The following is a 57,671-nucleotide window of genomic DNA, read 5'->3' on the forward strand; positions in this document are numbered from 1 at the left end:
ATTGCAGCACAATTATTCATTTAAAAATATCTGGGTTCAGACTCCTAATGTTTTTTCATGATACCTCTTCAAAGAAAATAAGTATAAATTAACATGTTCATTGCAGTTAAGGGGAGACCCATTTTTATAAATTCAAAAAATCCAAATCCTTTCATTCCTCGTTTCTCCATGTTTTGGATAATGATGACGTTACTTGCAGCGCCTAGTATCGATAAATTGCCTGCAATGGTACTTCCTGCTGCTAACGCAAGATACTGAGAGTCAGTTGCATGATGACTTATTAATAAGGGCAAATACAAAGCGACTAAAGGTACATTGGAAATGAATTGACTAAAAATTATACTGATGAATAAAATTACTGGGATTTGGGTCACGGTTAAATGAAATTGATTTAGAGTTGTTTGAAAAAAGCCACTATCCCACACGCTTTGTATGAGTATGAACGTACTAGCAAAAAAAAGTAGTGTTCCCCAATCCAGCTGTTTTAACAAAATCCATCGTTGTTTGCTAAATAAAATGGGTAGTGCTGCGATTAAAGCAATATAACTAAAATTGATGCGCAGCGATGTGTGCATCACATCAGTGATTATTTTAGCCAGCACTAAAAACAACATAAGAATCAAACTTATTTTCACAAGCATCACCATTGGATAATCATTAATCGGCCCCGGAACTGGCTTTTCAATGGGTTTGTTTAACTCAGGCTTATAAATAAGATAAATAAAGAAATAAGTCATCATGAGATTAATTACAGTTGGAATAATCAATGGATTAATAAAATCCAGAAATGGTGATGACAATCCCCCTTTTACAGCAATCAATAAGTTTTGTGGATTTCCTATCGGACTTATAACACTGCCAATAGTAATTGCAAATGCTAAAGCAAAGAGTAAGGGTTTTGTTACATGTTTTTGTGATTTGCATAATTGTAAAATAATAGGGGTACCCACAATAGCAATGGTATCATTCATCAATAAAGCAGCACTGAAACCAAGAACAAAAACAATAATTAATAAAGCGTGGTTTCCTGTTACCACATGAAAAAAAATGCGATCCGTTATACGTTCCAAATAGCCACTTTCTTCTGCTGCTTGGCAAATCAAAAACATTCCAAATAAATAAAATATCACATCAGGTTCAATAGCATTAAGTGCATGCAATGGGGATATTTGTTGAAATAAAACGGATGCTACAGCGCCTATCGCCATAAAAACCCATATGGGGACAACCACTTTAATGAGATGCCGCGAAGCAATAGCAACTAAAACCATTAAAAGAATAAGAACCGCTATTGGCATCCACCCATCCTAAAATTTTTAATTAATTATCGCCAACTTAATTTTGAAAATCATTAAAAACAATTTATTTTTAAAATAATTGTTTCACTTAAATATCTTATGCCTACAAAAATAAGGTATTTTAATTTCAGGGAGGAAACATTAGGTCATCAGAATCATTAAATCGACGAAATTTTCTTAAAAAAGCTAGTTTAATTCTGTCGGAATTTACACCTAGATAGTTTTAACCCTAAATAAGGCTCACTCGGCTAATTGTTTTTATCTAGATGTATTCGATCATGAGAAAAAGTAAAATGAAAAAATATTTTTCAGGACTTTTTTATTTATCCACGCGGCACATCTCCAGTCTGGGTCCTTCTAGCTCGAAATTCATATATTGTTGAATTGCTTCTACACGCAATATTCTCATTCTTCTCGTGATCTCACGGCCTATATATTGCGAAGAAAGCTCTTTAGTGTTAATGGAGTTAGCTGCCTCAAAAGCATGACGTATTTTTTCAATATAGGTCGATTCTTGGGTATAACATTCAAAAACATGTAAGCACTCGTTGAAGCGATCCTTGTTTTGAAAAGCACCCATATTTGTCAATAAATTTAATAGCTCTGGTGCCTCCAGTTCAGGGAGACGTTGGAACTGTTGCAAGTTCTTAGTGGCTAATAATGCCAAGTCACGGTATTGGTTGGGTACATTGAATTGTTTACAAAATTTAATTATTTCTTCTTGAGTCAGATCAAGCATCAAAGCAGCGAAACGTACCTGAGCTGAGTTTTTATGCTCCGCGGCTCGTTGCATGGCCTTAATACCAGAACCTGGTATTTTTATATAAGGAAATAAAATACGATCCGCGTTGCATTTTTTTAACACATCGAAAAAATTTTCTGGATGAGTCCCCATAAGTGCTCGTTCCATTTCCTTCCAAATTCTCTCTTTGCTTAGTTCACTCACTTTGTTTTCAATAACCATTTGTTTCATGAGCTCTAATGTTTCTGAAGCTACTTCAAAATCTAAACAAGCAGCAAAGCGCGCCGTACGTATTAATCGAAGAGGATCTTCAACAAATGCAGGGGATATATGGCGGAGTATACGGTTTTCCAAATCAATCTTTCCATTGTAAGGATCAATTAATTCACCCATTTTTTCTTCTTCAAATGGAAAAGCCATAGCATTAATTGTCAAGTCTCGCCGCTTTAAATCGTCTACTAAAGTAATCGAAGGAGAGGTATCGAATTCAAAACCACCATGTCCATAACCTTTTCGTTTTTCAAGACGAGCAAGTGCGTATTCTTCGTTGGTCTCAGGATGCAAAAATACAGGAAACTCACCCGTACCTTGGTTATTTTGCACTGGCTTATAGCCTAGTTCTAACATTTCATCCCGAGTTGCTCCCACAACCACCCAATCATTATCTTTGGGATGGAAACCAAGTAATTTGTCACGAACTGCGCCGCCTACTAAATATATTTTCATAACTCACATAAAGATCAATATCTTAACTAAGTGGTCATTTTATATCCAAATAAATAATAATTCAAGAGGAACTTATAGATTCTGCAGTAATCCCTAGAATGTAGATTAAAGAGGTAAACTTCAAGTTTCTAATAATTTAGTCTTATTTTCATGAGCATCTACAACAAAGATAATTCGTTTTGATTCATTCTACTGAGTCTCATTTGTGATTTTTGCTAGGTTCTGCTCCATTGGTTCCCATTTTGGATGTGTCGCTTTATGTGCGATGTTCCGCCTTGCAAGATCCTATTATTGGTTTAAGCATGAATGGTCAAAAAACCTATCACTTTGGTAAAGTAAAAATAAACCAAGCACCTACTTCACTATTTTTTACATACAGTTTGCCGCCACATGCTTCGACAAGATTTCGACACATAGTAAGCCCTAAACCAGTACCCTGGGGTTTCGTCGTAAAATATGAATGCAAAACTCTGTCTCTATGTTCTGGAGTAATGCCTGGCCCATTGTCTCGAATATGAATTTCAATATATCCAACTATATCTTTTGTTTGTATCGTTAGCTCAGGAGAGGTGTGCGTTCGCATTGCTTCGATGCTGTTTCTTGCTAAATTTAAAATAACTTGCATCACTTGGATTCTATTGATGCTTAAATTGGGCAGCTCTTCTTCAAGATTTAAATTGATCTTCAATTTTGAATGAGTCAATTCATAATTCAAAAAAATCATCGCATCCTTAATTAATACATTGATATCCGTTTCTTCAGAAAGTTTTTCATCTTGGTGGATGAAACTTTTCATTCGACTCATTATCTCACTGGCCTGCTTCGCTTGAGAAATAATTTTTTCCAAAAAAATTAATAAATCTTTATCCAATTTATTGGTTGGATTATTTTGCTGTATTTGTAACAGGCAAGTTTGAGCGTAAAGAAAAATCGCAGTTAATGGTTGGTTGATTTCATGTGCCAATGCTGATGCCATTCCCTCCATAGTATTCAATCGAATTGCATGAGCAAGTTTCGACTGCTCTTTCATCCTTAATTTTTTTCTTAAATAAAATTTGGTTAAGTCCTTTATCAGCAAAATAATTTCCGTACTTTGAGAATTAGGGTTATAAACAGGATGAAAATTTATTTCAAAATAAAAATTTGCATTATATTGGTCATTAGTATTTTCTATGACAATGGTTGTTTCTTTGCCTAATAGAGCTTGATCACAGGCATTAATTAATTCTTGTTTGTACTTTGAAATATCGGCCATAAGCGTCAAAAAATTCATTCCTGAACAAATTTCTATTGAAAAAGTTCTTGCAAAAATTTTAATAAAAGATGCATTTATTATTTTAAAATAAAATTCTTCATCTAAAGTAGCTATAGCGTCAGGAACATTGTGCAATAAATTTTGGAGGATCTCCAAGGATTGCTTTAATTGAATTTGTTGTGATTCTAACTGTCGTATGTAGGTTATATCTCTGAGAACCACCTGTACTAATTCATCCTTTGCAGGCCAGCACTCCATATATACCCATTTTTGTTCCTCACCTTTTGATAATAGCTCCAGCTCACAAGTTTGCTTTACCTGTTTTTCCAATACCGTTTGGATGCATTTTTTTAGAGTGTTATTGGGGGAAATATTTACTAGTGTCAAAAAATTTCTATTAATCAATTGACTACGATCGTACTTCAATAGAAAAGCACATTGAAAATTAACCGCTTGTATTTGATAGTTTTTATCAAGAGTCAAAAAAGCGGAAGGATTAAAATCGTAAAACTCAGTAAATTGATCGTGTAAACTCTTTATTTCTTCATAAAGAGAGTTAATTTTTTGTTCTTTTTCATGTAACTTTTTTTCCTTCCGTAATAGTTGTTCTTGTAATTGTTTTATGTCGAGTATAGTCTGGAACGATGATTCTCCATTGATTGTTAAATCCATTTCATTATTTCCTTCATAATACTTAGAGTTTAAATAAAGCTTTTTATAAATTGTTTTATTTACTCCTTGGGTGCAGAAAAAGCAACACTAACAAGTCATCTATAAAGATAAAAAAAACACCTCTTCAATAACCATTAAATCTCCAAAAGATATTTCAAAATAAGATATTTTACTTCTATAGTTTATAAGTATATGGCTTTGATTAATACAATCTAGGAAAAATCATGACATTAACATACGAGGTGATCGTTTTAGGTGGCGGAAAAGGCGGTAAAACTCTGGCTGTCGATTTAGCAAAAACGGGGCAGCGAGTTGTTATGGTTGAAAACAATCAAATTGGCGGTACGTGCATTAATGTGGCATGCATACCAACAAAAACGCTCGTACAATCAGCTAAGATAGCCCATTATTGTCGTTCAGCAACAGCGTACGGTTTAGAAGCTACTCTTGCTCCCGTGGATTTTAAAGCAGTTCGTACCCGTAAGGATTCAATAGTCAATTCGATGCGTGAAGCAAACTTAAAACAATTTTTAGATTCAGGCATGGATCTTATGCTGGGTCATGGGCATTTTGTAGGACCTAAGACGATTGAGGTGAATTTATCCTCACCACGAAATGGTCAAAAAGTACTAGAAATTACTGCGGATAAAATTTTTATTAATACCGGTGCCTTACCTTTTATCCCCCCCATTCCGGGGCTCGACAAAGTAAAATATTATACTAATGACAGTTTAATGAATATTGATAGAGTTCCCAAGCATTTGCTTGTAGTTGGTGGCGGCTATATTGGTTTAGAGTTTGCTCAGTTATTTCGTCGTTTGGGCGCAGAGGTCACGGTGATAGAAGCAGACAGCAAGTTTATTAGCCGTGAAGATAGAGATATTGCTGAGCAGGTATTTGATACACTAACTAAAGAAGAAATTCATTTCACTCTTAATACTAAAATCAATAGTATTCAAGAAGCACAAGGCGAAATAATTATCCATGCAAATCAAGATGGAAAATCTAAGCTTATTCGTGGCAGCGATATTCTTATTGCGGTGGGACGGGTTGCAAATACAGCGAGATTAAATTTAGATAAAACAGGAGTGGCGCTTGATGAGCGCGGTTTCATTAAAGTAAATGAATATCTAGAAACGACATCCCAAGGTATTTGGGCTCTGGGAGATGTAAAGGGTGGGGCCCAATTTACGCATTTATCTTTAGATGATTATCGTTTAGTCAAACATAATCTACAAAATCCACAGAACAAACATTCAGTACATGGGCGACTTATTCCCTACACCGTATTCCTTGACCCAGAACTTGCCCGAATTGGAATGACAGAATCACAAGCTCTTGCCGAAGGTTACTCTCTAAAAATAGCAAAAATTCCTGCTGCTGTTGTTCCTAGAGCAAAAACACAAGGAGAAACAACCGGTGTTCTGAAGGCGGTTATTGATGCAAAAACAGATCGTATTTTAGGTGTTTCCATTTTTTGTGCCGAGGCTGGTGAGATCCTGGGTGTCATCCAATTGGCTATGGAATTGGATATGTCTTATCAAAAATTACGTGATGTTATGTTTGCTCATCCTACATTAGTTGAAAGTATTAATCTGTGGTTTGCTGGAGTAACAGAAAAGCCCATGATTAATAAAATGAGTTGAGTTATCTCGTATTTCTGTTATTGAAGCACGATTATGTTTCACTACCTTCGGAATCTTTAAGCCATATTCAAAGGTTATTTTTGTTTTTTTCTTTGTTTTGTTCCCATTTTTTAGCGTTCTATATTCCCATACCTGAAATGATATGTCCTTATTATTAGAATCCTCGCGATCATCATCCTAATTTAACTCATGATATTTTCTTATGAGTCCCAATAAGTCATTGAGTTCGAAAGGTTTCGACAAGAATGATTCATATTGCATCCCCTCTACTTTTTCCAAATTAGTTTTAGCGGAGGCAATAATCGTTGGAATATTTTTTATCTGCTGATTTGCTCGTTTTTTTTCTCTAAACTCAAACCCATCAAGCACAGGCATCATTAAGTCTAAAAAGATAACAAAAGGAAGTGGATTTTTTTCAAGAAAGCTTAATGCTTCTTCTCCATTTCGAACTGTTACCACTAAATATCCTGCATATTCCAAAGCCCAAACTAATGCCTCTCTCACTGAATTATTATCTTCAATTAATAAAATAAATTTCTCATTTTTTTCTAATAACATGGTATTGCTTAAAGGGTTAGGTTAAGACATGTGTAGTTATATTAAATTACCGGGAAATATATTCAAAATGATTCGCCATAATTAGCCGGCTTGCCATGTTCGATAGTATTGTTTAACCAGCAATAGAAGGAACACTTTAATTATTGGAATGAAGGACGTCAAACTCCTCATCCAAATTAAATTTAAAATATTCGTTTTCATCCTGATTCTTTATTAAAGAAACCAAAATTTGCATTTCTCTTTTAATTTTTCATTAATATCAATATATTCCATGGATTTTTCATTGCAAAAAAATAAAATTTTTTATCTTAAATCAATTAAATTACATATATTGACCGCCATTGATGTCTAAATTAGCACCTGTGATAAATCCAGCCTCATCTCCAACTAAAAATGATACTGCATAAGCAACTTCCTCAGGCTTTCCAAGACGTCCAAGCGGGATGCTTTTAGTAATCGAATCAATCAATTCCTTTTTCATAGTATGAAGCATGGGGGTTTCAATATACCCAGGAGAAATAGTATTCACCGTAATTCCTTTATTGGCTACTTCGAGAGCTAAGCTCTTTGTAAATCCGAATAAAGCAGATTTTGTTGCAGCATAATTACATTGGCCAAATTGTCCCTTTCTGCCATTAATTGAAGAAATACAAATAATACGGCCATAATTGTTATCAAGCATATAAGGCAAAGCATTGCGTGTAATATTGAAAGTACTGGTTAAATTAGAATCAATTACTTGTTGCCAGTGTTGTGGATCCATCTTCTTTAAACTGATATCGTTTGTAATGCCTGCATTGTTTATTAAAATATCAATACTCCCAAATCGCTCCATGATTAACGAAGTTATATTTTTACAATCAGCAAAATTAACTAAATTTGCAAATAAAACATCAATACTGTAGCCTGCATTTTTTTGCGTTGTTTGCCATTGCATCACTTCATCATGTTTCCCATTTTTAAAATAACACGCAACTACATGATAATCAGCCGCTAAACGCCTACAAATTGCCGTTCCTATTCCACCTGTACCCCCAGTAACTACTGCTATTTTCCGTTTCATAAAACAAATCTCCTGATCAAATTGGATATTATTTATCTTTATATTTGATTTTTTTTATATTATTAAAACTTCGTTTAAGATGACTATTAACTATTACCTTGTGACTATTAGGGATAACCAGAATAAATTAAATGAACTTAATGAAATAATATTTACATAATCTTAGTCGAGTACATTGACGTGTTCGTGTTACGATCTAGATAGCTTGAATACTTTTAGGATAGAACCGCTAGATGAATGGACTAATACAAACGATCTCACCAGAGCAGCCGCTGTTACAGCTGATCCATGAGTTAAATCAGCCCTTAACTGTAATTAAAGCGTATCTCGGCGGATGTGACCTTAGGCTAAAAAATAATGAGCTAAGTTCTGATCAAATGGTAAACACTTTACAAAAAATTATGGAGCATACGGACGTTCTTGCTAATAAAGTGTATGGAATGCAAAAAATAATTACCCAAGATGACAGTTCTATTTCTCATCTTATTACGGAAATCACTTCATTATTTACTTTTGAATTAAACCTATATGATATTCAATTAAAGTTAGAATTACTGGAAAATAACCTGTCTGATTTTTGTATGAATAAATCTCAATTCAAGCACATTATGTTTTGTTTATTGAAGCTATGCATCGACACTGTGGAAAAAAATGGAATCCCAAAAGCTAAATTAGCAATTCAAGCTAAAATACTTAAAAAATATACACTCAACATGACAATAAAAAGTAATTTTCCAATAGAAAAAGATAACTTAGAAAAAAAGCTTACTTACTGTCGTTCTCTTCTTTTCGAGGATTGTGTCACTATTGATACTCAATTTTTGTCTCATGGAATTAGTATCTCACTCTCAATATTTCACAAGGATAGTCGATATGCCATTTAATAATACAACTGTTTATATTGTGGATGATGATCCGCAAATATGTAAATCATTTCGGTGGTTATTTGAGTCAGTGAATCTTAAAGTAGAAACCTATGAAAATGCCAAAAATTTTCTGGATAATTATAATGAAACCCAAAATGGCTGTTTAATTATCGATGTAAGAATGCCCATAATGAGTGGCATTGAAGTACTAGAGCATCTTAATACGAAAAATAATCAGTTGGCTGTAATCATCATCACAGGCTATGGTGATATTCCCATGGCAGTACGGGCTATGAAAGCTGGTGCTTATGATTTCCTTCTTAAACCAGTGAACCATCAGGACCTATTAGAAGTTACCCAAAAATGCTTGAAAAAAAATCAAATTAACATTCCTCGCTCACAATCTGATTTTAATGAACGCATGAATAGTTTAACCAAACGTGAAAAACAAATTATGGATTTAGTGGTTGAAGGTAAGCTCAATAAACAGATTGCTTATGAGCTTAATATCTCTATATCCACGGTTGAAGCTCATCGTGCTAAAGTCATGAAAAAAATGCATACCAAAACTCTGGCTGATCTTATAAAAATTAATTTGATGCATATGAATCAAATAAACTTTTCGGATCTGGGGAACTTATATTGATTTTACTGGCGTACCCGTTGTCCTTTTTAAATTGTCTTTTTTACGGCTTCAATTTGTTTTTTTATGGCCGTAAATACCTGCTTGTATTTATGATAATTCAAAAAAGCTTAGCGAGCACTATACCCACCATCTACGATCAAATCGCTGCCAGTTACAAATTTTGATTCCTCAGAGGCAAGATAAAGAACAGCATAAGCCACATCCAACGGTTCGCCTAAATGACCTATTGGATGTAGGTTCACCAGTTCTTCTTTTGCTTGTTGGGGGTTTTCTTGGGAAGCAAGAAAACCTTCTACCATTTTGGTATCGAGAAACCCAGGACACACAGCATTAACACGAATATTATACTTAGCTTTAGCACAATGTAAGGCAGCGGATTTGGTCAATAATCTAACGGCCCCTTTGCTCGCATCATATGCTGCAAGTCTTCTATCCCCAATCAAACCTTCAATGGATGCGATGTTAATAATGGAACCTCCACCGGTAGATTTCATGGATTTAATCGCATATTTTGTTCCGAGAAAAACCCCATCTAAATTCACACTCATAACCCAGCGCCAATCTTTTAATGAAATTTCTTCGATGTTCTTCCCTACCCCTACCCCTGCATTATTTACCACAACATCCAGTTTTCCATAATTTTTTTGCACTTGGGCTATAGCTTTTTGCCAATCTTCTTCTTGAGACACATCGTGTTCAATGAAAATTGCCTTACCGCCATGTTCTGTAATATCGTCTATAACCTCATCGGCTCCATCTGCTTTTCTATCGGTTATAGCAACACTTGCTCCTTCCTGCGCAAGTAATTTAGCTATTGCTCGCCCAATACCGCGACGACCGCCAGTAATCATGGCTACCTTTCCTCTTAAGCGATGCATAGATAAGTCCTTTTAGTTTAAGATAGAGCAGCATCATAGGGCTAAAAAGCCCTATTTTAAAAATGTTTTATTGCTATTTTATTATTAGCAATGAAAATTCAAGGAATATTATTTCATAGTATAAAAACCAGTAATCGAGGTAGTAAATTCTGGTGCAGAAAAATTTGGCCAATGATCTTTATCAAAACCAGGAGCATCTTTTAAACGCTGTTTATCTACATTAAGAATGAAACAATCGTCCTTGTTGTTGTATAAAAATAACTGCCAAGGCACTGCAAAATATTTATTACCAAATCCTAAAAAGCCACCGAAATCTAATACTAAATAACTTACTCTCCCTGACTGTTTATCAATAACTACCTCTGCAATTTCACCCAAATTTTCATTTTCCGGATTCATTACCTTAGATCCCGTGATTTCTCCCGATTTTACAATTCCTCTATGTTCCATGTTAATTCCTTTTATTGTTGAAAATTCATTGATTTCAATATTAGTATCTGATGTGCTCTTGAAAACTGCTTAATCATTTTTGGGATTTCCTCTTTCATATAACCTATTGTCTTTGGAACTAATTTAAGGTCCGCCACGTGCCAGCAACACAATAATCAAAATAAGAAGAATTAAACCAACACCACCGCTAGGATAATATCCCCAGCCTGCACTATAAGGCCACGCAGGAAGTAAAGCTAATATCAACACAATTAAAACTATTAATAAAATTAAGTTCATATTAAAGTTCCTTTTTTAATGATGAAGCTTTATTAATATAGCTAATACTGATTGAACTTCTATTAAGGTTTTCCTTTCTACTTCCTCCAAAATTTAGTAAATAAAGTTTTAAAGCGAGAAAATTGATACAAATCGGATCATGAAAATTACTTAATCGTCCCTATGTAATATATAAAAGAAAATAAATAGAAACTGATTAATATTTATTCAATTATAAAGAGATGCGTGTTTTCCTTAAATTGCAAAACCGATCTTACAATCTATTCTTTATTAACCTAATCTATTTGGATAAATAACTATGAATTCACTTAATGGACTTAAAATTGCTATCTTACTCACCGATGGATTTGAACAAGTCGAAATGGAACAACCTTGTGAAGCATTGCAAAATCAAGGCGCTCAAACTTTTCTTATTTCCAATAAATCTACTGTTCAGGGATGGAATCATGCAGATAAAGCGGACTCCTTTAATGTGGATGTACTTTTAGAAAACGCCAACCCCGATGAATTTGATGCATTACTCTTACCTGGAGGTGTGATGAATCCAGACACATTACGCACATTACCTGAAGCTGTTGAATTTACAAAAAAAATGAATGCGCAACAAAAAACGATAGCCGCTATTTGCCATGGACCGTGGCTTTTGATTAATGCGCAAATGGTTAAAGATAGATACTTAACTTCATGGCCTTCTGTAAAAATTGATTTAATAAATGCAGGAGGAAAATGGATTGATCAACCTGTAGTTAAAGATAAGAATTTAATTACCAGCAGAAAACCTGAGGATATTCCAGAATTTAACAAAGCACTTATAGAACAATTGCATGAATATAAAACGAAGGCTTAACTAGGTTTAACGTGCAAAACTCCACGGTCAGAAATAAATTAACAATAGTGAATACTTTACTTTTTGGGATTTTTATGAAAAATAACAACTCTAAAAAACAGGAATCAAAATGTGATTTTAAATGTTTTAAGGGTCTTTTTTAGTCTGGAATAGCAGGAGGCTGGAAAATTGAACTTGCACCATTTTTCTTAATTTAAATACGATTTTAAATGCAATTTAAAAATATTAATGATTAAATCATCAATCATAGCTTAGGGAATGAGTCATTTATTATTTGGAAACAATTGTGCAACCATGGAAAAATTTAATTCAGAACTAAACCGTATATCCAACACGTTGCAAAATCCAGATGATTTGCTGGGTGTGCTTGGTGGCGCTGGTGAAATGGGGGAGTTGACTCGTGTGTTTGAATGGTCAAAAACTCCAGTGGGACCAATGAATACTTGGCCACATAGCTTAATTACCCTAATTAAAACAATACTTACGAGTCGCTATCCCATGTGGCTTGCTTGGGGACAAAATCTCACTCTTTTTTATAATGATGCTTATGCCAAAATGACTCTGGGCCCAAAACATCCGTGGGCATTAGGCCGCTCGTTTCGTGAAGTCTGGTCTGAAATTTGGCCTGAAGTTGGCCCTCGTGCTGAATCAGTGCTGTGCTCTGGTCAGGCAACCTGGGATGAGGGATTACTGCTCTTTTTAGAGCGCAACGGTTTTCCGGAGGAAACCTATCACACCTTTTCATATAGTCCTGTATTTGGCGAGCAGGGCCATATTCATGGTATTTTGTGCGTAGTCACTGAAGATACAGAACGCAATATCAGTGAGCGGCGGTTACGGACTCTTCGTGAGCTTGCCGCTCACACTAATGAAGAGGTCAAATCGGTCGAAGATGCATGCAAAATTACTGCACATATCCTAGAAAACAATCCAAAGGATGTGCCTTTTGCACTTTTATACTTGCTTGATGTCGATGAGGAGCAGGTTTCTCTAGCAGCATCCAGCGGCATTAAACCAGGTGAGCCACTAAGCCCTGTCACGCTTGAGCTTTCGGGCTCTGAAGAACCATGGCCGTTTACCTCTGTCATCAAATCAGGCTGTAGCATTCTTATTTCACATCTATCAGCACAATTCGGCCCATTACCAGGAGGTCCCTGGCCAGAGCCATCACCACAAGCAATGATCTTACCCTTAGCAAAACCAGGCCAGACCCAATTTGCCGGTTTTTTGGTGGTAGGTATAAGCGCTCGTCGACCTTTAGATGATGCTTATCGAGGTTTTTTCGATCTCGTGGCAGGGCAAGTAGCTATCAGTATTACTAATGCTCGAGCATATGAGGAAGAACGCCGACGGGCGGAAGCTCTGGCTGAACTTGATAAAGCTAAAACGGTCTTTTTCTCGAATGTAAGTCACGAATTTCGCACGCCTTTAACGCTTATGCTTGGACCGATTGAAGAGATGCTGAAATCGACTGAACAAGATTGGATAGAAAATCACCACCATCTGAAAGTGGTCTACAGAAATGGTTTACGACTCCAGCGACTGGTTAATACACTCCTTGACTTTTCAAAAATAGAAGCAGGCCGTATCCACGCCTGTTTCGAACCTACTGATATCGCTGTCTATACGGAGAATCTTGCGAGTAATTTTAGATCTGTCTGTGAGAAAGCAGGCTTAAATTTGTGCGTGAATTGTCAACCAATTACTCAGCCAGTGTTTTTGGATCAGCATATGTGGGAGAAGATCGTTCTCAATTTGCTTTCAAATGCGTTCAAATTTACTTTTGAAGGTGAAATCAATATCTCTGTTTGCCAATTAGCACAAGCTGTCGAGCTAAGAGTTAGGGATACAGGTATCGGTATTGCTGCAGAAGAAATGCCTCGTTTGTTCGAACGCTTCCACCGAATCGAAAACTCAATGGGGCGCACTTACGAGGGTAGTGGTATTGGGCTATCACTGATACATGAGTTAGTGAAGTTACATAATGGTTCGATTAGAGCTGAAAGTGAAGTGGGATATGGAACAACTTTCATAATTACAATTCCTTTAGGCTCCGCTCATCTGCCTCGAGAACAAGTATGGAATGAAGGGGCCACTGCAACAGTAGCGACAGAAGCCAAACAATTCGTAGAGGAAGCCCAACGTTGGCTACCCGACTCACAGAATTTGCATACTTTTGAAGAAGAATGGTTCAATGATAATGTGCTCTCGTCTGCGACTGTTCTTGCTGAGCAAAAAAATACTGCGCGGCTCTTAATTGTTGATGATAATGCAGACATGCGTCAGTATTTAATGCGTCTCTTAATGCCTCAATATAAGGTAGAAACGACGTCCAATGGAGAAACTGCTCTCGCCTTGATACAAAATAATCCGCCCGATCTCATTATCTCGGACGCGATGATGCCGCAGTTGGATGGATTTGGTTTATTAAAAGCCCTGAGAGCGGATGTCCATACTGCCAATATTCCCGTTATTATCTTGTCTGCCCGGGCTGGTGAAGAAAACCGCATCGAAGGAATGCAGTGCGGTGCCGACGAATATTTTGTAAAGCCTTTTAGTGCTCGGGTTTTACTCGCTTCTGTATCGGCTCATCTTCAAATGGCTCGCCTTCGGCAAGAAGCACATGAAGCAATACGTGAAAGCGAAGAGCGTTTCAGAGCGCTGACCAGCACCACCTCCGATGTTGTTTATCGTATGAGTGCTGATTGGAGCGAAAGGAGTTATCTTCAAGGACGTGAATTTGTTACCGATATGCTCGAACCAAGTAAGAAATGGATTGATAAGTACATTCACCAAGATGACCAACCCCATGTAAAACAAGCGATACAAAAGGCCATTCAATCTAGGGATGTCTTCGAGCTGGAACATCGCGTAATTCGTGTAGATGGCTCGCTCGGTTGGACGCATTCTCGAGCAATTCCCATCCTCAATAAGAATGGAGAAATTGTAGAGTGGTTTGGTACTGCAAGCGATGTAAGTCGTCGCAAAGAGGCTGAGCAAGCATTACTTGAGGCCTCTCGACATAAAGATGAGTTCTTAGCCACCTTGGCCCATGAATTACGTAACCCTCTTGTTCCTCTTTTCAATGCATTAGAAATTATGCGGCTTGCAAAGAATAATGCTCACATCGTTGAAAAAGCACAGGACATAATGGAGCGGCAAGTTGTGCAAATGGATCGTCTCATTGAGGACTTATTGGATCTTAGCCGAATCAGTCATGGTAAAATTCAGCTACAAATAGAACGTATAGAATTATCAAAGGTCATTCAGCAAACCCTTGAAAACAGCTATCCCATAATCAAGGCAGCGGAACATAAATTAGAAGTAGATCTACCTTCTTATCCTATTTACATCAAAGCCGATATAACTCGACTTGCACAGGTATTTTCAAATCTTCTTAATAATGCATCCAAATACACAGAAAAGGGAGGAATGATTCGACTATCAGCCCAACTACATCATGAGCATGTAGTTGTTTCAGTGCTTGATAATGGTGTTGGTATACCGACTCACATGTTGTCTCATATTTTTAATAAATTTACACAAGTTGATAAACAATTGAAACGTTCACAAGGAGGATTGGGAATCGGATTATCACTTGTCAAACAGTTGGTTGAGTTACATGGTGGAACTGTCGAAGCCAAAAGTAGGGGCGAGAATCTTGGCAGTGAGTTTATTGTCCGGATACCGATAGTTTCAGCGATTGTTAAAACACAAGATTGCAATAATGAATCAATAAGTCCAACAAATTGCCGTCGTATTCTTATAGTAGACGACAATATCGATATCACAACAAGTTTGACTTTATTGCTAGAGTTTATGGGCCACACTATAAAGACTGCGTATAATGGTTTAGATGCAATAGATACAGCAAGCTCGTTTCAGCCAGATTTAATTTTAATGGATATTGGCATGCCGCAACTTAATGGCTATGATGTGGCTAAGGAAATCCGAAAACAACCATGGGGAAACAGTATTGTTTTAGCCGCACTTACAGGCTGGAGTCAGGAAAAAGATAGGCACCGAGCCAAAGAAGCTGGTTTTGATTTTCACATTACAAAACCAATCAAACTCGACATGCTCGAGAAATTACTTACTGATATTGATTTTGATACAGTATAGAAAACTATGGAGCATGCCATATTATTGGCATTCCGCCCATAAAGCGGTCTCTTAGCCCAAAATTAAAAATCTTAGACAATTCAAGTTTGAATCTAAAAACTACGAATTTAGGCTTCCTTGCTCATATTTAGGCATTATTGGAATATACAGACAGTGACCCAAAAGCTTACTTCATCACTTGTTTCATCTTTTAAACAGAGGTCATGCTTGGGGCTTTTTCTATACTGCTACTCACTTCTTCCATGGCACTGGCTATAGGACCTTTCACAGCTTTATGTACAAATATACCCGCTTTACTTGCAACCCCAACACCTATACCTGCCGTAGCAGCTAAACCAACAGCGACTCCAACGGTCATTGCAATACCGGCAGCAGTCATAGCACCACCGACAGCCGCAGTTGGGAGAGTAAGCGGCGAAGACGCACCAAATGTAAGCACTGTAATCGCAATGGCGGCAGCAACTAATAGTACTCCTGCAATACAAAGCAAAGCGCCCCCTACTATTGGCCCCCATCGTCGATTCGTTCCTAATGCATCTTGTATATTACTATTATGCTGGTTACATGCATCTAGGCTATCAGGATTATTGATTAAGGTAGTTGTATCTTTTAAGTATTTCGTTATTCTTGGCAAATCACTCATACTTATCTCACCATTCTCTTTGAGTTTTTTAACGGTACTTAAAAGATTCTTGACCGCTTGATTGACCTCTGGATTTTTAGGATTGGTGTTGCCTAATTCAATATAGGACTTGAAATACTCGAGTCGATTCTCTAGAAGTTGGCCATATTTGCTTAGAAAAATATCTTCTTTAAGTATTTTATATAATAATTGAACCTGCTCATCGGAGAGTTTATTAAAATTTTCATCTTCTAATGCAAGCTCTATAGCTCTTAAATAAGCTTCAAGTGATTTTAAAGGATTAATTGCTAAAAATAATTGAGCCCTCTCTAAACCATCTGTGATTGAATTACTTTCAGTATATATATTCTTTAAACTGTCTATACTGAGTATTAGCTGTTCTTGATCTAAAGTTATAGGCTTCTGCACCGATTCACTAAGTCCATCGATAGACACGTAGTTCGCTATAAACGTAAACTCAACTGCTTCTTTATCGAACCACGCTAATTTGTCATTTTCACTCAAACTATCTAACATTTGTTGGCTGTAACCAATAACGATTGCTTGAATAAATAATTTTGCAATTAATTGGGGATTATTATGTGTTTTTTCCACCATTTTTTTGTAATTTTCTTTATTTTGGTGATTAATTGCGTCAATTAATTTTTGATTTAAAGCAGTTTTATCTTCATTTAAAATTTCAGGTAGAATCCCTTCTAGCAAGGATTGCATATATGTCCCTATGCTATTCGGCTCTTGAACATATTTTTTGAAATTTTCATAAGTGGGTAAGGGAATTTTAAATTCATCCAGTATACGAGAAAACTCACCAGCTGTTTTGCTTTTACTTCGTTCGATGACGTTATAAGGTTGATTTTGCTTTGCAGTTGGGCTTGTATCTAGCGGAGATTGCAAATGGGCTTCTATGTGAGCAAGAAAAAATTGTTTAAAATTTTCTTTATATTTTTGAAAACCCATGGTACATCTCCTATTTAGTCCAAAAGATATTTTTTATTTCAAAATGATTCAAAATAAATCATTTTTTGCCAATAATAATACAATTACCTTAAGTAAGTATTAAGATGAACTTCTTTAGGAGGTATAAAAAAGTTATGTTTTACCCTTATTCTTTAACTCCTTGTAATAACTTAATGCCCTTGTCCTGGCTTCATGATGGTCAATAACTGGCTTTGGATAGTTTGTATTCAAATAAATATTGTCACAATTAGAAGATTCCCATGGAGCATGGATCGCTTGCCCCTCCAATTGCGAAAGTTCAGGAATCCAATGGCGAATATAACCGCCGTCAGGATCAAATCTTTGGCTTTGTAATACTGGATTGAAAATACGAAAATAAGGTGCTGCATCAGCTCCACTTCCTGCCACCCATTGCCAATTTGCACTATTATTCGCTAAATCTGCATCAACAAGAGTATCTAAAAACCAATCTGCACCCAAGCGCCAATCAATCAACAATCCTTTGGTAAGGAATGACGCGCTAATCATACGTACACGATTGTGCATATAACCTGTTGCCCATAACTCTCTCATGCCTGCATCGATTAATGGGTATCCTGTCAAACCTCTTTGCCAACGAACTAATAATTGCTTCTTGTTATGCCAAGGAAATGCATCGAACTCGCCCCTAAAGTTATGATCGGGAAGATTGGGGAAGTGATAGAGTAGATAAATTGAAAACTCTCTCCATCCCAGCTCGGATAAAAAATGTTCCGCTGAGATTAAATCACAGTTGGGATCAAGTTTTGCTAATTCAATTACTCGGACAATGATTAACGGGCTGATTTCTCCAAAATGTAAGTGCGGTGATAAACGTGATGTTGCATTTTTTATAGGAAAATCTCGATTTTTTTTATAACCATTAAGATGATGCTCGATAAACTCATCGAGTTTTTGTTGCGCCCCCTTCTCTCCTGGAGTCCAATAATCCGCAAATCGCGACGCCCAATTGAGGTTAGGTAATAATTTCCACTCCCAAAGATCATCACTTTGAATCTCGGCACCCGTTGGTAGATGCATCAACTGCATAGGTGATGGAATATTAAGAATTCGCTTACAGTGTTTCCAATAAGGAGTAAATATTCTAAAATAATCGTCGTTTTTATTTCTAATCGTCCAAGGCTCGTGGAGCAAGCCTCCATTTGAACTGTGAGCTTCGACACCATATTCCAACAAAGTTGCTTTAATCCTTTTATCACGTGAAATCGCTGTTGGCTCATAACAGCGATTCCAAAATACTGCGTTTGCAGAAACGGACTTAACTAAATCTAAAATAATTTCTAATGGATCTCCTTTACGAAGAATAAGATTTAATCCAAGTTGCTTTAAGGAATGACTTAAGGAAATAAGACTATGATGAAGCCACCAGGCTTGTGCTCTTCCTAAAACACTATTTTTTTCTTCATAAATATACAGTGGAATCACAAACTGATAATGAGAACAAGCTTTAATAAATGCAGGATTATCATTCAACCTTAAATCTTGTCGAAACCAAACTAATGCAATACTCATATAAATCTCAGGATGAGGTCAATGTTTTAACTTATCAATTCCGATAACAAATACTTCACACGCTGCTAAGTGGGTAACATATTACTGCAAATGCAGGTGTACGTCTTTATTGAATTTGAAGTTGCTGTTCTATGCGCCATAATGTTCTATAATCAAGCAAATAAGACTCACTATTTCTAAGGCTTAACGCTTATGTTTTTAAATATTACCGCAGCACAATTTCCAGATGCGACGCTTAGTGATATTGAATACAGCCAAAATATCTATCAAAGTATTGATTTTAATTTGGGTAAAGATGCAGATATTGCACTCAATAAAACTACTTTAGGAAAATTTGTAACTAAATTTAAAAAAATTCATAGTACTCACGACAAGCCTATTGAAGGAATCATTACATTAGGAACCATGAAACATGTTTCCCCAGATACCATAAAATTGCTTCTTACATCAGAAGAATTTATTAATATGCTTGATCATAAAAGCTTCCTCAAATTAACAGTAACTTCTGACGAAATTGCCGACTTCGTACTCAACACTCCCAAATTAAAAGCAAAACTTGACGCTATTGAACCTTCAATAGATAAGCAAAAATTTAAAAATTCTTGTACTGCAAGAGCAATAATAAGGATACTTCTTGAAAGAGGATATATTGATCAAAGCAATTATACTCCGAGCAAAGAACTAGAAATATATAAAGAAATTTGGCTAGAGCCTGGCAAAGTTGCCTCACCAGAAAAGATTGTATCCTACTTCCACAAACACCATCTCAATGTAGTTGGTATTGAAATTAAGGAGTTATCTAAATCTGTACGCAATAAGTACTCAAGAGATACGATGATCACCTCCCTCTATTCACTGTTCAAGAAAAATGTACCGATAAGAAAAAAAGTAACACTTACAGAATTAAGCGAAGCTGATTTTCCTGAAGGAATAACTATGCTGATTGTGATAAATACAGGAGTGCTGCATACCTTGTTAGGAAAGAAATGTGATGGGCAATTTGTAGTGACCGATCCTCAATTTGGCGATAAACAAACGTATAATGGCTTTATGGATTTTCTTGAGAAAGAGAGAAAAAATATGGGCGTTTTTTTTGAGATTTTACCAAACACCGAAGAAATTTTTAGACCATAAAAGAGAGCATAATCTAATTTGGACTAGTTAATCGCTCTTTAGATAGTGCCATCCAAAATTTACTCCCATGAATGTCTACAGCCTGCGCTTAAGAGCGTCCAAACGTTGTGAATCCATTGATCTGGATTGTCGCACATAAAGCACCATACATAGGCAGTGGAAAACCCTATAAGTGAAAGATAAATATTGTCAGATAGAAGCTTCTTAGTTTATATTAATGGATGATTAACGCATCTTAAATTGTTCTTTAAGATCAACAATATACTTTTTGATTTTAAACAGTAGTATTTGTGAGTAAAAATAAAGGATTATCCACTCATGATTAGCAATGATAGCATTTCCAACAAAATCAATAATAACCTTTTCTTTATTTCAGCTCATCAGAGTTCTATCGCTTTGCAACGCTTTTTCTACTTTATGTTTTGCTTTGAAAGTTAATTATTCGTTATTTTATTAATCCGTTTTGGAATTGCAACTACGTTGCAATCTTAATTATTTTTACATTAATGGAGTTTTTACCTAGCATAAGGATATATTAGAATGAATGGGAATTATATAAAAAACTTTCTACTGATAGGGGCTAGTGGATTATTTATAATTAGCCCAATTTATGCGGGAATTCCCGTATGGACCTTTAATCCGTTAACCAAAACGAACATTTCTCTCCCCAGTAACAATACTGCCATAGTTCAATATGCTATTACCAATCAGTCAAAAAAGAGAGCACTTACTTTACGGATGAAACCAATCGACGGAGTTCAATCTACAGGATGCACTGAGCCATTACCAAGTCGTCAATCCTGTACTTTAACCTTAACAATTGATGGCAGCCTGTTAACGGGAAACATTATTGGCGGACCTGTATTATGTGAAAGAGGAAATCCTAATCAATGTTATCAACCAAGTGCCGATAACCAGCTCATTATAAAGAAAACAGCGAATGCCAAAATAAAAGTAGGAGCGGGAAACTTTCTTAGCAATTTAAATTCAGGGATGTTAGCAGTTAAAGAAGGCTCCAGTGGAAATTGGAATTTTCCTATTGGTAATGGATATACTTTGACGAGTACTAGTTGCTCAGGCACTGGTTCTTCGGCCATTTGTACCGCTGTAGGAAATTATTATGGTATTGGATCAGGGATTGTATTTGTTAGTCAAAATGGAGGGGCTACGTGGTCGCAAGCATCTTCGGGCATAAGTAATGCAGCACTCTATTATGGAACTAGTTGCTCTGGTTCATTAGGAAGCACCGTATGTACCGCAGTGGGACAAGATAGCCAACAAAACTTACTGATTAGTGTTAGCCATGATGGAGGAACCACATGGAATACGGCCAATATTCCTCATGCTCGTGGTAGATTTAACACCACAAGTTGTACAGGATCTGGTAACAGTGCTATTTGCATTGCGGCTGGACAATCATTGATTAACCCCTCTCCGAACTCCATTTTATATGTAAGTAGCGATGGAGGAGTCACTTGGGAGCCAGTGCCAGTAGCAGCAACAGGATTTAATCTTTTGGGTTCAAGTTGTTCAGGGTCCGGTAATAATGCTTTATGTGTAGCAACAGGTCTGCAAATATCAGGATCGGGGCCCGCAGCACTTTATGTAAGCCGTGATGGAGGCCAAACCTGGATGAATAAATCCACACCCGCTAATAGCCAGTTCAACAAAATTAGTTGTGTGGGTGATAAGAGTTTAGGGATTTGTGTTGCTGCAGGACAGAATCTAGCGACCAAAACAGCTTTATTGTATGCAAGTATTGATGGTGGACAAAACTGGACTACCCAGTCTTTTCCAGAAAACAATAGTGTATTTAATAATGTAAGTTGTAGTATAGGCACTTCATATAATACTGCTTTATGTGTTGCTGTAGGACGTGATAATTCAGCTTCATTACCACTTGTATATACAAGTACAATTAATGCAACGGGGCTTAATTGGAACAAAAAAACAACTACCACCACAAACAGTACTTTTAATGCGGTTAGTTGTACGGGAAGTGCTACTACTGCTACCTGCATTGCAGCGGGTCAAAATATCACTCAAGGTAGTTCTTTGCTCTATATAAGTAAGGACGGTGGTGCCTCATGGTCCGTTGAACCTATAGAAAACGCTGCTGGATCCTTTGCTGCTGTTTCTTGTGTAGGGATAGGAGACTCACTAGTGTGTTCTGCTGCTGGAGATATAATACCCTCACCTTTGATTTATCAAAGCACAAACAATGGCTCTTCTTGGAATATTATTGATCTACCCAGCAAAGCTGGGACCTTTAACTCTATAAGCTGTACTGGCTCAGGTATGGATTCAGTTTGTGCTGCAGCAGGAATTGATAATAAGGGAAATGTGCCTTTATTGTATTTGGGAACTCCAACAACCAACCTATCATGGAATTGGAGCCAGGTCCAAACAGGCATAACTGCTCAAGGTTTATTTACTTATGTGAGTTGTACTGGATCGGGGAAAACAAGCATTTGTGCCGCTGTGGGTAATTTCGGAACTACGTCTATTAGCGGCTCAGGAGCTCCAATTATTTATGTAACTCGCAATGGTGGCACTTCCTGGAATCTTATAGGTACTGACAGTTCACTGACAAAAGTCTTTTTAAGTGGCAGTAGCTGCACTGGTGCTGGTGATACGGCTGTTTGTGTTGCCGCAGGTCAAAACTTCTCTATTCCTAGCTGGCCCTCTTTATTAATGGAAAGTCATGATGGAGGCCAAACTTGGACTCAAGTAAATACAGGAATTACGAACCAAGTTCTTAATGCAGCAGGTTGTTCTGGTAATGGATCAAGTGCAGTGTGTATCGCTACAGGACAAGATTATGGATCAGGTAACCCATTAATTTATTTAAGTCAAAATGGAGGAATAAACTGGAATACAGTCGACACTTCTTCAGTATCGGATAATGCTTATTTTAATGGCGCCAATTGTTCTGGAATTGGAGCAAAAACGATATGCACAGCATCAGGCCAGGATGTTAATACTGGATATGCGCTTATGTATTCTACCGAGAATGCTGGTCAAACCTGGACTCAGCAGCAACCATTAACTGTACCTGCACAAGGCAATAGTATACTTTATCAAACAAGTTGTACCGGTGATGCTTCTCAAGCCGTGTGTGCCTCAGCCGGAGTATATACAGGAAATTATCCTTCGTATATTTATTTAGGTCTTGCTAATAGCTCCCCTATACTTTGGAGTTTAATAACCCCAAGTACCTACAATGGATTTCTATCCGTTGCTCATTGTGCTGGTTTAGGTTCCTCTACTACTTGTATGATTGGTGGAGGTGAAGCGAATTTAACTTCTACACCCTTAGTCCGCCCTAGTCTTTATATAACTTCTGATGCTGGAAAATCATGGAGCCCTGTTTCTATTGATTCTTCCGTACTTGGGGGACAATTTAATGGATTAGCAAGTGATAAATCTTAAAAATAAATTGGGATCCATAAGGTGACATTTTTGGAATAAAGGACCTTAGTATCATATAGTAACGCCATAAAAACTGGCGTTACTATAAAACCCAAAATACTCGTATTGTAAATTTTAGAATCTCAGCCCTTTAAAGCGTGGAAGATGGCAAAGGTGATTTTTTAAAAAAAGTGACAATTAAATTTGCATCCTTCATTTTGGTGGTCATAGAATTTGGATCATACCCCGGAGGTAAATGGAATGCTTGACTGTAATTGCTCTGAGAATAACTTACGCTTTTATTGCTATCATATTCACGAGTAATTTTTTGCGTTACATTTGAGCTAACTATTAATTGTCCCTCTTTAACGGACACGTCAATTTTACTATCAGCACCTTGGGGTAATTTTATTTTATAAACAATCTCATTTTTATTCTCTTTAATTTGAATATTACTTGTACTACCAAAGAAATTCTGATTGGGCTGATTTATAAGATTATTCTGCATTTGTGAAAATTGACTTTTAATAAATTGATCCATAGCTTGTTGCATTTTGTCCATTTGTTTCAGAACATCATTCGGCGATTGAAAAAATGGATCGTTAGCAAATGGATCCAAAGATAATGGAGCATTACTATTTGGCACCTGATTATTTTGTTTCGCCTCAAGCGCCATAGCTCCTGCTGATATCATCGTGATAAGAGGAACAGAGATTAAAATAGGAAATAGTTTCTTTTTCATTGAAATCTCCTTACAAGATTGATTATCTAATTGAGTTTTGCGGCGACGAATCATCCTTATTATTTTTACTCTCTTCGTTCAACGTGTCTTTCCAATATTGAACGGCAACTCTTGCACTTTCTAATGAATTTTGTGTGTTTTTTTCTATTTTTGCTCTATTTCCATGAGCATCAGTCATTAGATCAAACATTTTTTGGGCCGTACATTTTTTACCATTATAACTTTTACCTTTGACCATATCTGGAGCTGCAATGATTTGATCGCCTACTTTTGTAGTGGTCCATAAAAACTCTTGAAGCTCTCTAATAGATTCAATGTGTGTTTTTGCCAAATCAATGAATTCTTTCTGCCCATTTTTACCGAGCTGATTAAACAAAGGCATCCATTCTAATTGGACTACCTTGTCTTTACGATCTCTTGTCGTTTCTAAAACATTCAACACATTAATTAATAGACTGTATAAATCATCTTTACCTTTATGGTGAACATTCTTTGCCCTTTCATCGCTTGAATTTGCATGCAAACTGGTAACAAATTCATTACCTAGCACTGCAAAAGCTAATTTTTGGTGATCTAAAGCAGCAGGAACATTTAATTCCTTTAACATAGCCAAGCACTCCTGCTCCCCATATTTTGCATAAAGAGAACCACTACCATAATCAGGGTTATTCCAATAATGGGGAGTGATGTTAGGATGGTAGTGGCGCCCACTTGCTCGCATTAAAGCGACTATTTGCAACGCTTTAATATGTTCAGGAGTTAATTCAGCTAATTGTTTTTGTAAATGTTCAGGAAGTTCAGTCTGGTTCCGATTTAATATATCAATAATATAAGGAAGTAATGCTGCAGAACGATTAGCATTATCAAAACCATGGGTGACCCTATCAGGGCTATTAGGCATAATTCTATCACGGTCTAAAAGTTGCGCCCCATCCGCTTCTACAATTGGAAACCCTCTCAAATATACTTTTTCACCAATATATTCTGCAATTTCTTCAATAGATGATGAAAAATTCATATACCTTAGCTCCTAATTGTTTTAATTTTAGATTAAGGTTTGTTGACACTCAATCTTCATGGTCTACGTATCTCAAAAAGACACAACAAGTGGGGTCCGGATCGCTTATTTTTGTTTTTCAAGCTTGCGTTGCAATTGATCGGACTTTCAATTGCTTCAATTTCTGTAATCTCTTTTGAAAAACGTATTCCGAGATAAAACAAATTCTTTATATAAGTATAACTCGTAAATCATTAATCTTATGAAACTTGTTTATATATTTTACTACTGGCGATGCTTTAGCTGCAATACATAGACTTACTTGATACTTATGATCTGAGGCTAAAAAAGAAGAAAATGCAATGGTTAATAAATAACTCCAATTATTTTAACTGATCTTTGTTCTTGATAAGGGGCTGCATGTAGTTTTAATGCCAAGCTCGTTTTTTCGCTCACATCATACCCATTGATTTGTGATCAACACTTTCTTAAAAACTATGAGTAGGCAAAAAAGCTTGAGCGGTTGAGGAGGGGCTTACATGAGAGTTTGCATCAAAAAACGCATGCGAATTTGTTCCCACTTTTGAGTCAGTTACTTTTTTGTTGGGAGTAATCTCCATGGTTACATTGCTGGATACAGTATTAATCCACTCATTAAGCATTTGTAAATTATCAACCATTATCACATCAATATCGAACCGATTAGAGTCAATTTTAGAGAAAAATTGAGCCTCATTACACTTGCCACTCTTGGTCGAGGCAATAAAATAATCAAAATTTGCATTCGCTGCAGCTAAGTAATCGTTAACATCATCACCAATATATACCGTTTGTCGATAATTTACATGTGATTTCAATCCTCGTCTAAATTCGGGATTAGCAATGAACTCCTCGAATTGCGTTGCTTTAACTACATTTAAGTCCATTAATGCTTTAAATTGCTGAATTAATAATTTAGTGGGATCTGGCTTATGTTTGCCTTTAAGATTAACACCCATGGTGTCATTTAAAGTAATGATATAATCTCCAGATTGTATCGTTTTTTTCACTGCATGCTCGTGAGGTTCCCGATTATCTGGCAACTGACAATGCACACCGCGAATATGATAATTAATAGCCTCAGCTACGGTATCCGAATAATTATCACTACAAATTGCAAGCTTATGCCCTTTTTTATTCATTTCTAGTAAAAAACACACTGCCCCCGAGATAGGGAGCATCTTGTGCCCCATACGCACAATGAGCTCATCAACAGGTCCGCTTTCCAATTTGCGCTTCAGTTTTTCCAGATTGTCTGCAGAAAGAAAGGGGTATTGCTCTTTTAAGGATTGAAGCAGTCCATCTGCCCATGTTTTTTTACCATAACCAATTTCAAGAAGCTCTTCCATTGTGGGAAGTTGAGTTTCACCCAGGTTAGATAAAATTGTTCTTATTCTCCACGCCTCGGAGGGTTGGGAATTGAAAATAGTGCCATCATTATCCAGAATAAGTATTGCTTTGCCAGTTTGTAATAAGCCTACTAAATCTCTATGGGTATTTTTTTGTAACTTATCAACACGTTCCTGCATTATTGTCAGCTCAATGAATAAGGTCTGTATGGTATCAAAGTGCACTATTTTTTCAACTCATCTATGATATAATTTTTCGCAGAATTTTTCTCGATGTAGTAACGTCAATTAGCTTTGAGGTTACACGTTTTAACGAAGTGAGTAATCTAATGACTGAAAAAGTAATCACCCTTAGCCCTGTAATAACTCCTCAAGCGTATTATGATCAAAATGCTGCTGAGTTAGGTATTGTTCCAGATGGAACTGGTTTACAGGTTGTCTTCAAGATCAATGGTGAACATTATGTCTTCGCTGGTCCTCGTGGTGGTTCAGTACTAACAGTTAATGGTGGCACCGTTGAAAATAAAAATGCACCATTCCTAGCACAACTCGCAGAAGAAATGGAAGAAGAAACCTTTGGTGTCTTCAAAGTAACCTACTCTCAAGAAACTGGGTATCAGCTTAGCGTGAATGGCAAACAACACGCACTTACTCTTCAAGATGATAAAAGCTATCTCGCTTATAAACCTGGAAAATATGCTTATGTGACATTCACTGCTGTTTGTAAAACCGTCACGCTAGAGGAGCTGGAAGCCGCACAAATGCAAATGAACCCCACAGCTGCATTCTGGAATCAAATCGGCAACTTTTTATTCCCGCATACACGAAATGCACCCAAAGATGATGCATTTTTAGCTTACTGGGAATCTCAAGCTGCAGCACGAGCTGACTTGATTGCAACATTAAGCCAAGCGGATGAAAATACTCTATTAATTAAGCCAACTGTAGTTTTTGGAGCTAAAACTATTGCCCAAGCACTAGCCCGATTAAATGACATCAAATCCTATGGCGAACTGATGACTATGTTTAAACACACTGTGGGTCGCTATAGCGAGCGTCCGGGATATTATGTATTTACAACTTCTGAGCTGGTAAGAGCTGTAAACAATGAGGATATTAAAGAAGTAAACGACTATAAAGGCAATAAAGTCGCTTCTGGAATCTTTAATGATAGCGCTGTTAAAGCGATTCTACCGTCATTTATTTCCTCTCAAGTATCAATTGGAAACTCCCGCGAGAGCTTATTCGCATCATCAACCACTGTTTCCTCCTCTTTAGAACAACAAGCAGTTCAGAGGCATTATTCTTATTCTTAAAATTATGCACTAAAAGGGGCCTCTTAGGGCCCCCATTTGACCTTTTTGAAGTGTTGTGATGCCTAACTTACCTGTTGAGCATTGCCTGTCCTAACCAAAAAAAACTAACATCATGTGCAATTTTTTCTGCAGTTTTTGCGAAGATCCAAGATTCAACTTCCTGCCAAATATCATTGTCTCTATCTTTTTCGTCCTGTTGTAAAAAAAAGTTGATTAACCCTTTCATTTCCATACTACCTTGAGGAGGTAATTGGATAAATGTTGTTTTAATTTCTTTCTCAAAAGGGATATGCAAATTAAGCAAAGCGGATTCTATATCGTCTGCAGTATAAAATTGCTCATTTTGATTTCCTATATATGCCTTGAAGTGTGATTGAATTTCATAAATTCCACGACGTCCTCTTAATACAATTAAGCCTGACTCCCCACATTCTGCTATTTTACTAACCATATAGGGTAAATCCAAAGACCAATAAAGGCATTGGGAAGCGATAACCCAATCAAAATATTCATCACTTGGATGTTTTAAAAAATAGCTTTCGGCAGTGCCGACAAAGGTATTCGTGTGCACAGGAATGATAAACTTATTTTTTGAATACTCTAATAAAGCATCTAAACTTGGCTCTACACCAGTTATAGTGACTTTTGAGGGCATTCTACTGGCATAAGCATCAATTATTTTTTTTATTAATGCGCCGTCATGGCAACCTAAATCCAAAATATTTAGCTGATGCGAGTATGGAGAAAATCGAGTACGCATTAAGTCAATAAGTAAAGATTTCTCACTAGCATTAGCGAAATAGGTTTTGAAGAACTCACTGCTATCATACATAGACATTTGATTTTCCTTATCCGTTATTCAATATAAATAATGCTGATTGGGATGTTGCAACCAATTGCTATTAGGATAATTAACCCCTAAAGTTTCAATGAACTGAAAAGATAAGGCTTTGCGTGAACAGTTGGAGTAATTTACTGGGCTGCAATGGATAAAATTACCATGAAATAATAACGCATCCCCAGCTTTGACTTCTAAGGGCGTATAATAATAGTTTTCTGTGATAAAATCAGGAATAGAAACATCATTGAGCAATTCAAATTGTCTGGTTTTATTTTGATGATTCACCTGTGAAACCCATTTCAAAGGCCAATGATTACTGCCAATAATTCCATACATGCAGGCATTTTCTATGCATGCATCTTCCAAGGCCAACCATAAAACAATTACTGAAGCAGGCTCAGTGTAAGCAAACGTTGATTCCTGATGCGGCCGTACTTCACTACCGAAACCATGAGAGTACTTAGGAATATAGACACTCAGATGACAAATTGGCCTTCTATATCCTATACCTTTCAAAATCATCATCAGCATAGGGTTCCGATAAACTGTCTGTTGCATCATTGAGTATTTTTCTATGAGATGCATCCCATGTCCAATCCTATTAACTACTCTGACATTATCTATCACTTCATAAAATACATGTCCCTTTTGATTGGATGCTTGAAAGTAAGGCTCAGTAACATATTCTTTAGGTTCTAATTCTTGTTGCAAAGGATTTTTAGAATAAAAACAGACAATTTCATTCTTCCAATTTTGAGCAATATCTACTTCTGCATCGTGTTGTATAAGTTCAATTTCACTGAATAAATGAGTTAGTTCTGTCTGATTAATATAATCTTTAAGAACAATTATACCATTTTGGTTATAACTGCAGATTGCCTGGTTTAAATCAGATTGGAGCTCAGCAAGATTATACTCTTTTAACGCATGGTAAGTGGTGATAATTTTCATCGTTCACCTCTATTCTAAATATTTAGAAACGGAGATATGATTTTTATGTCTAAGTCAGGATGTTTTTCTCGCATAACCGTGTAATTTAAAGGAAAAATTACAATTTCTGTTGATGCGCTCGCTTCCGCGTTAATGAGATGACCGCCAAAAAGATGAAAATTATCGCCACCTAAAGCTGCATGAATATGTACAAACCAGCCCTCGTCAGCTAAGGTTACATTGCCAGTCAAGGATGCAATTTCATAAGTTTCCGGAAACAATTTCTTGGTATGTTGGTTGGTATCACGATGATAAAAGCCCATAGTGACATTGGATAAAGCACCAATACCGCTGATACTTGCAGATTTTAAATGAACATGAGTTGCATAATTTATGATACTTTTAAATAAGTTATCCCCTTCTTTTAGACTTAAAATATACGGAGAATATTCGTATTGATGCATGATAATGGCTCCTATTGTGAAAACAATAAAAGCCATCACCAAAAATCTTTTAAAGACAGGGTTGGCCAGGATGACTTAAAGAGTACCAACCCCTAACGATTTCCTTAATGTAAATTAAATCAACTTGAATTCTATATGTCAAGAAAACAAAACCATGTTGTTTTCTTATCTCCAAACTCATATGCGCTATACTCAATAAAGAAGGTACTGCTATGAATTTGAAAAGACAGGGTGTTTTTTTATCTTTATTGATAACGTTAGCCTATCCAATCTTTGGAAAAGATGCCTCGCAGCCTGTGGTGAGTCATTCCCAGTTGCTAGGAGCAAAAGAGCTTGTGGATAGCGGTTGGCTTCCTGATATTATTGGCTTGCCCAATGAAGAGCAGGTTGAAAACCTAACTAGGCATGTTGCTAATGTGATGGCAGAAGAGCAAGATAAAAAGTGTAATGCAATAGACTACAATCTCAGGATGGTTGTTTTTCAAAACTTTGTAATTTATCAACATATGGCGAATGCGCAACATCATTATTTTAAAGAAAAAATGATACTCAAATATGCTCATGTTCTTGCCATGATTCTAAAAGAAAGCAGCGGTGATCCAACGAACGTCACAGACATGAGTGGCCATTCAATATCTACAAGTAAACCGAATACAAACTTGCAACGTTGGCGAAATTTATTAAAGCTAACCATGCAAAATGGAATTAAATTTAATTACCAAACTAACTTTGGACTCACTCAACTCTCAGCAGATCGCTTGTTTGTTGCTTTTAAATTAGCCTATGGGGGACATAACAAAGATTTTCTAGAAGGGAAATATGGTGAGGTAACCCCTGAAAGAGTAGTTTTAAATTCCAGTATTGCTATTCGCAGATTGATTTGGCTTTACCAGGATTTTGCTCAAGGACGATTAACCCAAGAAGATGGACGCATTCATCAAGAAGATATTTATAAAACTGAGTTTAATGAAAGATACCAAAATGGTTTAAAGATGGCACTTTTGTATTGTGGTACCCGATTTTTGTTTAGTGTTGATAATCAATATATTTGGACCAATGAAACTTCAACCTTTGAAAGTGCTATGGCTTCTATTGCTTATTGCAAACTGGGGAACTCTCAATCAGGATATGGCAAATATGAAATTGATGAACAATGTTTTGCAAAATGGGTGACTTTATGTCCGGCTTTAAACATAAATATAGCACTCCTTACACCGCTTAGTTATTTTCAAACCAGAGGAAACAAACCCGTCTGTATAGATACTTTTAAGCGTCTGCTAAATAAAGAGCCCAAAAATCAGTGAATTTTCAGCACAGGGACAACAATCGATTTTTCATCACGGCTGTCCTATGAAAAGGTATATAATACTAACAGATAATGGAAGTGTACTTTCCTGCTCAAAGCAAGAAAGCACAGTGTATATTAATTTCTATATCTTAATGGATTCACAATTCCTTCTAACGGTGGAGTATTGTTGCGATTGGTTGTGTTGAAAAAATCGCCCCCACTAACAACCCTATTATTATTCGATGTTCGACTATGATTATGAACAAGATTATTAATAAATGCAGTAACATTTAAATTACTAGCAATTTTAATGCGACAAAAATTATTATACGTATAGGCCTGGAGAACGTTAATACCTTTCCCCTTCAATTCCATCATAATAAAATTTGCTTGGTCATCTTTAGGACAAGAGATTTCTGTGCAAGAGACATTGTCGCTAGTACGTCTTTTTTCATGTACTCGAACACCACTTAAATCAATACCCTGTGTTGCAATTACCTCTGTTGGGAGGACCGGTGAAATCACAGCTGGTTTTGGGCTGTTACTTGGAGCTACATTTATATAATAGTTAGGATATGCATCCCGCCCAGTGACATAGCCATATGGAGGATAATTATTCAGAGATACTGCCGCTTGTGAGGAGTAAGCAGTGGGATTTTGATTGTTATTTGGAGCTACATTCACATAGTGACGAGAGTCATCGCGCCCAGTGGCGTATCCAGATGGCATCGAAGGATTCGCAAAAGGCGAAGTAACAGCAGGCTGGGAATTGTTATTTGGCGTCACATTCACATAGTGGCGAGAGTCATCGCGCCCAGTGGCGTATCCAGATGGCATCGAAGGATTCGCAAAAGGCGAAGTAACAGCAGGCTGAGGATTGTTATTTGGCGCCACATTCACATAGTGGCGAGAGTCATCGCGCCCAGTCGCATATCCATAAGATGGCATCGAAGGATTAGCAAAAGGTGAAGTAACAGCAGGCTGAGGATTGTTATTTGGCGCCACATTCACATAGTGGCGAGAGTCATCGCGCCCAGTCGCATATCCATAAGATGGCATCGAAGGATTAGCAAAAGGTGAAGTAACAGCAGGCTGAGGATTGTTATTTGGCGCCACATTCACATAGTGGCGAGAGTCATCGCGCCCAGTCGCATATCCATAAGATGGCATCGAAGGATTCGCAAAAGGCGAAGTAACAGCAGGCTGGGAATTGTTATTTGGAGCCACATTCACATAGTGGCGAGAGTCATCGCGCCCAGTCGCATATCCATAAGATGGCATCGAAGGATTCGCAAAAGGCGAAGTAACAGCAGGCTGGGAATTGTTATTTGGAGTCAGATTAACATAGTGGCGAGAGTCATCGCGTCCAGTCGCGTATCCATACGCAGAATTATTATTCAGAGATAATAGCGGTGGATGGGAAACGACTGGATTTCTGGTCGGCATAGTCATCAAATTCGGATTAACTATCGCAACAGATTGCCTCGAAGGATCAGCACCAGCAGATACTTGAGGTGCTTTGTTGTGCTGAGCAACGTTTCCCAAAGCCTGTCCTGCACAAAGATGTTGCTCTTGAAGAGAAAGGGTACTGTTATTTCCTTGAACCCAAAAAGAGTTCACTTTTGGTAATTCTTTCGCATGCGTGTAGTTTTTCTGAGTGTCATCATAAAAGTTAATCATACAATTATTGGTATCAATTTGACCTTTGTTATTCAGTACTTGGGTTAAAAAATTAATTTGGTTATTTTTACCTGCCAATTGGCTTATCTTTGTTGGGAAGGCAGCTCCTAAATCGGGAAGATAAGAAATTAAGAAAGGTCTTTCTATGCCAGCGACCGTATATACGTTAATGGCCGTGGTTGGCTGAGCTGAATATAATGTTTCCTGAAAAACAAGCTCCTTACCCAAAATACGAGAAATATAGCCGGCAATGTAGGCAGGGTTATTATGATAGGTCGCAATCGCAGTTAACTCATCATCATTATGCTTTAACACAGCCTCAACACCCATTTTTACATTTTGGAGCGCATGATTTTTTCCAAGCTGATAAATGTCAGTCGCTGCTTGATTTTGATGATTTTCTAAGCAATGGTCACTGAAAGTGTGTTGGATACTGACTGTTTGATCAAAATCTAAAATAGTAATTTTCTTAACCGAGCTAGGTACGTTTCGCTCTTGTTTCGCCTTCATAAAATTAATCTCCGAAATCGTATTACAAAATGTTCATTAGCCAATGGGTAAGTAGCAATGATGCATCTTGCCATTTACTTGCCTAACCTGATCAATTTTAATACTATTGCAAAAACTGGGGAATACAGTAATTAGGAAAGTAATAATTTCTAAAATGGAAAAAAGATTCAGCTACATCAAGAGGTTTATCGCAATCCCTATGAGATCGGGAACAATAGTTTAAAATGAATAAATTAAAAGTCTCCACTTAAATGTGCACGCTACAATTTGGGCTCGTTTTTAATTATTAGCGATTCCATCAGCCAATGCTTGTTCATAAAAATAATTCAATAATTGACGTATTTTCTCTTCATAAGCCAGATGTTTTGGATAAATAGCATAAAGAGCTATCTCAGGTGAGGTTTCCTCGGGTAATACGGGCACTAATAGTCCTGTATCTACTTCTGTACGTACCGAAAAATAAGGTACCCAGATAAGTCCCATTCCGTTTATTGCCGCTTGTTTTAATAAGTCGGCGCTATTACTTTTAAAATTGCCCGCCACAGAAATAACGTTCTTTTTGAAAATCCATTTATTGTGTAAACCGTATAATGTATTAATCAAACAATGATGATGTTCTATGTCCTGTAATGTTTCAGGAATGCCATGCTCTTTTAAATAGTTGGGAGAAGCAAAAATTTTACGCTGAACGGAGAACAGTTTAGCACATCCCAGTCTTTGATTATTAATTCTATCGAAGGACATAGCGAGATCGAATTCGGAGGAGTAAACATCTATAGCTTGATAGCCAGTATCGATATTTATTTCTAATTTAGGATGAGTTTTCATAAACTGAATACTTAACGAAGTTAAGTAAGGGATCATGGGGGTAACAGTAAAGTATATTCTAAGAGAACCTTTTAGTTCTAATTTTTCAGTAGTTCCTATGGCTTTGATTTTTCCTAATTGCTCAAAAAGAATTAATGTTTGTTTATAGAGATAATAACCTTTCTCTGTTAAAATTAAATTTGTAGTGGAGCGCACCAATAACTTTATTTTTAGCTCCTCTTCTAACCATGTAATTTGTTTACTTATCTTAGATGGAGATATGTGGAGATTTCTTGCCGCAGCGGAAAAATTTTTATAATCCACAACAGCAAGAAAGCTTTTTAAACAATGTAACATATTCATAATTTAAAGATTGATTGAAAACATAATAATTAACATTTTGTAATCTCACCTCTGATTATCCTATTTACTCTGAGGACCTAAACCCTTTTTTATCAATCTAATGGTTCAATATTGGTAAATCGTACGGAAGGAGGATCTGAAATCAGCTGATTGTTAATATACCCGCCTTTCAAATACAAATCACCTTGAGGTGGCGATGCAAATCCTCCCCAGAGGGTATCTCTGTCCTGGACCAAATCACCACCAACTTTAGTTTTTATATTTAAAGGTCCGCCATGATGAACACCACAAGGTGCCAGCAGACATTCGTGAATCCCCATTTCAAACCAGTGGCCATCCAGATGTCCTCGGGCAGAGCCAGCCCAGACAGGAACACATTCATCCGAAATGGGATGCGTATGTGCAGCAAAACAGTCGCCAGGAGCACAGCGAGTTAAATGGAAACCACATTGACGAACTCCATGGCCTGGCCACAAAATAAATCGCATGGGGCTTCCATTAGCATCAAATTCAGCTCCTCTGAATACATTGAATAAAGCACCATGACGACGAATATCCGGTGACTTTAAATTCCAAGCGCGTATCTCTGAGTGAGTTTCCCTGTAACGAAGGTAGTTAACAGGGGAAATGTTTCCATGGCTTATTGTTTTTTTTGCCGCCTCTGCTGCATCAAAATCGATAGAACCCATTCCCCGAATATAAAAACCTGCCTCTTCATATAAGCTTACTAAAGGAGGAGTAATAGAGTTAACCAAAATAAAATCTTCCTTATTACTGGTAGGATTACGCAAAGCATGGGTAACATTTTCTGGAAAATATGCCATATCACCAGGTTCAATGCTTACCCATTTTCCCCGAAGATATACCTCACCTTTACCTTGAACACATAAGAAGGCTTCCTCGGAAATCGGATAATTATACATTGGGGATTCCATACCAGGAGAAAGTGTTGATACATGTATGCTTTCTGTTTGGAAGCCATTGCCAGGCCATGCAATCAATCTTGTTGGAATATGATGCAGTATTATTTCAATTCCTTCATTTAGATTACCTATCGCACCCGTATGACGAATTTCATCATAACTACGATTTTTAGCTAAATAATCTTCCTTTGTTTTTGTCATGTTATTAGCACTATGAAAATGAAGTTTTATTCAAGTATAGACGAGTTTCTGAGCAAACACTCTATAAGTATTGTCCAGCAGAATACCAAAATGAAGCTTTTTATGAGACTGCTTTGCGGGTAAGTGCGGTGCTCCGAATGAGGCATAAAAACCTATTATTCCTGCCGTGCTTTATTATTTGGGCTTTAAATTATTATCTTCATCCCGGTTAAGATAAGTATCTTGTCGGTCATCCTCATTTATTCGCTCATAATGAGGTTTCCAAAATGAATCAAAGTTAAATGAAACTTGCTTTTCATGTTTGCGTTTTGCTGAAGGATTCGCATTTTCTTTTTCTTCAGATAATTTTACACGCTCCAGTTTATATAACGAAGGATTATAAGGGTTATTTTGTAAATGTTGGTTTAATTCTCTTTGTTTTTCTAACAGAGATTTATTTAACTTGTCTTTCTTTCCAATATATGCTGAGGATCCCTTGGTATGGTTCACAGCAAGACTCATATTAAGTGCATAGGTGGCTACATCTAGATTAACCGTATTTGAATCATAACGCACAATAGGTATATCTTCCTCTTTCACTATTGGAGTATGACCAACATAGCATGGGATAGATTCTTTATGTCTTTTTTTAGTTCTAATTTTCAATTCCAATTTGGGCGCATCTTGACGCGCCCAGGTAGCATAGTATTTTTCTCTATCTGTTAATATCATGTTATTCTTAGCAATTCGCTTATAAAGTTCTACATCCTCAAAGGGCATATCTGCATGCACAATATTAAATGGCTTTTTCCCTTTAACATGAATAACGTAAGGTAAATGTTCCATAAATTTTTTAATGGATTTTATTTCACTGGACTCTTGATATTGAATTGTTCCCGATTGACATTGAATACTCTTATTCTCCAATTCTCTTAGAAATAATTTAATCAGCCACCCCCCACCATTAATAATGGTAGTGCCTAAAGCTTTATATTCACGTTCATAGGCAGACGAATCATCCAAACTTTTCAATAATAGAGTCAGTTTACGTAAAGATTTTTCACCGGATTTTATATAATTTCTTAATGGATGAGTATCATTAGAAATAAAGCTACTCTTTTCTTGAGTTAATCGTTCTAAGGCATTTATCGCTGCCAAACATATATCCTCGTGATTACCGCGAATAGAAAATACTTGTTCTTTATGTCTCAATATTTGTTTAATTACTTCTCGACTGTTATGGCCTCTATCTGTTAAATCGCCAACAATAAACAAGCGATCTGTTTTTGAAAGAGACTCTAAATTTTGTTTGAAACAGTGCGCATTTCCATGGACATCACCAATAATAATATCTGACCCAACCGTATTTTCTTCTTTTAAAGAAATATCTTGGGGTATTTTTTCTTTCATAATGACACACATTAACCATATAAAAAACAAATTGGTTAATATTTATTATATCAGACATTCTCTTCTAGTACAAAAAGAGGGCATAGGAGTCGAATTACCTCATCACTGATGTTATCGAGCTGCATGGAGGCAAGTAGGTTGGATCAAGACCTAACAAATTTACGCTTCATATATTCCTTGATCAAAATCATGTTCCTAAAATTATTGCTTATTCCTAGATAACCTGGTTAATTGTTTACAATTTATCAATACCACACTTTTACAATCCGAGCATATCTATAGAGGACAATCAATGCGATGAATAATGCATCAATGGATTTTGTTGTTTTTTGCCTGCTTTTTGCAAGGTACAATTCATGCAATACCATTAGCTAATAATGAGGCCGCGATGGATTTATCAACATTAAGAGAATTGATTGAATGTGTGCCAGTCATAAACATGCATTTATGTAAATTAGATACCCACAACACTACTGAAAGAAATTACTCCTATCCTAAATGAGCGCGGCGCTGATTACACGCTTTATTCTCTGAGAAATGCTCAGTCTATCCATTTACTCAATATTCATGGTGATTACAATCAGTCTGCGTCTTTAGCTCAATACATGTCCGAGCAAGCACAAAAAACAGATACGCTATTAATGGGTGATACCAATATTGCATTAGCTAAGAAAGACGCACTAAAGATCATTTCTCAAATCAAGGGATTTTGTGCCACTCCCTCAACCAATCATCTAAATACCAAAGACAATCACTTAACGCTAGACTGTGTCATCAATGCAGTTTCAAGTAAATTCATAACTCAAAAAAATCTCATTAATTACGCGGATGGTTTGTATTAAAATTGCCTCTAAATCATATGAGTCAGCATGAAAAGAGATTCGTTTAAAGAGCACCAAAGTCAGAAGCATCACTCAATACTATGATTCCAAGCTTATCAACAAAATCTGAATTCGAGCAGGGGCTGTTCCCTCTTTTTAGGTGCTGGCTTAGTAGTTAAAGGTTTTAATTCGTGATAACTATCAAGTACACCGTCTGCTACTGTAAGTGCATCAGGAAGACAATAGGCGATTTGTTTGCATTGATGAGCAAGTACATGCAGATTTTTCCAACCAGTTATATTTTTTGCATTGATTTTTTTGGAATCAATTAATTGTTTATAACAGAAAAGCTCTAAAAATCTTTTTACTTTATCTTTGTCAGTTGTACGTTCACTTGTATCATGAAAAATTTTACCTATATGTAGCTGCAATTTTTCTTGAGTCAAAGGGAATGCTGTATTATCAATAATAAATTCTGCTGCCGCTTTAAAAAAAGCAGAAAGCTCGAAACCTCCTTGAGGTTGTAGCTTCTGTTTGAAAAAAGTGGAAAGCGGAGGCTTCTTTTTGCGAACAAATAAATCTAAAAACTCACTGTTTTTTAAAGTAGAATCTAACAATAATTTAAGTGTTGCATACTTATTCTTATCGTTTTCACGATCTTTCATAGCAACAGAGGCAGCGATATATAAAGTTGGATCTATATTGATCCAATGAATATCTGTTAATAAAGCAATGCGTTCTTGATCACAAGGAATGCGGTCACATTCTTTTAAAAGTATTTTTCTCAGCGAGTCTTGGTAGACAGCAATGTTTTCGGGATCATTTAGAACAGCATCATCAGTTATTACTTCTACAGATTGGGTAAATACTAATTTAAGTAGGGCGTTACTGTTTTCTTTTTTTTCTCCGTTAAAATAATCATAAATACCGCTAAAAAAATGAGGATTACTTGCAGCTTTTCTTATTAAATGTTTGAAAAATTCTTTATTACTTGGATCATCGGAGGATAGGGAAACAATTTTCTCTGCCTCACTCCACAGTATTTGATAAAATATTTCTGGTTTTTGCATTTCGGTATTGATTAATATTTTTTTGTATTTATCTATTTTTGAATGAATATAATTTTTAATGTGAACTCTTGCCACCCTACTCAAGGCTTTATTTTCGTTAATAACATGCTCATAATTTCCGAGCGCCTTGAATGCTTTTTTTAGAGCTTCGGATTTTCTAGTATTACTAAAATAACCGTTGACTATTCCCTCTACTGATTTATCAAAAATATAATTGATTAATTGTCTAAGGTGAAAAAACTCATTATCAGTATCTATATTGAACGGTTTATTTGTTAAATTTTTGCCTGATTCCAGCATAGGATTTATCAAATGTTGGAGAGCACTTAGGTCCCTCATTTGCGTTGTGCACCATTTATAAACATCTTCAGGTAATCGCTCTTTCAACAGCCCTTTTAAATTTGCCAAAACACAATTACCTATTTTTTGGGATTTTACATGTTTGCCCCAGCTAAAACTGAAACCGAGCTCTTTAAGCGTTTTATCATATTGATCATAAAATTTCTTATAGCCCTCTTCATTCCCGTTTACTACTCCCAATCCAGTAATGGTTTCAATAGCTGTTCTCAACTTATTTAAATCTAAGCCAGCGATATTAATGCGATAAACTAAATTATAAGTTGCTCTTTGACCATTACCACGATTGCAATGGATAATGACTAATTGCTTTCCTTCTTTATATAGTTGGGTATAGATTGCATGACCATTGCAGTCATGCTCAATTGTTAAATCATTACCATAAACAAGCTTTCTAATTCTTTTTAAGGTAATTTGATTTTTATCTTCGATAACGATTGTTTTAATTGACTCAGAAAACCGACTAAAAACATTTTTGTATTCCTTTAACTCAGAAGCAGTATCTGTTTTTCCTTCTATTTTAATGTCTTGGGAGAGGACTGTTGATAATAGTTTTACAAATTCTTCATTAGCTGCTTTAACAACTAAACCCTGTTTTCTAATATGTTCTTTTTGATTAACCACTAAATCAATCAAATAACCATGAAACATAGCAGACCAGAGAGGCAAGAAATTTTTATTTTCTTCATCGTCTACATCGCTTAACCATTTTTTCTTTTTAATGATCGTTTCATTTAATGTTGCTTTCCTTTTTGCTTTGCCTTTTTTTGGTTTTATTTTCTTTAGTTCTTCTTCGGCATCAGTTATCTCCTGCTTGACTCGATCATAGACTTCTGAGGCCGATTTATTGAGATTTTGTTGTGTTAAATCTGTCCGCATGAGGTGCTCGAATTCCTGAGCAAAATCTTCTACGAGGGGATTGGATACAGCACGCTTCTTTTTTTCTTTTTTTGATTGCATAGACAGACCATCCTAATTGGGTGCTTGAGAACAATACATAATTAGTATATATAACACATATAGTTGTATTGTAAACCCAGTTTCACGGAGTTCGATCAGGTTGTATTAATATTTTAATTACTTACATGTACCACTTCACGGATCAACTCCAACCAGGCTTTTGCCGCACTTGAAAGATAGGCATTACGGCGCCATGTCATAGCCATATTCCATTGAAGCATATCGTCGTCAAGTAACAGAGAATGAATCTGTGGATTTGGTCGCTCAGCACTAATCATTCGCGGTAGAAAAGCAACACCAAGCCCTGAGGAAACAAGTTCCAACATAAAATCAATTTGACTGCTTTGTGCAACTACTTTTGGTTGGAAACCAGCACGGCTACAAGCATCCAGAATTAATCGATGTAACGCAAAACCACTACCAAATAAAATGAAAGGAGTATCCTTAAGCTCTTTTAATGAAATAGAATCTCGACTGGCAAAAGGATGGTTACAAGCCAAGAGCGCAACAATGGGTTCACTTCGAACTGGCTGGCAATCAAACTCTTCAGAAATAGGTAATAAGGTGCCTGCAAAGTCTATACTGCCTGCGCGCAAACATTCCGCAAGCTTATCACTTCCATGCTCTATAAGTTCTACTTCGATACCTGGATAACGCTGGCTGTAGCGGGCAAAAAGGGGGGCAAATAGGGTAGAACTACCTACAGGAGAAATACCCAGCCGAAGTTTACCTTGCCTCAAACCACGAATTTCATCAAGTTCTTTAAGAAGATCATCTCGATCCGCAAGAAGTTTAATTCCTCGGCGATAAACAATTTCACCTGCTGCAGTAGGTATATTATGCCGTTTAAAACGCTCAATAAGTGAAACTCCTAGTTCATCCTCAAGCTGTTTGATTGCTTTACTTACCGTGGATTGAGTGGCAAAAAGAATTTCTGCTGCTTTGGAAAAATTACCTTGGCGCACAACCTCTATAAAGATACGAAGCAATTTAAATTCCATAACTATTCCAAATTAGAATGATTATTAGTCAATAAATTCATTTTATTCATAATCTCCAAAAGTGTAAACTTTATTGAAAGATAAAAAATCAAAGTGATCTTGCATATGACAACAACAATTCGGCAAAACTCCTTATTTCAAATACTCTTGGTTTTTATTTTTTGGTTTGCTAGTGAACTGGTTGTAAAACTTTTTAAGCTCCCCGTGTCGGGGGGGATATTGGGTTTGGGTATTGTTTTACTGCTCTTAGTGACAAAACATCTAAAGCTAGACAGTATAAGACGTGGAGCTCAATTACTCCTTGCGGATATGCTGCTTTTTTTTATTCCCGCTGTCCTTGCAGTATTAGAGTATCAAGAGTTTATTGGATTGTTAGGACTGAAAATTTTCTTGGTCATTATGCTCAGCACCATCGCAGTGATGTTGATTACTGCTTTAGTTGTTGATTATTGCTATCATTGGAGAACTAACCATGCCAAGTCATATTCTCTCTGAACCAGCAATACAAGTACTTTTCTGGTCGACTCTAACAATCAGTATCTATTATATTTCCAAAAAGCTCTATAATAAATGGCCATTTTGGTGGCTCATGCCACTTACTTTCGCACCGCTAATCCTCGCAAGTCTTGTTTTTTTACTTCAGGTGAATTATCAAGATTATTTAAGCGGAACACGATGGTTAATGCAACTCATTGGACCTGCTACAGTTGCCTTTGCAATCCCTATTTATGAGCAACATGTACTCATTCGTCAGCATTGGCCAATACTGCTAATTGGTGTAATTGCTGGAAGCGTAACTTCACTGTTATCAAGTTGGTTATTAGCAAGCCTTATAGGCCTTGATGAGCCCATACGATTAAGTTTACTACCGCACTCTATCAGCACCCCATTTGCTCTAGAAGCTTCACGCAGCATTGGCGCCCCTTCTGAACTAACTGCATTATTCGTCATTATTACCGGTATATTGGGCGCGATTATTGGTGATATTCTACTAAAATACTTATCATGTCATTCATCCTTAGCAAGAGGGGCTCTTTTTGGAGCTGGAGCCCATGCAGCAGGAACAGCACAGGCCCACAAAATAGGGAATACTGAAGGTGCGATTGCTAGCTTGGTTATGATTTTGTCAGGTTTATTCAATATCCTGCTTCTCCCTTTTATTAGCCAATTCTTAATTCGATAATAAATACATTTTTAACCGTTTTGTATTGAAAACTAACATCCATCTATATACCGCCCCCTGAAGTTTTTATATCAAATGACAAATTACAATCTATATAAACCAACTAATTAATCATTTCGATTCCACAATACACTTATAGTGAAGACGCTCAAATATGTGATCAACATCACGATGATTCAGTGAGTATGTAAGGAATCATCCCTCTCTTTTGTCACTAAACAAACAACATGTTACTATTTATAACAATAAATGTATTTTTTTATATTCGATTATCTATACTACGCGATCAACAGGGTCCAATTATGTCCGAAGAGATCAAAAAAACAGAACATTGTATAAATATCAAAAATGTAATTCCCCCCTCCATTATTCATTTCATCAAGAAAAAACCTGCCGCCATACTTACACTTATTGAATTTATCTCATAGATAAACTAAGATGAATGCGCACAATTTGATCATAACAAAAACAAAGGTTGTAAAATGAAAAAAATTTTGTCGCTTACTGCCCTATCCATTTTGATCAGCAGCTGTGCTTCTATTTCAGCTGATCCGCAAACCGCTCGTATTATTGCTTCACCTAGTCCTGTGCCCAAAGGATGTAAATACTTAGGACAAGTTGTTGGAAATCAAGGTAATTTCTTTACTGGAAGCTTTACTTCTAACCGTAACCTAGAAGAAGGTGCCATGAATGATCTTAAAAATAAAGCAGCAAAACTAGGCGCAAACTACATTCAGTTAGTCACCAATCGTGCCGGAGTTACTGGATCCATGAGTGGTTCTTTTAATAGTCATGGTGGTTTTATGAGTGGTAGCACTGAACAAACAAATGTCACGAACTTAGGAAATGCATATTTCTGCCCACCAAAATCAATCGGATTAGATTAAATTTTGCTTACTCCTGGTACCGCTATAAGCAAGCAATGATAATTGGCCTAATATTAGAGCCATTGAAAACCTGGATATCTACATTATTGATAACGCAGTACAAAATATTAGGTCGTATTAATTTATAACTTATTGATTATAAAAACAAATTTTTCTTTAAAATGCAAGGAAAGATCTTTATTATTTCCCATTAACTTTTTTCGGCAAGCTTATAAAAATTATATCATGGCACAGACATGATAGCCCACAATTACAAGAAGAATATGACCAACAATACAGATTAGCATGCGTAGCCTGGTTGCTCGCAACCAGGGTTTAACCTGATTTTCGATCCTTTAATGCCAGTGTAAAAAAATACGCACCGCCCCGAGTGTTGTCTCATCTGTAATTGGCTATGAGATTTTTGCTCTTCCTTGGGAACTTGCAACACATAAAATAGCCTCTTTAATACCTATTGCAAAAGCCTGATAATCTTTGCCGCCTCGATAAATCCTGGTTGCAAGCAACCAGCCTACACTTGCTGGGCTGATAGTCTTTAAGCATGCGTAGCCTGGTTGCTCGCAACCAGGATTTCACCTGATTTTCGATCCTTAATGCCAGTGTAAAAAAATACGCACCGCCCCGAGTTTTGTCTCATCTGTAATTGGCTATGAGATTTTTGCTCTTCCTTGGGAGCTTGCAACACATAAAATAGCCTCTTTAATACCTATTGCAAAAGCCTGATAATCTTTGCCGCCTCGATAAATCCTGGTTGCAAGCAACCAGGCTACACTTGCTACACTTGCTACACTTGCTGATTATCATGTGGTCCACAGGATATGATTTACATACCATTTCTACTATTATTAAGAAAAGAGGAATTTCCAGATAACCTCTTATTATTCTGATGGCTTTAACATAGGGATTAAGTATGCCCCATCTTTGGACAATTATAACGGATCTGGCATGGCCTATTAGCTTGGTTATCGCTTGGATTTTTGGAGAAATTGGATTTCGATGGGCGAAACTACCCCATATCAGTGTTTATGCGATGATTGGTTTTATTCTTGCGCCAACGCAAATTGGATTGTTACCAAAAATTGAAACTTCATCCATTTTATTTTTAGCAAATATTGGTTTTGGATTTATTTTATTTGAATCTGGATATCGCATAAATCTACGATGGTTTTTCAATAACTTATGGATTCTTGCAACCAGTTTTGCGGAGGCAACACTCACTTTTGTGTTTATTTATCTTGTAGCAAAATACTATGGGCTAAATCAATCTACAAGTCTTTTGTTAGCAGCATTATCTACAGCTACCTCTCCGGCAACTATCATCCGCATGATTCATGAGCAGCATAGTTCTGGACAAGTAACAGAACGTATTCTGCATTTGTCAGTATTAAATTGTATTTTTGCGGTATTTCTTTTTAAAGTTATTATTGGTTTGGTCATTTTTAGAAACTCTGGAGATTTATGGCAAGCGATTTCTAGTAGCTTAATCGTTCTATTACTCTCAACTGGCTTAGGCATGATATTTGGAGTAGTTCTACCTACTCTTCTTAAAACTTTTAAAAATACTTATAGTGACAATACACTTGCTTTTTCAATTGCACTAATTTTATTAGTAGCCATAACCCATTATTTTAAACTTTCCCCAGTACTAGCAACTTTAACCTTTGGTATTGTATCGCGACATGGTCGGATTGTATTTAACTCTTCTCAACGTGGTTTTGGTACATTAGGTGATTTATTAACGGTTTTATTATTTGTATTTATTGCAGCCAAAATCGATTGGCATCTAGTAAAAAATGGATGGGTTCTTGGATTATCTATTATTCTTGTTCGCCAGTTGGCAAAAATTGGTGGCATTAGCCTATTTGCTTATTTCAGTGGAATCTCTCTGAAAAAGGGGCTGCTTACAGGAGTTGCCATGGCCCCCATTTCTGTATTTGTCATCTTAATATTAGAACAATCTCGGTATATAGGGCTTAATTTAGTTGAGACACTAGCTCCACTTGCAATGGTTGCAATTAGCTTAGAAATCATAGGCCCTATTATGGTTCAATATTCATTTTATTTCGCAAAAGAGATTCCAGCAACAAAGGAGAGATAATAATATGCCTTTGGAGGTATTTAATAATTCCAAGCTCTTAACCATGGGTGTTGAGCTTGAATTGCAATTAGTTAGTCTTAGTGACTATGATTTAACCGATTCCAGTCCTGACTTACTGGAATTACTAAACCGTCAGCCATTCCCAGGCGCTTTTACACCTGAAATTACTGAAAGCATGATAGAAGTTTCAACTCATATTCATAGTGATTATGAGGAACTTTTAAATCAATTATTGGCTATTCGCGATGCATTAATATTGGCTGGAGATAAGTTGAATATTGGGATATGTGGTGGTGGAACACATCCATTTCAATTATGGTCAGAGCGAAAAATATATAACAAATTACGGTTTTTAGAGGTATCTAAACTTTATGGATACCTCTCCAAGCAATTCACTATATTTGGTCTACATATTCATATTGGTTGTACTTCCGGAAAAGAGGCTCTTTTTCTACTTCATAGCTTGAATCGCTATATCCCACATTTCATTGCCCTATCTGCTTCATCTCCTTTTGTACAAGGAAAGGATACTTTATTCAATTCCGCACGACTTAATTCGGTTTTTGCATTTCCTTTAAGTGGTCGAGCCCCCTTTGTATTAGATTGGGAACAATTTAATCAATATTTCGCCAAAATGGAGCTAACTGGTATAGTTCATAGCATGAAGGACTTTTATTGGGATATTCGCCCAAAACCTGAGTTCGGGACAATTGAATTACGTGTTTGTGATACTCCCTTAACAGTCAATACAGCCGCAGCTTTAGCTTCCTATTTGCAATCATTATGCGCGTATCTACTTGAAAGACTAGAACCTCTCCCGGCGGAGGATGATTATCTTGTATACAACTATAATCGATTTCAAGCGTGTCGATTTGGTTTGGAAGGAACCATTATTCACCCTAAAACATATGAGCCAATATTGCTACGGGAAGATATACTTACTACTATACGTTTAATACACTCACATGCTGAACAATTAAACTGTATAGATGCATTGGATCATATAAATAAAATTACCCATCAAGGAAGTGATGCAACATTCTTGCGACAAAAATTTATAGAGCAAACAAGTGCTGAAAGTATTGTGGATGCATCATTAAAACAGTTTAGATTCTCAAAATAAGGCCCTTACAACAAAATCTCCAGTCTCACTAGCTTCGCCGCGCACTCCGTGGCTAATTTGTAAATTTCCTGATATCTTTTAGCACACTAATACTAAATCCTTACCATATTTTTTAGCGCGTAGCCTGGTTGCTCGCAACCAGGATTTCACCTGGTTTTCGATCCTTTAATGCCAGCATAAAAAAATACGTACCGTCCCGAGTTGAGTTTTGTCTGGTCTGTAATTGCCCCATGAGGTTTTTGCTCTTCCTTGGGAACTTGCAACACATAAAATAGCATCTTTATATCTCTTGCAAAAACCTGATAATCTTTGCCGTCGCTGATAAGGCTTGGTTGCATGGCAATAATATAGCTCGACGTACACGGTGGATTGTTTATGGACATATTGTTAGCTTGTTATTCCTGTAGTGCTATTAAAAAACTTTAATCTTTTTCTAAGTTACCATGAAAATCAACGGCGGTTTAATGCAAATCCTCGTAATATATATAGATCAATATATTGGAAGTGTTCAACCCATTGTGGCGGCGGCTACTGAATAGATGGCGATGATCTATACGTGATATAGGTTATGTTTTTTGTTTGAATAATGTTACCCCGAAAGTTACCCCTGAATGATGGTTGTTACCCTGATTTTGTTTCCAATTTCTCCATACTATTCGCAATTCGCGAATTGCGAATAGTGAGAAGAAAATATTTACAACCCAGTTATTTCTTAACAAACCGAAACTCATCTAAAATACCAATAATTAAGTCATCAATATGTTTTTTTAATTCCGAACGATCAACATCGATACTTAGATTTAATTTTTCTAACCATTCTTTATAATCGTCTTCGTCACCTTGATATCCTGGTACAGATTGATCATTCATTGTGATAATAAAAAGAACAGCTAAGTCTCTCGAGATACTTCCATAGCGTCTTTCGGTTTCTTTTACTTTTACGTGAGCAGTTATGCCCAGATATTCGCAAATTTCAATGGCTTTGGCTTCTTTTTTCCTTATTCTTTCGCAAAGATCGGGGTTGGAACAGACAAGAAAAACAACAAAGATAGATACGGCATACCATATTTGATCATACTGTTTTTCTCTTAGGGTATGAAATACCTCAAGATATAAAACAATTTTACTCACTTCTCTTAATGATACTTGATTGCAAGTAATCAAGTTCTCTAATAACTTAAATACATAATCTGCAAAAATGCCGCGTTGGCTTAATACAGGACTTGCATTGATTAGCTGCTCAGCATAGTGGAAAGATACATGCTTTTTCTTTGCATTGAATAATTTTTCTACTGGTAGATAAAATTTAAACTTTATAAATTTATCAAGGTATCGATGCGCGTCTATAGCAGATCCATAACAGTGTTTGACTGAAGCTTTCATTTGTTGATAATTTGTTACTAAAATAAACTTAACATTTTCAACATCAAAGATGTGCTTTATTGTTTCTAAAATTGCGATTGCAAAACTGGGTTTGCATCTATCAAGCTCATCGATAAAAATAATTAATTTTTTATCTTTTGTTATTTCTTGTAAGATATTTTTTAAACCATCAATATCTTTTTTAGCTTCCTGATGGTCCTTGATTAACCCTTCAATAACCGCATTACTACCGTCATCTACCACTTTTTCTAATTCTTCTTGATAATTCTGTTCTAGTGTATTTGCTTCAGCCCTTAGAACCCACGCAAAACCTGCTTTTACCGAAGCTTTGAAACCATAACGCAAAATAGCTTTTGCTTTATTTAAAAAGAATATTTTTTTGCTTTCATCATCAATTAGCTCATAAATAGCAGCTACGAGAGGAATTAAAGGATCATCGGTGTGATCGTCCTGAAAAGCATCAATATAAGCGCAATCCAGTTTGCCTTTATAATTCTCTTTAATTAGATTTTTCGTTTTTTGGCAAAACTCGGTTTTACCTGTTCCCCATTGGCCATCTATGACCAATGGACTGATATCAATATCACTTATTAGTAGATTTATCAGTTTTTGAGCAATTGGTTTGCGTTCAAATTCATCACGATCCGCAAAAGTTAAATCGGCAATATTTTTCATTTATCAAAAATCCATCAAACCATTAATATATTAAACTGTATTTTCCCGATTACGAATGCGCTCGTAAACTTCTTTTACAAGATATCCTGCTGCTACTTGATGAAACTGAGGATCATTCATTAATTTTACAAAAATGTCTTCGTTTCCTTCCATTCGCTCAATAAAAAGCCCTTCTAACATTTTTTCAAAAACCAAAGTAAAATTTTCTAAATTATTTGCCTTCGCTGCTTCTTGTATTTTTTCATTTAATGAGGCAGCCTCAGCAACCTGATCAAAAAATAACTCATCTGCTTTTGTAAAATCTGTACCAAAGCGATCATTTAATTTATCCACTAACAACGATAACTGAACCCTTTCGTCAGTTGAGTTTTTCGTACCGACTTCTGTTGGCCCTTTGAGTACATCGCTTTCACCCTTACTAAGATCAATCGAGCCTTCACTTATTTTTTGTAATCGGTAATATTGCAGTTCAACTTCATCATCCAATTTAAATCCAGGCTCCTCACTTCGATTAGGTAGTTTGGCCGATAAAAAACGTAAATACGTGTAAAGTTTCTCTAAGTCTGAATCTTGGAAAGGTATAATCTGAGATAGAAAAACATATAAATTTTTAAAGCCTTTCAATTGTCCTCTAAACAATTCTTGATCAGCCATTTCTAAACTTATAAATCGCTCAACTGCAAAATCTAAGGTTGCGTTCATAAGCTTATGATCCATCGCTGTAGGTTCTTTTCTTTTTCTGAACCAGATTTCACAAAGGGCGTTAATTTCTTCCGTCGAAAAAACTTGCCACTCCTCAAGTCGATGTTGTAAATCATAAAGCTGGTGAGCATCAGCCATAGGGCCTATAGCCGTTGTTTCGTAGTAGTCCTTAAATGAATAGTAAATTTCTTCAGGCTCGTTAACAAAATCAAGTACAAAGGTATCTGTCTTTCCGGATGTAGTACGATTTAAACGGGATAGCGTTTGAACCGCCTGTATCCCTGAAAGGCGTTTATCTACATACATTGTATGTAATAAAGGCTGATCAAAACCCGTTTGATATTTGTCTGCCACCAAAAGCACTTGGTATTCTTCTGTTGCAAATTTGGCGGGTAGTTCAGTTTCCTTTATTCCATTATTCATACCTACTTCAGAATATTCATGGCCCGGATTATCAGGATCAACCAGTTTACCTGAAAAGGCGACTAGGGATTTTATATCATGATATTTTTTCTGTTTTAAATACTTATCAAACTCTAGCTTATACCTTACCGCATGCAAGCGAGATTCTGTAACAACCATAGCTTTTGCGCGCCCTCCGATTTTATGGCGCGTTGAATGGCGAAAATGCTCAACTATGACTTCTATTTTCTGAGCAATGTTATGAGGATGCAAACTCATAAAGCGAGCCAATTGTTTTGCTGCTTTTTTCTTAGGTACTTCTGGATCATTTTCAATAGATTTAATTAAGCCATAATAGGTTTTATAGGTTGTATAATTGGCTAATACATCCATGATAAAACCTTCTTCAATTGCCTGTCGCATACTGTACAAGTGAAAGGGCGCTCTGCCGTTTTCCCCGGGCTCATTAAACACTGCTAAAGTTTTAAATTTCGGCGTAGCTGTGAATGCAAAAAAGCTAATATTCGCTTGTTTAGGACGCTTTAACATCTCTTGAAATAATACCTCTTTTGCTTCTTCTGATAGGCTTTCGTCATCATCACCAAGCATTTGTTCAGCAATAGTCGCAGCAATTCCTTCCTTATTTAAAATTTTACGTAATTCCATGGCTGATTCACCACTTTGCGAGCTATGTGCCTCATCCACAATAACTGCAAATCGACGATTTGCGGTATCAATCTTAATTGCAGAACCTTGCTTTTCTAAGGTATCAAGAGCTTGAGCAATAAAGGGAAACTTTTGAATGGTAGAAATGATAATTGGAGCACCCCCGGAAAGTGCTTTTACTAATTGCTGAGTATCCTCATCAATTTTTTGCACCACACCTTGCTTATGCTCAAATTGATAAATTGTATTTTGTAACTGCTGATCAAGAACGCGTCTATCTGTAATAACCACAACGGTATCAAATACTTTTTTATCTTCTTCATCATGCAAACTCGCCAAGCGATGCGCCAGCCATGCTATAGAATTAGACTTCCCTGAACCAGCTGAGTGCTGGATCAAATAATTATGCCCACTGCCTTTGCACTTTGCATCGCTAACTAGACTCCGAACAGCATCCAGCTGATGGTAACGAGGAAAAATCATGGTTTCTTTACGGTGCTTCTTGATTCCTTGTAATGTGACCACTTGATGTTCTTCAACTTGCAAATGGACATATCTCGCAAGAATATCCATAAGACTATCTTTACAAAGTACTTCTTCCCAAAGATAAGCAGTGCGATAATTATCAGGATTGAGTGGATTACCTGCACCACAACCATTACCTTTGTTAAATGGCAAAAAGAATGTATTCTTTCCCGCTAACCGGGTCGTCATAAATACTAAATCTGGATCAACAGCAAAATGCACTAATGCCCGTTCTTTAAATCGAAATAGGGGAGCAGTGGAATCTCTTTCCATGCGGTATTGCTGTTTAGCATGCGTGACCGTTTGACCTGTTAGTGGATTTTTAAGCTCTAATGTAATAATAGGAAGTCCGTTAAGCGATAATAATACATCGATCGATTGACTAAGATCTTTTGGATTAAAATGTACTTGGCGTGAAATAGTAAGATTATTTTGTGCGTAGTCTGCCCAAGCCTCTGGATTCATTTTACTATTTGGCGTGAAATAAGCCATTCGGAAGTTTTTACCAAAGCACTTAAAACCATGTCTTAATACATTCAACATCCCTTTTGAGGTCAGCTCTTTTCCCAATGAATCGAGTACAACAGTTTCCGCTTTTTCACCATGAAAATTTTGTATGGCTTGCCATTTGGATAATTGTGTTCTAGTAATAAACTCAATAACATTTCTAGAAAATAAAGCTCGATCAGCGTCAAAGTCTTTAGGATTTACTGATACATAACCACCTTGGTTAGTAAGATTTTGCTCTATGGCCTCTTCAAAACGGATTTCTCTGTGTTTAGTCATATCGCTTCTCTTTTATTTCCAATCGATTCTTCTGATAAAAGCTGTTTCTCTAGATATTTGATCGCCAATTCTCTCAGTTTTTTTTGCTCATTAATTTCCACCTCTTCAAATGGTAACGAAGTAACTTGCATTGGCAATGCCAATTCTCCGGCAAATAATTTGACTAAATTGGCTCTCATTAGCATTTGATATTGTTCTTCTGTAACATGTCCTTGTGGTTTATAAATACTTTGCCTCATATGTGCTTCGTCAAACTCATAGCCCAAAACTTCCCCCATATTGACTAGCAATGTTGTGAGTGTTTTTTCGCATTCGTTATTAAATAATTCCTGTTGTATTTCAGTTTTCTGCGAATTACTTCGAATATCTAAGTAATTACGCCATGCACGCCTTACATCTTTGTATTTTTTATTTCCATAAAACTCTATATCAATCATATTTAGTGCTTGGATATGTTCTAATGACAATGGAGAGTGCCTAGTCGCCATTAATGTTTTAAAAATCGTTAGCTTAGAACTTCTCGCTTCTTTCTGTTTCATTAACCAGCCTTGAATAAATAATGCTATCCAAGGAGAAAATAAAACGGAGATAATCATTAACCAATCAGTGATAGATATATGTAAAATAGTTATCGGTGTTTCAGTCATGATAAAGCCCATTCTTTTTTTGCTTCAGAGGTATCTTCTTGTAAGAGGCTATTAACATTAATTTTCCCAGTTACAGCATGAGTAATCAAAGTAGAGCGATATTCATTTAAGTAACCAATTGCCTCGGTAATTTTAAAAATAGTCTCCTCAATCTTTTTTAATTTATTATCCAGCACATTAAGTATTTTTTCTTGCTCTTCAAGAGGAGGGGTTGGTATACACAAATTTGCATATTTTTCTGCACTTACATTTTGAATAGTTGCCTGAATGAAAATATTATTTAGCCAATCCCAATAAGAGTTTGAATTAAGAAATCTAAAAATAAACTCGGGATTAATCATGGAGTGTATTCTTGCTCGTATCAAATAACCTGCATAACAAGCACGCCCTAAGTGAGCTCTATAAATAAAACTTTTTCCAACTGTTGCCCCACTTCTGGCCAGTAAAATATCTCCGTCTTTTAATAGGTAGGGTATAGCTTTTTCTTCAGATAATGACTTAAAAGTATCCTCTTTTAATAAACCATTATCCTTTATATCTGTAATTCGTATATATCTTGGTTGACTTCGATCATCATCTTCTGCTGATTCATTTGCCCCATATTTAAATGGCTCGCTAACTAGAAATTTAAAGCGCTTTACCCCCCAATGAACTGGGATTTTTCCAATATAAGGAATATATGAATCTTTCATAAGTGTGTTTTTATTTAGCCCCTTGGTAACAGCTTGAGTAATAAATGCTATTCGTTTTTCTTCTAACAGTTTTATAAGCGCATATTTTTTAGCTATTAACACATCAATTTCTGTTGTTTTTTTATCTAAAAAGTCTGTTATGGTTTTCTGTTCTAATAAAGAAGGAATAGCCGTTGCAAAATTCTTAATAAAATTTTCGGGTACTCTTTTCTGCCCCCCAGCACCATACATTTCAGCTTCCCCAAGCTTTCTAAAAGGATAACTTATCGTTAAATAAAATAAATATTCGGATGTAATATTTGTAAACGGTCTCAATACATATAATTCTGTCGTACCATATCCAACGCCATTTTTAAGCCCTTTTGCTAGCGCACCTTTGGCATTTTCAAAACAAGGGGTGATTTTAGCTACAACTACATCATGCTCTTCGAAATAAGTATATCCATCTCCAATTTCACTAACTTGTTTTTCTATATCAAGTCGAAGCCCACCATTCTCACCTACAGCTTCCATCGGTATAAATGAAACAATATCATCAGGACGTAACAATTTATTGGATTTATTCAAATTTGTTGTTAAAACAAATCGTAATCGTTTAATACACCATGTAACTGGAGTTTCATCAAACCAAGCAACATTGGTGTGTTTTTCATTTTCATGTTGATAATAAGCCATGGTCATTGCTCTCCAATATCATTACTTACACCCATAACCGCACTAACAATAGACAGTTTCAGTGACTCAGAGTAATCATCTTCATAAATTAATGAACTAATAATCTCGAACAATAGCTCTTTATTAATAACATTATCAGCAACCCATACAGCAATATTTTCCATTTCCTTCACAAATCGTGTCACGGCATAATCATAGCCATTCAGCTCTAAAAAATAAGCCCCTAAAGCAATGCTAGAGCGTTTGTTTACATCATTAAAAGCGTGATGTTTATTAATAGCAAAGACCAAATGCGTCAACTTATGTTCAATTGTTGGGTAGTAATGGTCATTTTGAATATGCATGAGAGGGCTTTCTAAATGACCAATATGTTTAACCCCATGCAGTCCGCCTGTGTGCTCAACTAACCAATCATGCACATCAATAGCATGTTGCGTATCAAAGTAGAAAAAAGGTAACTCAGCTTCGTTATTCATAATTAGCGGTCCTTCAAACGTTTAAAGACAGCTAATGTTTCCGGATCACTCAATCTTTGCTCGAGAGATTTACTGGTTTCACCTAAGAAGCGATCAAAATCAGCTTCTGGGACTGATTGTATATAAGTTTCTAATTTGTCGTGCAGCGCATCGCGAAAACATAAATCCCGGCTGGCCATTTTTGTACGGGCATCATCAATCATTGGTTTTAAATAAGGATTCTTTACTGCTCGTTCAATCAAATTATCAAGTTCGTGTGGTACAAGTTTGCGCTGATGTTTTTCAAAATACTCTTTCATTTCTGCTGCCAAGCCATTTTCGAAACTAGCAATTGCTCTTAATACTTCTGCATAAAAAGTTTCTCGTAGATTATCTTTTTCAGCCAGTTTAAGAATTTTTTTGTATTCGGCCGCATTTTCATGAAAAATGGCTTGATATACCTTATTTGTATATACAGCGTACTTATGATTACCCATTGCTAAATAGTCACGTAATGCGTAAGTAAATTCTTCACGGTAACTAAACTCTTGGTAAGCTGCTGGTAAATAATCTTGGTCTCGTTGATTAATAAATTGTGTATGGCCTCCGGCACGCTCAGCCATAACATCAATGACTATATCTAAAATGCGTGAGCGTATAATTTGAGCTTTCTCGCTTTCCGTAAGCAGCATGCTTAAATTAAGTACTGCGCGAAAGGTAAAGATACCCAATACTGTTGTTTTGGTACCCTCATTTGTGAGGGTACCAGAGGCTACTTCTTTGAAATCCTTAAGGTTTTTCCCTCGAAGTAACAAATAGCCATTGTTTTTCAGTTCTTCTGCATTAGCAGAAAGATAGCGCTCCAACGTCCCGTCACTAATCTCAAATAAATCCAATACCTGGCGTTTGGTGAACACGGTTTTACCTTGGTATTTAATTCCCCCTAGTGCCAAATGCACTTCAGCTTGATCTAAAGCATAACGATTGTTAAGAATATTTTGTCGGCTGTGGGGTGAAGTTGTTAAATCGTTATTCATGCCACAACTCCTTTTAACATGAGTAAAATCTCCTGCTCAATTTTTTTGATATCAGCTTCTATTTCTTCTAATGCTCTTGGTGGCTTATAAACATAAAAATGACGATTTAAAGGAATTTCATAACCTACTTTTGTTTTGCTGTGATCAATCCATGCATCAGGGACGTGAGGTAATACTTCATTTTTCAAGTAGGTTTCACAATGAGAGTACACTAACGCTAACAATTGTCGATTATCAGCTTTAGCATCATAATCAATGGGCAATGGGAGGGGAATATCTGGGGGTAGTGGAACTAATTCGGTATCACGCAACTCGCTATCAGCCTCAGGATGCCCTTTGCTATCGACACAAATATCTGCGGTGTCATCTCGCTCAGATAGTGCATTAAAGATAGCCTTTTTTAATGGTGCGGTTAATTTTAACTCACATTTTTTAATTGCCGCTTGGAGCACTTGATTAAATTCATCACGATTTTTATATATAACTTCAGATGAAATCATCGAAAGCATTGCAATAATCGATTGTTGCAGCTGCTCACCTTCAGCAATCTCCGCTCTAATTGCTGCACTATCTTTACGTTTTTTACTTTCTGCTAAATTAATAAATGCAGTTTCTGTTTTTAAACGCTCCATGCGCTCCGGGTTTATTTGAAAATTTAATTTCAACGGACGTTCTACCGTTATTTTTAAATAACCAAACTCACGATTATCAAAAATTTTAGAACAAACTCGCTCTTCACTTACACCATCAATAATAACTTGTGAACGGTCATCATGAGTAAATTGCGCATAGAGACGAGTAATTTCATTAATATGCTCATCAGATAATTCATTTCGTTTATTACCTAGACTCTTACGCATCTTTTGGAAATGCTTAGTGGCATCGATAAGTTGAATTTTTCCTTTCCGCTCAGGTCGTTTGCGATTACTAACTAACCATACATAGGTGTAAATACCTGTGTTATAAAACAATTGATCCGGCAAAGCGATGATGGCATCTAAATAGTCATTTTCAATAATCCAACGCCGAGTATTGCTTTCACCCGAACCAGTATCTCCAGTAAATAAAGGGGAGCCATTAAAAACAATGGCAATTTTAGACCCTTCTCCATCAACATCAGGAGAGGGATGCATTTTAGACATCATATGCAATAAAAAGAGCAAAGCACCGTCATTAATTCTGGGTATGCCAGGGCCAAAACGTCCTGCAAATCCCAACTGTTTAAATTCTTTTTCCACAACATCTTGTTGGGTTTTCCATTCCACGCCAAAGGGGGGATTAGCTAACATATAATGAAAACGTTTGTCTGGATGACCGTCGCTTGTTTTCCCATCACCTAGCGTGTCACCATGAATAATGTTATCAACAGGCTCATCTTTAATTAAAAGATCTGAACAACAAATTGCGTAGGATTCTGGGTTATATTCTTGACCGAATAAAATGAGATTTGCTTGAGGATTTTGCTCACGGATATACTCTTCAGAAATAGAAAGCATCCCTCCTGTTCCACAAGTAGGATCGTAAATCGTACGTGCAATTCCTGGGGTGTAAACATCTTCATCTGAAGTATACATTAAATGCGCCATCAAGCGAATAACTTCGCGGGGGGTGAAATGGTCTCCGGCTTCTTCATTAGCTTGCTCATTAAATTTACGAACCAATTCTTCAAACACATACCCCATTTGTAGGTTATCAACGGCGTCGGGATGTAAATTGAGATCTGCAAACTCTTTAACAATAATGAATAGGCGATTGGCGTTATCAAGCTTTTCAATTTCTTGCTCAAACTTAAATTTTTCAAAGATATCTTGTGCCTTCGGCGAAAACCCATTGATATAGGTAACTAAATTGCGAGCGATATTATCCGGATCTGCGAGCAATTTTTTAAATGTGTATCTACTAATATTATAAAGAGGTTGGGCTCTATCTGCTGATGCGAATCT

At 36.4% G+C, this 57,671-nt stretch carries 45 protein-coding genes (1 of these 45 only partly in view); 16 read left to right on the forward strand and 29 right to left on the reverse strand.

Annotation, left to right across the window (positions count from 1 at the left end; genetic code table 11):
* Positions 1–68 precede the first annotated feature (68 nt).
* The 3 genes from DYH34_RS16130 to DYH34_RS16140 all read right to left on the reverse strand — a co-directional run bounded on the left by DYH34_RS16130 (position 69) and on the right by DYH34_RS16140 (position 4,693).
* On the reverse strand, positions 69–1,298 hold the full coding sequence (locus DYH34_RS16130; protein ID WP_058463697.1) for an SLC13 family permease: 1,230 nt from the start codon (positions 1,296–1,298) through the stop codon (positions 69–71).
* Between the two features lie 319 nt (positions 1,299–1,617).
* Positions 1,618–2,766, reverse strand: a complete 1,149-nt coding sequence (locus DYH34_RS16135) for a tRNA nucleotidyltransferase/poly(A) polymerase-related protein (protein ID WP_058463696.1) — start codon at positions 2,764–2,766, stop codon at positions 1,618–1,620.
* A gap of 322 nt (positions 2,767–3,088) precedes the next feature.
* The gene (locus tag DYH34_RS16140; protein ID WP_058463695.1) at positions 3,089–4,693 is read right to left on the reverse strand and encodes a PAS domain-containing sensor histidine kinase; all 1,605 of its coding nucleotides are present in this window, start codon (positions 4,691–4,693) and stop codon (positions 3,089–3,091) included.
* Between the two features lie 224 nt (positions 4,694–4,917).
* Between DYH34_RS16140 and DYH34_RS16145 the strand changes: the two genes are divergently transcribed.
* Complete coding sequence (locus DYH34_RS16145; RefSeq protein ID WP_058463694.1) at positions 4,918–6,339, forward strand: mercuric reductase; 1,422 nt, start codon at positions 4,918–4,920, stop codon at positions 6,337–6,339.
* A 177-nt stretch (positions 6,340–6,516) separates the two neighbouring features.
* On the opposite strand, the gene DYH34_RS16150 is transcribed toward DYH34_RS16145, so the two are convergent.
* Both DYH34_RS16150 and phbB read right to left on the reverse strand, forming a co-directional pair.
* Positions 6,517–6,897 (reverse strand): response regulator, encoded by a 381-nt coding sequence (locus tag DYH34_RS16150; protein ID WP_058463693.1) that lies wholly within the window; start codon positions 6,895–6,897, stop codon positions 6,517–6,519.
* Between the two features lie 322 nt (positions 6,898–7,219).
* A complete protein-coding gene (phbB, locus tag DYH34_RS16155) occupies positions 7,220–7,960 on the reverse strand; it encodes an acetoacetyl-CoA reductase (protein WP_058463692.1) in 741 nt (246 codons plus the stop codon).
* Between the two features lie 233 nt (positions 7,961–8,193).
* On the opposite strand from phbB, the gene DYH34_RS16160 reads away from it, so the two are divergent.
* Together DYH34_RS16160 and DYH34_RS16165 are read left to right on the forward strand one after the other, a co-directional pair.
* A complete protein-coding gene (locus DYH34_RS16160) occupies positions 8,194–8,844 on the forward strand; it encodes a hypothetical protein (RefSeq protein ID WP_058463691.1) in 651 nt (216 codons plus the stop codon).
* The gene (locus DYH34_RS16165) at positions 8,834–9,472 is read left to right on the forward strand and encodes a response regulator transcription factor (protein WP_058463690.1); all 639 of its coding nucleotides are present in this window, start codon (positions 8,834–8,836) and stop codon (positions 9,470–9,472) included. The genes DYH34_RS16160 and DYH34_RS16165 overlap by 11 nt, the downstream gene beginning before the upstream one ends.
* 107 nt (positions 9,473–9,579) lie before the next feature.
* Here the strand turns inward: DYH34_RS16165 and DYH34_RS16170 are convergent, their stop codons facing one another.
* The 3 genes from DYH34_RS16170 to DYH34_RS16180 all read right to left on the reverse strand — a co-directional run bounded on the left by DYH34_RS16170 (position 9,580) and on the right by DYH34_RS16180 (position 11,079).
* The gene (locus DYH34_RS16170) at positions 9,580–10,350 is read right to left on the reverse strand and encodes a glucose 1-dehydrogenase (RefSeq protein ID WP_058463689.1); all 771 of its coding nucleotides are present in this window, start codon (positions 10,348–10,350) and stop codon (positions 9,580–9,582) included.
* 108 nt (positions 10,351–10,458) lie between these two features.
* Positions 10,459–10,800: a PRC-barrel domain-containing protein gene (locus DYH34_RS16175; RefSeq protein WP_058463688.1), complete on the reverse strand. Its 342-nt coding sequence runs from the start codon at positions 10,798–10,800 to the stop codon at positions 10,459–10,461.
* A 123-nt stretch (positions 10,801–10,923) separates the two neighbouring features.
* Positions 10,924–11,079: a DUF3309 family protein gene (locus tag DYH34_RS16180; protein WP_083502700.1), complete on the reverse strand. Its 156-nt coding sequence runs from the start codon at positions 11,077–11,079 to the stop codon at positions 10,924–10,926.
* A gap of 298 nt (positions 11,080–11,377) precedes the next feature.
* Between DYH34_RS16180 and DYH34_RS16185 the strand changes: the two genes are divergently transcribed.
* Both DYH34_RS16185 and DYH34_RS16190 read left to right on the forward strand, forming a co-directional pair.
* The gene (locus tag DYH34_RS16185) at positions 11,378–11,926 is read left to right on the forward strand and encodes a type 1 glutamine amidotransferase domain-containing protein (RefSeq protein WP_058463687.1); all 549 of its coding nucleotides are present in this window, start codon (positions 11,378–11,380) and stop codon (positions 11,924–11,926) included.
* Between the two features lie 294 nt (positions 11,927–12,220).
* On the forward strand, positions 12,221–16,048 hold the full coding sequence (locus DYH34_RS16190) for an ATP-binding protein (protein WP_162263044.1): 3,828 nt from the start codon (positions 12,221–12,223) through the stop codon (positions 16,046–16,048).
* 190 nt (positions 16,049–16,238) lie between these two features.
* Here DYH34_RS16190 and DYH34_RS16195 read toward each other — a convergent pair whose 3' ends face one another.
* Both DYH34_RS16195 and DYH34_RS16200 read right to left on the reverse strand, forming a co-directional pair.
* Positions 16,239–17,648 carry a hypothetical protein gene (locus DYH34_RS16195; protein ID WP_058463685.1) on the reverse strand — a complete coding sequence of 470 codons (1,410 nt, stop codon included), beginning with the start codon at positions 17,646–17,648 and terminating at the stop codon, positions 16,239–16,241.
* A 132-nt stretch (positions 17,649–17,780) separates the two neighbouring features.
* On the reverse strand, positions 17,781–19,199 hold the full coding sequence (locus DYH34_RS16200) for a cryptochrome/photolyase family protein (protein WP_058463684.1): 1,419 nt from the start codon (positions 19,197–19,199) through the stop codon (positions 17,781–17,783).
* Between the two features lie 192 nt (positions 19,200–19,391).
* On the opposite strand from DYH34_RS16200, the gene DYH34_RS16205 reads away from it, so the two are divergent.
* Entirely contained in the window at positions 19,392–20,333 is a 942-nt protein-coding gene (locus DYH34_RS16205; RefSeq protein WP_058463683.1) for a hypothetical protein, read from the forward strand.
* 540 nt (positions 20,334–20,873) lie between these two features.
* Positions 20,874–23,765 carry a VPS10 domain-containing protein gene (locus DYH34_RS16210; protein WP_058463682.1) on the forward strand — a complete coding sequence of 964 codons (2,892 nt, stop codon included), beginning with the start codon at positions 20,874–20,876 and terminating at the stop codon, positions 23,763–23,765.
* Between the two features lie 130 nt (positions 23,766–23,895).
* Here DYH34_RS16210 and DYH34_RS16215 read toward each other — a convergent pair whose 3' ends face one another.
* The 3 genes from DYH34_RS16215 to DYH34_RS16225 all read right to left on the reverse strand — a co-directional run bounded on the left by DYH34_RS16215 (position 23,896) and on the right by DYH34_RS16225 (position 27,051).
* Positions 23,896–24,486 carry an Hsp20/alpha crystallin family protein gene (locus DYH34_RS16215; RefSeq protein ID WP_058463681.1) on the reverse strand — a complete coding sequence of 197 codons (591 nt, stop codon included), beginning with the start codon at positions 24,484–24,486 and terminating at the stop codon, positions 23,896–23,898.
* A 22-nt stretch (positions 24,487–24,508) separates the two neighbouring features.
* Entirely contained in the window at positions 24,509–25,504 is a 996-nt protein-coding gene (locus tag DYH34_RS16220; RefSeq protein ID WP_058463680.1) for a SidE phosphodiesterase domain-containing protein, read from the reverse strand.
* Between the two features lie 467 nt (positions 25,505–25,971).
* Entirely contained in the window at positions 25,972–27,051 is a 1,080-nt protein-coding gene (locus DYH34_RS16225) for an HAD family hydrolase (RefSeq protein WP_058463679.1), read from the reverse strand.
* A gap of 149 nt (positions 27,052–27,200) precedes the next feature.
* Between DYH34_RS16225 and DYH34_RS16230 the strand changes: the two genes are divergently transcribed.
* Positions 27,201–28,187 carry a hypothetical protein gene (locus tag DYH34_RS16230; protein WP_058463678.1) on the forward strand — a complete coding sequence of 329 codons (987 nt, stop codon included), beginning with the start codon at positions 27,201–27,203 and terminating at the stop codon, positions 28,185–28,187.
* 67 nt (positions 28,188–28,254) lie between these two features.
* Here the strand turns inward: DYH34_RS16230 and DYH34_RS16235 are convergent, their stop codons facing one another.
* Genes DYH34_RS16235 through DYH34_RS16245 form a run of 3 tightly spaced genes read right to left on the reverse strand, consistent with a single transcriptional unit; the run spans position 28,255 to position 30,422 of the window.
* The gene (locus DYH34_RS16235; protein ID WP_058463677.1) at positions 28,255–29,025 is read right to left on the reverse strand and encodes a class I SAM-dependent methyltransferase; all 771 of its coding nucleotides are present in this window, start codon (positions 29,023–29,025) and stop codon (positions 28,255–28,257) included.
* A gap of 21 nt (positions 29,026–29,046) precedes the next feature.
* Positions 29,047–29,979 (reverse strand): phytanoyl-CoA dioxygenase family protein, encoded by a 933-nt coding sequence (locus DYH34_RS16240; RefSeq protein WP_058463676.1) that lies wholly within the window; start codon positions 29,977–29,979, stop codon positions 29,047–29,049.
* Positions 29,980–29,993: 14 nt separating this feature from the next.
* Positions 29,994–30,422, reverse strand: coding sequence for a PPC domain-containing DNA-binding protein (locus DYH34_RS16245; RefSeq protein ID WP_058463675.1), 429 nt, complete (start codon positions 30,420–30,422; stop codon positions 29,994–29,996).
* Between the two features lie 212 nt (positions 30,423–30,634).
* On the opposite strand from DYH34_RS16245, the gene DYH34_RS16250 reads away from it, so the two are divergent.
* Positions 30,635–31,726 (forward strand): hypothetical protein, encoded by a 1,092-nt coding sequence (locus DYH34_RS16250; protein ID WP_058463674.1) that lies wholly within the window; start codon positions 30,635–30,637, stop codon positions 31,724–31,726.
* A gap of 119 nt (positions 31,727–31,845) precedes the next feature.
* On the opposite strand, the gene DYH34_RS16255 is transcribed toward DYH34_RS16250, so the two are convergent.
* From DYH34_RS16255 to DYH34_RS16270, 4 genes are all read right to left on the reverse strand, one after another.
* On the reverse strand, positions 31,846–33,900 hold the full coding sequence (locus DYH34_RS16255; RefSeq protein ID WP_115342638.1) for a hypothetical protein: 2,055 nt from the start codon (positions 33,898–33,900) through the stop codon (positions 31,846–31,848).
* Positions 33,901–34,179: 279 nt separating this feature from the next.
* Positions 34,180–35,070 carry a LysR family transcriptional regulator gene (locus DYH34_RS16260; protein WP_058463672.1) on the reverse strand — a complete coding sequence of 297 codons (891 nt, stop codon included), beginning with the start codon at positions 35,068–35,070 and terminating at the stop codon, positions 34,180–34,182.
* A gap of 92 nt (positions 35,071–35,162) precedes the next feature.
* Positions 35,163–36,194: a cupin domain-containing protein gene (locus tag DYH34_RS16265; RefSeq protein ID WP_058463671.1), complete on the reverse strand. Its 1,032-nt coding sequence runs from the start codon at positions 36,192–36,194 to the stop codon at positions 35,163–35,165.
* A 174-nt stretch (positions 36,195–36,368) separates the two neighbouring features.
* Positions 36,369–37,583 carry a metallophosphoesterase gene (locus DYH34_RS16270; RefSeq protein WP_058463670.1) on the reverse strand — a complete coding sequence of 405 codons (1,215 nt, stop codon included), beginning with the start codon at positions 37,581–37,583 and terminating at the stop codon, positions 36,369–36,371.
* A gap of 304 nt (positions 37,584–37,887) precedes the next feature.
* Here DYH34_RS16270 and DYH34_RS16275 point away from each other — a divergent pair, with 304 nt between their 5' ends.
* Positions 37,888–38,085 carry a hypothetical protein gene (locus tag DYH34_RS16275; protein ID WP_058463669.1) on the forward strand — a complete coding sequence of 66 codons (198 nt, stop codon included), beginning with the start codon at positions 37,888–37,890 and terminating at the stop codon, positions 38,083–38,085.
* Positions 38,086–38,188: 103 nt separating this feature from the next.
* Complete coding sequence (locus tag DYH34_RS16280; protein WP_058463668.1) at positions 38,189–38,425, forward strand: hypothetical protein; 237 nt, start codon at positions 38,189–38,191, stop codon at positions 38,423–38,425.
* A 95-nt stretch (positions 38,426–38,520) separates the two neighbouring features.
* On the opposite strand, the gene DYH34_RS16285 is transcribed toward DYH34_RS16280, so the two are convergent.
* Entirely contained in the window at positions 38,521–40,455 is a 1,935-nt protein-coding gene (locus DYH34_RS16285; protein WP_238589418.1) for a hypothetical protein, read from the reverse strand.
* Positions 40,456–40,904: 449 nt separating this feature from the next.
* Positions 40,905–41,792 (reverse strand): LysR family transcriptional regulator, encoded by an 888-nt coding sequence (locus DYH34_RS16290; RefSeq protein WP_058463666.1) that lies wholly within the window; start codon positions 41,790–41,792, stop codon positions 40,905–40,907.
* Positions 41,793–41,897: 105 nt separating this feature from the next.
* On the opposite strand from DYH34_RS16290, the gene DYH34_RS16295 reads away from it, so the two are divergent.
* The 5 genes from DYH34_RS16295 (at position 41,898) to DYH34_RS16320 (ending at position 47,083) form a co-directional block, all read left to right on the forward strand.
* Positions 41,898–42,287, forward strand: a complete 390-nt coding sequence (locus DYH34_RS16295; protein ID WP_058463665.1) for a CidA/LrgA family protein — start codon at positions 41,898–41,900, stop codon at positions 42,285–42,287.
* Complete coding sequence (locus tag DYH34_RS16300) at positions 42,265–42,975, forward strand: LrgB family protein (RefSeq protein WP_058463664.1); 711 nt, start codon at positions 42,265–42,267, stop codon at positions 42,973–42,975. The genes DYH34_RS16295 and DYH34_RS16300 overlap by 23 nt, the downstream gene beginning before the upstream one ends.
* A gap of 482 nt (positions 42,976–43,457) precedes the next feature.
* On the forward strand, positions 43,458–43,862 hold the full coding sequence (locus tag DYH34_RS16310; protein ID WP_058463662.1) for a DUF4156 domain-containing protein: 405 nt from the start codon (positions 43,458–43,460) through the stop codon (positions 43,860–43,862).
* A 910-nt stretch (positions 43,863–44,772) separates the two neighbouring features.
* Complete coding sequence (locus tag DYH34_RS16315) at positions 44,773–45,960, forward strand: cation:proton antiporter (protein ID WP_058463661.1); 1,188 nt, start codon at positions 44,773–44,775, stop codon at positions 45,958–45,960.
* Between the two features lie 4 nt (positions 45,961–45,964).
* Positions 45,965–47,083, forward strand: a complete 1,119-nt coding sequence (locus DYH34_RS16320; protein ID WP_058463660.1) for a YbdK family carboxylate-amine ligase — start codon at positions 45,965–45,967, stop codon at positions 47,081–47,083.
* A 705-nt stretch (positions 47,084–47,788) separates the two neighbouring features.
* Here DYH34_RS16320 and DYH34_RS16330 read toward each other — a convergent pair.
* The 7 genes in view from DYH34_RS16330 to DYH34_RS16360 are tightly spaced (at most 30 nt apart) and all read right to left on the reverse strand, a layout consistent with a single transcriptional unit that may run on beyond the window.
* A complete protein-coding gene (locus tag DYH34_RS16330; protein ID WP_058463658.1) occupies positions 47,789–49,141 on the reverse strand; it encodes a KAP family P-loop NTPase fold protein in 1,353 nt (450 codons plus the stop codon).
* Between the two features lie 30 nt (positions 49,142–49,171).
* Complete coding sequence (locus tag DYH34_RS16335) at positions 49,172–52,222, reverse strand: type I restriction endonuclease subunit R (protein WP_058463657.1); 3,051 nt, start codon at positions 52,220–52,222, stop codon at positions 49,172–49,174.
* Positions 52,219–52,881 (reverse strand): DUF6680 family protein, encoded by a 663-nt coding sequence (locus DYH34_RS16340; RefSeq protein WP_147287496.1) that lies wholly within the window; start codon positions 52,879–52,881, stop codon positions 52,219–52,221. Before DYH34_RS16340 ends, DYH34_RS16335 begins: the two co-directional genes overlap by 4 nt.
* Positions 52,866–54,236, reverse strand: coding sequence for a restriction endonuclease subunit S (locus DYH34_RS16345; RefSeq protein ID WP_065240088.1), 1,371 nt, complete (start codon positions 54,234–54,236; stop codon positions 52,866–52,868). Before DYH34_RS16345 ends, DYH34_RS16340 begins: the two co-directional genes overlap by 16 nt.
* Positions 54,237–54,238: 2 nt before the next feature.
* Entirely contained in the window at positions 54,239–54,712 is a 474-nt protein-coding gene (locus tag DYH34_RS16350; RefSeq protein ID WP_058463654.1) for a type II toxin-antitoxin system death-on-curing family toxin, read from the reverse strand.
* 2 nt (positions 54,713–54,714) lie between these two features.
* The gene (locus DYH34_RS16355) at positions 54,715–55,728 is read right to left on the reverse strand and encodes a hypothetical protein (protein WP_058463653.1); all 1,014 of its coding nucleotides are present in this window, start codon (positions 55,726–55,728) and stop codon (positions 54,715–54,717) included.
* Positions 55,725–57,671, reverse strand: the 3' portion of a protein-coding gene (locus tag DYH34_RS16360; protein WP_058463652.1) for a type I restriction-modification system subunit M. 222 nt of this gene lie beyond the right edge of the window; the window shows 1,947 of its 2,169 coding nt (coding positions 223–2,169); the start codon falls outside the window, past its right edge; the stop codon is at positions 55,725–55,727. Before DYH34_RS16360 ends, DYH34_RS16355 begins: the two co-directional genes overlap by 4 nt.

The sequence above is a fragment of the Legionella cincinnatiensis genome (genome assembly GCF_900452415.1).
In the GTDB taxonomy this organism is placed as follows: Bacteria; Pseudomonadota; Gammaproteobacteria; order Legionellales; family Legionellaceae; genus Legionella; species Legionella cincinnatiensis.

Coding starts and splice junctions, on each gene's coding strand:
- DYH34_RS16130 (WP_058463697.1), bottom strand. CDS start 1,298: ATGCCAATAGCGGTTCTTATTCTTTTAATGGTTTTAGTTGCTATTGCT.
- DYH34_RS16135 (WP_058463696.1), bottom strand. CDS start 2,766: ATGAAAATATATTTAGTAGGCGGCGCAGTTCGTGACAAATTACTTGGT.
- DYH34_RS16140 (WP_058463695.1), bottom strand. CDS start 4,693: ATGGATTTAACAATCAATGGAGAATCATCGTTCCAGACTATACTCGAC.
- DYH34_RS16145 (WP_058463694.1), top strand. CDS start 4,918: ATGACATTAACATACGAGGTGATCGTTTTAGGTGGCGGAAAAGGCGGT.
- DYH34_RS16150 (WP_058463693.1), bottom strand. CDS start 6,897: ATGTTATTAGAAAAAAATGAGAAATTTATTTTATTAATTGAAGATAAT.
- phbB (WP_058463692.1), bottom strand. CDS start 7,960: ATGAAACGGAAAATAGCAGTAGTTACTGGGGGTACAGGTGGAATAGGA.
- DYH34_RS16160 (WP_058463691.1), top strand. CDS start 8,194: ATGAATGGACTAATACAAACGATCTCACCAGAGCAGCCGCTGTTACAG.
- DYH34_RS16165 (WP_058463690.1), top strand. CDS start 8,834: ATGCCATTTAATAATACAACTGTTTATATTGTGGATGATGATCCGCAA.
- DYH34_RS16170 (WP_058463689.1), bottom strand. CDS start 10,350: ATGCATCGCTTAAGAGGAAAGGTAGCCATGATTACTGGCGGTCGTCGC.
- DYH34_RS16175 (WP_058463688.1), bottom strand. CDS start 10,800: ATGGAACATAGAGGAATTGTAAAATCGGGAGAAATCACGGGATCTAAG.
- DYH34_RS16180 (WP_083502700.1), bottom strand. CDS start 11,079: ATGAACTTAATTTTATTAATAGTTTTAATTGTGTTGATATTAGCTTTA.
- DYH34_RS16185 (WP_058463687.1), top strand. CDS start 11,378: ATGAATTCACTTAATGGACTTAAAATTGCTATCTTACTCACCGATGGA.
- DYH34_RS16190 (WP_162263044.1), top strand. CDS start 12,221: ATGGAAAAATTTAATTCAGAACTAAACCGTATATCCAACACGTTGCAA.
- DYH34_RS16195 (WP_058463685.1), bottom strand. CDS start 17,648: ATGGGTTTTCAAAAATATAAAGAAAATTTTAAACAATTTTTTCTTGCT.
- DYH34_RS16200 (WP_058463684.1), bottom strand. CDS start 19,199: ATGAGTATTGCATTAGTTTGGTTTCGACAAGATTTAAGGTTGAATGAT.
- DYH34_RS16205 (WP_058463683.1), top strand. CDS start 19,392: ATGTTTTTAAATATTACCGCAGCACAATTTCCAGATGCGACGCTTAGT.
- DYH34_RS16210 (WP_058463682.1), top strand. CDS start 20,874: ATGAATGGGAATTATATAAAAAACTTTCTACTGATAGGGGCTAGTGGA.
- DYH34_RS16215 (WP_058463681.1), bottom strand. CDS start 24,486: ATGAAAAAGAAACTATTTCCTATTTTAATCTCTGTTCCTCTTATCACG.
- DYH34_RS16220 (WP_058463680.1), bottom strand. CDS start 25,504: ATGAATTTTTCATCATCTATTGAAGAAATTGCAGAATATATTGGTGAA.
- DYH34_RS16225 (WP_058463679.1), bottom strand. CDS start 27,051: ATGCAGGAACGTGTTGATAAGTTACAAAAAAATACCCATAGAGATTTA.
- DYH34_RS16230 (WP_058463678.1), top strand. CDS start 27,201: ATGACTGAAAAAGTAATCACCCTTAGCCCTGTAATAACTCCTCAAGCG.
- DYH34_RS16235 (WP_058463677.1), bottom strand. CDS start 29,025: ATGTCTATGTATGATAGCAGTGAGTTCTTCAAAACCTATTTCGCTAAT.
- DYH34_RS16240 (WP_058463676.1), bottom strand. CDS start 29,979: ATGAAAATTATCACCACTTACCATGCGTTAAAAGAGTATAATCTTGCT.
- DYH34_RS16245 (WP_058463675.1), bottom strand. CDS start 30,422: ATGCATCAATACGAATATTCTCCGTATATTTTAAGTCTAAAAGAAGGG.
- DYH34_RS16250 (WP_058463674.1), top strand. CDS start 30,635: ATGAATTTGAAAAGACAGGGTGTTTTTTTATCTTTATTGATAACGTTA.
- DYH34_RS16255 (WP_115342638.1), bottom strand. CDS start 33,900: ATGAAGGCGAAACAAGAGCGAAACGTACCTAGCTCGGTTAAGAAAATT.
- DYH34_RS16260 (WP_058463672.1), bottom strand. CDS start 35,070: ATGAATATGTTACATTGTTTAAAAAGCTTTCTTGCTGTTGTGGATTAT.
- DYH34_RS16265 (WP_058463671.1), bottom strand. CDS start 36,194: ATGACAAAAACAAAGGAAGATTATTTAGCTAAAAATCGTAGTTATGAT.
- DYH34_RS16270 (WP_058463670.1), bottom strand. CDS start 37,583: ATGAAAGAAAAAATACCCCAAGATATTTCTTTAAAAGAAGAAAATACG.
- DYH34_RS16275 (WP_058463669.1), top strand. CDS start 37,888: ATGCATCAATGGATTTTGTTGTTTTTTGCCTGCTTTTTGCAAGGTACA.
- DYH34_RS16280 (WP_058463668.1), top strand. CDS start 38,189: ATGTCCGAGCAAGCACAAAAAACAGATACGCTATTAATGGGTGATACC.
- DYH34_RS16290 (WP_058463666.1), bottom strand. CDS start 41,792: ATGGAATTTAAATTGCTTCGTATCTTTATAGAGGTTGTGCGCCAAGGT.
- DYH34_RS16295 (WP_058463665.1), top strand. CDS start 41,898: ATGACAACAACAATTCGGCAAAACTCCTTATTTCAAATACTCTTGGTT.
- DYH34_RS16300 (WP_058463664.1), top strand. CDS start 42,265: ATGCCAAGTCATATTCTCTCTGAACCAGCAATACAAGTACTTTTCTGG.
- DYH34_RS16310 (WP_058463662.1), top strand. CDS start 43,458: ATGAAAAAAATTTTGTCGCTTACTGCCCTATCCATTTTGATCAGCAGC.
- DYH34_RS16315 (WP_058463661.1), top strand. CDS start 44,773: ATGCCCCATCTTTGGACAATTATAACGGATCTGGCATGGCCTATTAGC.
- DYH34_RS16320 (WP_058463660.1), top strand. CDS start 45,965: ATGCCTTTGGAGGTATTTAATAATTCCAAGCTCTTAACCATGGGTGTT.
- DYH34_RS16330 (WP_058463658.1), bottom strand. CDS start 49,141: ATGAAAAATATTGCCGATTTAACTTTTGCGGATCGTGATGAATTTGAA.
- DYH34_RS16335 (WP_058463657.1), bottom strand. CDS start 52,222: ATGACTAAACACAGAGAAATCCGTTTTGAAGAGGCCATAGAGCAAAAT.
- DYH34_RS16340 (WP_147287496.1), bottom strand. CDS start 52,881: ATGGGCTTTATCATGACTGAAACACCGATAACTATTTTACATATATCT.
- DYH34_RS16345 (WP_065240088.1), bottom strand. CDS start 54,236: ATGGCTTATTATCAACATGAAAATGAAAAACACACCAATGTTGCTTGG.
- DYH34_RS16350 (WP_058463654.1), bottom strand. CDS start 54,712: ATGAATAACGAAGCTGAGTTACCTTTTTTCTACTTTGATACGCAACAT.
- DYH34_RS16355 (WP_058463653.1), bottom strand. CDS start 55,728: ATGAATAACGATTTAACAACTTCACCCCACAGCCGACAAAATATTCTT.